Origin of the sequence: Mycobacterium sp. 1245805.9, from assembly GCF_001672915.1 — a bacterium.
GTDB lineage: Bacteria > Actinomycetota > Actinomycetes > Mycobacteriales > Mycobacteriaceae > Mycobacterium.
The window spans coordinates 1-57471 of the sequence record NZ_LZKR01000165.1 but is presented as its reverse complement, the minus strand read 5'-3'; the positions used below and the strand labels follow the sequence as shown (position 1 = coordinate 57471).

The window sequence follows — 57471 nt, the reverse complement described above, 5'->3', positions numbered from 1 at the left end:
GTGGCCATGAGTCGACCACACTGCTGAGCTGCGTTCTCGACGCTCCGGTCACCCTGTTGTACGGACGGTCCGGTGTCGGCAAGACATCGTTGCTGCGGGCGGGGCTGTTCCCGTTGCTGCGCGACAACCATTTTCTGCCGGTTTACGTGCGCTTCGACCTCGCGCCGGGCGCTGCGCCCCTCGCTCACCAATTGCGTCAATCGGTCTACGGCTCGATTCGGGCCGATGTGCCCGATCCGGTGCTGCCGCCCTCGGGGGATGAATCGCTTTCGGAATATCTGCATCGCGACGACTTCGAAATCCGAAGCGAGCGGGGCGAGCCGCTGACGCCGGTGATCGTCCTCGATCAGTTCGAGGAACTCTGTGCACCCGCTCAGCGGGTTGCGGACCTCGTTCGGGACTTCAGAAATGAGTTCGGTGAGCTGGCCGAGCCGAAGGGCAATTACAAGTTACTGATCTGCCTGCGGGAGGAATCTGTTCCCGACCTCGACGAGTGGCGCCAGGCCATCCCCTCGCTCGGGCAGTCGCGGGTGCGCCTGTTGCCCATGGGGACAAGCGAGGCAGTCGATGCGGTGTACAAACCGGCCGAAGAGATGATGCCCCGTTCGCTGGCACGCCGGGTGGTGGGCATCGTCGCGGGCGAGGACCTGCACCGGGTCCGCGGCGGCCCGTTTGCCGATGTCGATCATCCCGGCGACGACTTCGATGCCGTGGAGGTGGAACCCGCGCTGCTCAGCCTGTTCTGCCGCGAGCTCAACGAGGAGCGCAAGCGGCGCGGGCAGAGCCACTTCGACGATCTGCTGGTCCAGGACGCCAGGCGGGACATCCTGTCGAACTACTACCTGGCCTGCGTGGGCGATCTTTCCCCGCGCGTCGCGCAGTTCATCGAGTCCGAGCTCATCACCGAGAAGGGTTTCCGCGACAGCTATGTCCGCGAGGAGGCCGTGCCTTCGCGGCTCACCGAGGACGAACTGACCCGGTTGATCGCCTCGCGGCTGCTCCGGCTCGAGGAGCGCTACGGTGCGCAGCGCATCGAACTCAGCCACGATGTGCTCACCGACGCGGTGCGCGAACACCGAGACCGGCGGCGCACGGGAAAGACCAAGGCGGCGTTGGCATCCCGCGCCGACGGCGAGCAAGCCGGACTGGAAGCCGTCCAGCGGCGCGCGGCCGCGCTGCGGAAACGCTTACAGATCCTCGCCGCCGCGTTGGCGGTCACCGCCGTCGTCGCTCTCGTCGCCGTGATGCTCGGTGTGCAGGCCGTCCAAGCGCGACACGAGGCGCAGGTCCAGCTGCACCAGAAGCTGCTCACCCAGCGGCAGATTCTCATCGGCGAGGCGCAGGACATGCTGGCCGGCACCCAGCCCGGCGGGGACGCGCGGGCCTTCCAGCAAATCCTCGCCGCGCGCGCCCTGCTCACCCCCGCCGACGACGGCCCGCTCTACACCGCGGTGGCCCAACGAGCCAGCACCCTCAAAATCATCACCGGGCACACCGGCGCGGTGAACGGCGTGGCGTTCAGCCCCGACGGGCGCCGGCTTGCCAGCGTGGGCCTCGACAAGACGGTGCGGGTCTGGAACGCCGAGACCGGCCAACCGGTCGGCGCCGCGATGACGGGTCACCAGGACAACGTGATCGGCGTGGCGTTCAGCCCCGACGGGCGCCGGGTGGCTTCCGCGAGCATGGACAAGACGGTCCGGATCTGGGACGCCGAGACGGGCCACCAGGTCGGCGCCCCGCTGCGCGATCACACCGGTTCGGTGCTCGGAGTGGCGTTCAGTCCGGACGGGAACTGGCTGGCCAGCGCGAGCAGTGACCGCACCGTGCAGCTGTGGGATGCCCGGGCCGGATACGCGCCCGGTCCCCGGCTCGTCGGTCACACGGGCTCGGTGGTCGGTGTGGCGTACAGCCCCGACGGGCGGCTGCTGGCGACCGCGAGCGACGACCAGACCGTGCGCCTGTGGGACGCCCGGACCGGCCAACCGGTCGGCGCCCCCCTGGTCGGCCACATCGGCCCGGTGCTCAGCGTGGCGTTCAGCCCCGACGGGCACCGGCTGGCTTCGGCGAGCATGGATACGACGGTCCGGATATGGGATGCCGACACAGGGCAACCGGTGGGTGCGCCGCTCACCGGTCATACCGGGCCGGTGCAGAGCGTGGCGTTCGACCCCGCCGGACACCGGCTGGCCAGCGCGAGCGCTGACCAGACCGTGCGGCTGTGGGACGCCGACGCCGGCCACGACCGGGGCCCATTGCTCGTCGGCCACAGCGGCATCGTGAACGGGGTGGTGTTCAGCGCCGACGGGCACCGGCTGGCGACCGCCAGCAGCGACGCCACGGTCCGGCTGTGGGACGCCGGCCTGCCGTTCGGCGCACCCATGGTCGGCCACACCAGCAAAGTGAACAGCGTGGCGTTCAGCCCCGACGGCCACCGCCTCGCCTCGGCCAGCGACGACCAGACGGTGCGGCTGTGGGACGCCGGGACCGGGCAACCGGTCGGCGCGCCCCTGCGCGGCCACGCCGGCAACGTGAACACCGTGGCGTTCAGTCCCGACGGGCGTCGCGTCGCCTCGGCCGGTGACGATCAGACGGTGCGGCTGTGGGACGCGGGAACCGGCCAACCGGTCGGCGCGCCCCTCATCGGCCACACCGGCCCCGTGCTCAGCGTGGCGTTCAGCCCCGACGGCCGCCAGCTGGCGTCGGCCGGGGACGACCAGACGGTGCGGCTCTGGGACGCCGCCACCGGCAAGTCGATCGCCCTCACCGGCCACACCCGCCGGGTGGACAGCGTGGTGTTCAGTCCCGACGGCCGCCGGCTGGCTTCGGCCAGTGTCGACCAGACGGTGCGGCTCTGGGATGCGGGCACCGGCCGATCGCTCGCCGTCCTCGCCGACCACGCCGGCCCGGTGTTCGGCGTGGCGTTCAGCCCGGACGGGCGCCGGTTGGCCACCGCGAGCGGCGACCAGACGGTGCGTTTGTGGGACGCGGGAACCGGACAACCGGTCGGCGACCCCCTGAGAGGAACCGGCGACACCGTGAACGCCGTGGCCTTCAGCCCCAACGGACGACGGCTGGCCACCGCGGAAAGCGAAGGCACGCTGCAGCTTTGGGACGCCACGACGGGCCAACCGTTCGGCGCCTACCTCGAGGGCCACACCGGCCCGGTGCTCAGCGTGGCATTCAGCCCCGACGGGCAACGGCTGGCCTCCGCAGGCGCCGACACCACCGTGCGGCTGTGGCCGGCGGACGCGTCGCCGGAGATGTTGTGCGCCAAGCTGACCTCGAACATGAGCCGCCAGCAGTGGCGCGATTGGGTGTCGCCCGACATGGGCTACGTCAAGCTGTGCCCCGGACTGCCGATCGCGGGTAGCGGCTAGTTCGGCACGGGGTGCCGGACGAACGTCCGCGGCTGGGTGAACGCCCGGATCCCGTCGACGCCGAGCTCACGGCCGAGGCCCGACTGGCCGCAGCCGCCGAACGGCAGCCGCGGGTCCTGCGCGGCCAACCCGTGGCAGTTGACGCTGACCGTGCCCGCGACGAGCTGGCTCGTGATCCGGTCGGCGAGCGCGTCGTCGCCGGTCCAGACCGACGCGGTGAGGCCGAATTCCGTTGCGTTGGCGGCGGTTACGGCCTCCTCGATCTCGTCGTAGCCGAAGATCGGCAGCACCGGGCCGAACTGCTCCTCGGTGGCCAGCCGCGAATCCGGGGCGAGGTCGGTGACGACGGTCGGCAGCGCGAAGTAGCCACCGGCGTCGACGTCGGCCGCGCGGATCCGACCCGCCGTGCGAACGCAAGCGCCCCGGGCCGCGGCGTCGTCGACCAGCGCGGCGACCCGGTCGCGCCCGGCGGCGGTGTGCAGCGGGCCGAGCGTGGTCTCGTCGGCGAGGCCGTCGCCGATCACCTCGCGCTCGCAGCGCGCGAGCACCGCGTCGGCGAGCTCGCCGACCTTGTCGGCGGGCGCGTACAGCCGCTTGATCGCCATGCAGACCTGGCCGCCGGTGGTGTAGGTCGCCGTGACCAGCCGCTCCACCAGCTCGTCGGTGACCTCGATGTCCGAAGCGATGATCGCGGCGTCGTTGCCGCCGAGCTCGAGCAGCACCGGGGTGAGGCGCGCCGCGGCGGCCGCCATCACGGCGCGCCCGGTGGCGACGCCGCCGGTCAGCGAGATCAGGTCGATTCCCGGGTGGGTCACCAGCGCCTGGGCCAGCTCGCTGCCCGGTCCGGACAGGACGTTCACCACGCCCGGCGGCAGCGCCGCGGCCACCGCCCCGGCGAGCTGCAGCGCCGCCAGCGGACAACTCGGCGGCACCTTGACGACGGCGGTGTTGCCCGCCGTCAGCGCCGACGCCAGCTTCGTCATCGTCAGCGCCAGTGGCCAGTTGAACGGCAGCACCAGCGCGGCTACGCCGTACGGCTCCCGGTGCAGCCGCGGATAAAGGGAGCCGGGGTCGACCTGCTCAGGCGCCAGCGCCGCCTCGGCCATCGACCCGATCAGCGCGGCGAGGCCGGGCCCGGTGCTGATCTCGAAGTTCGCCTCGGTGAGCACCTTGCCGTGCTCGCGGGTGTAAAGCCGCGCGCCGTCGCGGGCGGCCAGCTGTTCGGCGGCGGTGGCTGCGGCGACCGAGATGGCGGCGACCCGCTCGGCGACGCCGAGCGCCCGCCAGTCCGGGGCGGCGCGCGGCGCCGCCGACACCGCGGCGTCCAGTTGTGCGCGGTCGGCGGCGGGCGCGTGGCCGACGAGCTCGGCCGGGCGGGCCGGGTTGTGTACGGGGTAGGTGCCGGCGGCGCCTTCCTGCGGCTTGCCGCCGATCGTCAAGACCGAATCCGTCGCCGGCGCTTTGTGGACCGTGGTTGTCATCGTCCGTCTCCCTTGACCCGGTGCGGTTGTCCCGCCATCGTAGGTCGCTATGACGCCGATCACATTTTTGGTCCGATGAAGGCGGTCGTGCTGCGCGAGGTCGGACAGCCGACGGCGGTGGAGGACCTCGCGCTGCGACCGCTGGGTGGCCACGAGGTTCGGGTGCGGCTGCACGCCAGCGGGGTGTGCCACAGCGATCTGTCGTTGCGCGACGGGGCGATACCGACGCTGCTGCCATCGACGCTCGGGCACGAGGGCGCGGGGATTATCGCCGAGGTCGGCGGCGAGGTCACCACCGTCAGCCCGGGGGACCATGTGGTGTTGACGTGGAACGTGCCGTGCCGCTCCTGTCCACATTGCCTGCGCGGCGAGGCCCAGCTGTGCGTGCACGGCTACGACCACGCCTACGGCGGCCCGTACGCCGAGGGCGCCGGCGCCCCGGTGTGGCCGGGAATGGGCGTCGGCTCGCTGGCCGAGGAAACGCTGCTGCCGGCCGCGGCGGTCGTGCCCGTCGACGAGTCGCTGCCGCTCGATCTCGCGGCGCTGCTGGGCTGCGGCGTGACCACCGGGGTCGGTGCGGTGATGCGCACCGCGGCCGTGCGCCCGGGGGAGAGCGTGCTCGTAATCGGTTGCGGCGGTGTGGGTTTGGCCGCCATCCAAGGCGCGCGGCTGGCCGGCGCGGCGCCGATCATCGCCGCCGACCGGGCCGCCGGTCAGCTTCCCGCCGCGGTGGCCAACGGGGCAACCGACACCATCGACGCCAGCGAGTCCGACGTCGTCGCCGCGGTGCGCGACCTCACCGGGGGCCTCGGCGTCGACCACGGGATCGAGGTGGTGGGCAAGCCGGCCACGATGTGCCTGGCCTACGAGGCCACCCGCCGCGGCGGCAAGGTGACCCTGGTGGGCGCCGCCGGGATCGCCGAGGAGGTGACGTTTCCCGCACTGTCGTTGATGGCCGACGGCAAGACGATCCAGGGCAGCGTCTACGGCGCCAGCGACCCCGCGCGCGACATCCCGGTGCTGGCCGCGCTGGCCCAACGCGGCAAGCTCGACCTCGAAGCGTTGGTGACGCGGCGGATCGGGATCGACGACGTCGAGGCGGCGTTCACCGACATGTCCGCCGGGCGAGGGGCGCGCAGCGTGGTGTGCTTCGCGTAATCCTCAGGGCGACAGCGTGATTGCCTGTTCGGGGCAGTTCTGCTCACCTGTTTTGGCCTGCGCCTCGAGCTCGCCCGAGACCTCCTCGACGCGCACCACGCAGTGACCTACCTCGTCGGCGTCGAAGACGTCGGGCGCCAGGGTGTAGCAGCGGCCGTGCCCCGTGCAAAGGTCGGGGTCGACGATGACGCGACTCATGACGGCGGGAAGACCAATGGCAGCGACTCCACCGACCGCAGCGCGGCGGTATAGGTCAGCTGCGTGCCGGGCTTGACCTCGTAATCCGGGATGCGGCGGTGGAATTCGCGCAGTGCCACCCGCAGCTCCATGCGGGCGAGGTGGGATCCCAGGCAGCGGTGCGGGCCACCGCCGAACGCGCGGTGTCGGTTCGGGCTGCGGCTGAAATCCACCAGCTCGGGGTCGGGGAACTCGGCGGGGTCGGTGTTGGCCGCGCCGAGCAGCGGGCTGATCCGTTCGCCCTTGCTGATCGGACACCCGCCCACCTCGGTGTCCTGGATGCAGACGCGGGCCACGCCCGGCACGGGCGTCTCCCAGCGCAACAGTTCCTCGATGGCGCTCGGCAGGATGTCGGGCTGCTCGACGAGTTGGCGACGGTGCTCGGGGTGACGGGCCAGGAACACGAAGAAACAGTCCAGGGAATCCGTCACGGTGTCGAGCCCGGCGATCAGGAACAGGATGCAGATGTCGAGCAGCTCCTCGCGTGTCAGCGGTTTGCCCTCCACGTTGGCCGCGATCATGGCGGACAGCACGTCGTCGCGCGGGCTGGCGATGTGGTCGTCGATGGCACGGTCGAAGTACTCGTAGATCTGTTGCGCCGTTGGGGCACTGGACTCGTGGCGGCGGTCGAAGCCGGAGTCGCCCTCCGGCCGGATGATGCCGTCCTTCCACTCCAGGAACTGGTCGAGATCCTCCAGCGGCAGGCCGAGCAATTGCAGGAAGACGGTGCAGGGGAGGGGAACGGCGAACTCTTCGTGGAAGTCGCATTCGCCGCGAGGGGCGAAGCGGTCGATCATCTCGTTGACCAGCGCGCTGACGAGGGGTTCGCGCCGGGCCATCTCCCGCGGGGTGAACAGCGGGTCCAGGACGCGGCGGTATTTCGCGTGATCGGGCGGGTCGATTTGCAACGGGATCATCGGTCGGACGTTGCCGAGGTCCACGGCGTCCATGTTCGACGAGAACAACTCGGTGTGTTTGAGGGCCATCTCGATGTCGGACAGGCGACTGAGAACCCACGCCGACGGCGACCGGAAAACCGGGGTGGTTTCGCGCAACGCCTTGTACATCGGCTGCGGGTCAGCGAGACCCGCGAACGCCTGATCGACATACCCTTCGGTTTCTGTCATGAGGTTCAATGTGACACCAACATCGTTATTTAGGCAATGATTAGGTAATTGCGGAGATCGCCGAATGCCGCTGGTCAGCAGATTCTGCAGCGAGTACCGTGGACCGTCGCGGACGAGTTGGCCGGGCGGCCGCGGCTCGCATGTCGAGTCGAGGAAAGTCCGGACTTCACAGAGCAGGGTGATTGCTAACGGCAATCCGAGGTGACTCGCGGGAAAGTGCCACAGAAAACAAACCGCCACCCTCGCGGTGGTAAGGGTGAAACGGTGCGGTAAGAGCGCACCAGCATTCCGGGTGACCGGAGTGGCTAGGCAAACCCCACCCGAAGCAAGGCCAAGAAGGCCGCATCGAAAGGTGCGGCCGCGCAGGCGTCCGAGGGTTGCTCGCCCGAGCCTGCGGGTAGGCCGCTCGAGGCACCCGGCAACGGTGTGTCCAGATGGATGGTCGCCGCCCCGCCGCCGTTGCTTATGCCGCGGCGGCGGGGAACAGAATCCGGCTTACAGGCCAACTCGTCCGCCCACCTGCCGATGTGCATGGTCAGGGGTTCGTGCTGTTCAGCAGGCGGGCGTAGTAGTGGAGAGTGTGGCGTTAGCGAGCAGCGATGTCAGAAGAAGTTCGAACGCTCGATCGTCCAACGGAATTGGGACGCTTGAGGAGTCGCTCTCGTGGGCGGTCTGCATCTGCTGTGCTGCGTTGTGCTTTTGCGCCAGTCTCGCGAGGAGTACCGATCCCCGGACGAGTTCGGACACCGCTGAGTAGGTGTCGCGAGCTGTCTGCTCGGGCAGACCGCCTTCGATCATGCTGGTTATCGCCTTTTGCGTTTCCTGTTCGCCGAGCCGTCGAGCCAGGGGGCTTAATGCGCCTCGAATGAGTATCAGATCTGTCAACACCGGATCGCGGAGGAACGTCTGGCGCACACCGCGTGCGTGTGCCGCCAATGACGAGCGCCAATCCCCCGACTCGGCGAAGGCGGGCAATCCGCTGTCGCGCAGCGCGCGGTTGGTCATGGCGTCGAGAAGCTCGGATTTATTGCGGACGTGCCAGTAGATGCTGGTGACGCCGACGTTCAGCGACTTGGCGACCAGTGGGATGCTCAGGTCTTCGATGGAGGAGTCTGCCGCTATGGCGAAGGCCGCCTCGACGATTGCGTCTTTGGTCAGTGAGCCTCGCGCTCGCCGGCCTGATTGTCGCTGTGGCTTCACAGTCTGCACCGGTCGTCGTCGATCGCGAAGTCGTACGGGCCGTAGTACAGCACATCGATTTTCGGTTTGGTCATGTGAGTCGCCGTGCGTGCCGCGTGACGATCGAGGGGCCGGCAAGCGGCGTTTCGAGAAGGCCCGGCGGCGCATCGATGACGGCCGGGATCGCGTTGACGGCTGCCATGGCGGTTGCCGCCACGCCGGGGTTGGTGGCGTCGCCCGGTGCCGGGTCAAGACGGAGATCCAGGGTCATATTGGGGTTTCCCTCGACGCGAAACACCATGCCGCCTTGTCCCGGTTGTGCTGGACGCGGCCAGGTTTCGGGCCAGGGAGTGGACGTCACCGTCGCGAAGTATTGAACCGACGCCACCGGGCGATCGTCGTGGATCGCGGCCAGCTGCCAGCGATGTGCGCAGATCGTGTTCTCCGGGATCACACCCAGTGCCGTGTCGAGGTCGGTCGGGGCGAGGATCGTTTCCCAATCCAACGCCACTCTCTCGGTCTCCACACCTAGCGTGTCGGCGATGTAGCGCACGACTGGTTCCCAATCATTGTTCACCTTGCCAACCGCAATGCGGATGGGAACGTGGCCGTCGGGCTTTCCGAAACCCATCGACTCGTGCAGGACCTCCCAGATCGGGTACGCCAGATCGAGGTCGAGGGCGTACTCGTCCATGCGGTAGGAGTCGACCACACCGGCGCCGGACAGCAACGCGGTGGGCAGGTTGAGGCTCACGAAGCCGGGTTCACATCCCGTTGCATAGAAGGTCGCGTTGCCTTTTCGTGCAGCCTGTTCAATCGGATCACGCCATTTCGCTGGGGCCGCTGCGGGATACACCATTGGGATCGCAGAGATGCTGACGACATTGACGCCGGCTTCCAGGTAGCCGACGATGTCGGCGATCACCTCGTCCTCACGCCGAACGGCGGTCGCGCAGTAGGCGATGCACTCCGGCTTGGCGCCCAGCACCGTCGCCACGTCATCTGTCGCCGCGATTCCCACATCGGGGCGGCCACACAGTTGGCCGGCGTCGGTGCCAATTTTGTCCGGTGAGGACACCTTGAGCCCCACTAGATCCAGTGCGGGGTCGTCGATGATCGCACGCAGCGCCACGCTGCCCGTCATGCCGGTGCCGACGTGAACCACACGACGCTTGGCGGTGGCAGGAGAAGGAGTCATAGGCGTTGCCTTTCATGGGAAACGGTGTCGGGCCGGACCTACCGAGTGGTCGATCGGATGGTTGTCAACGCGTCGGCACGTGGCTTACTGTAGGCAACACTAGTAAGAATTACCAGTACGTCGTTCAGTTCAGCAAGCGGCGATCGAAGGGTGCGACGCAGGTGCCGAGGCGGACCATCGTCATCACCGGGGCGAGCGATGGTGTGGGCGCGGCAGTGGCGCGCCGGCTTGCTGCTGATGGCAATGAAGTCGTCGTCGTGGGCCGTTCGCCGGCTAAGACCAAGTCGATCGCCGACGAACTTGGCGTGGATTGCGCGTGTGCGGATTTTTACGACCTCGCGCAGGTTCGCTCCCTCGCGTATGAGCTTCGCGCTCGGTATCCGCGAATCGACGTGCTGGCCAACAATGCCGGAACCGTGTATCACGGCGATGGTCCGACCGCCGACGGGCACAATGGTGTGCTGCAGGTCAACTATCTCGCGGCGTTTCTCCTCACGATGTCGTTGATGGACGTGTTGATCGCCTCGAAAGCGCGGATCATCTGCACGTCGAGTTCGTCGCAACGCTTGGTTCGTCCAGGCGTCTCCGTGGACGACCTACTGTGCGCGAAGCCTGTGCGGCCGACGATCGCCTATGGGCTATCCAAGATCGCTTTGGTGATGTTTGGTCGCGAATTACACCGCCGCTACAGCGAATTCGGTGTATCGGCCGCCTCGTTCCACCCCGGATTCGTCAACAGCAATTTCGGGCCGGCGTCCGGCTCCCGTGTCCTCAAGATCATGGAACGGATGCACGCCGAACGCCTCGTAGGCATCACCCCGGAAGCGGCGTGCGATCAGCTGGTATGGCTGGCTTCCGATGACGGCAACGGCGTCGATCCCGCCGGCGAGTACTTCGTAAAACGGCGTGTCGGCCGTGCGCATCGGATGACCTATGACCTGCAACGCGCGCGAGAGTTATGGGAGCGAACGTCCGCGATGGTGAAATGCGATACCTAGCAGTGCTTGGTCATCCGGGCGACTTCGCGAAGAAGCGCCAAACCCGTCCGCAGACGCTTTGCGCCTAACGCACCGCCTTGGCGAGTTTGCGCAGCGCGTCGTCGAGTTGCTGGCGGCACCGCTCGGCGAGGTCGGCCTCCTGCTGGTACAGCAGCCCATAGGTGAAGGTGTCCTCGCCGGCGGTGTGCGCGGCTTCGGCCTGATGACCCAGGTGCTCGCGGCTGACGACGCTGTCCTGATGATCGCCCAGCAGCGTCTGGATGACCTTCGCCTGCTCGGACACCTGCGTGGCGCCCGTGGCTGCGGCGGTGTAGCGAAGCCGCTTGGCGCGCTTGCGAATTCGATGCAGGGCCAAATCGCGTTCGCGCTCGTCGCCGGGGTCCACCTGCGCGGCGGCCTTCGCGGCCTTGCGGACCTTGCGGTAGGCGGCATCCAGGGTCACCGGCGCCGGTTCCTCGCCCGGGACGGCCGCCGGAGCTTCGGCCACCCACGCGTCGAGGGCGTCGAGCAGCCGAAAATACCGCTGCGAGCGCATCGCGATCAGCGACCGCCGCAGCCCGGTCTGGTAGCGGCGCCGCGCCCCGTCGACGAGGCGTTCGCGGATGCGTCCGCGCACGAGCTCGGCCGGCAGCTTGTCCAACGCCTGCTGGTAGCGCTCGGCCAACACCTCGGCGTCGCGGGCCGCGCCCAGCACGTTGCCGAGCTCGCGGAGCTCGTCGAGGATCCACGCGTTCTCAGACAACCCGAACGAGTCGCCGGAGTCGGCCAGCAGGCTGCGGATCTTGCGGATGGTCACCCGCATCTGGTGCACGGCGTCGTACGCGTCGGCGCGCACCGCGCGATCCCACACCAGCAGCTCGCCGACCTGCTCGGCCACCGCCCGGTGCACCGGGTCGGCGGGCTGGGCCGCGTCGTCGGGTTGCGCCGTCGTGCCGAGCACGCGGGCCAGCTTGGAGGCGTGGCCGGCGGGCGCGGCGCCGGCATCCAGCAGCCGGTTGCTCAGCCGGCTCAGCAGCTCGGTGTCGGTGGCGCCGTTGCCCTCGGCGAGCTCGAGTTCCCACTCGCGCCACTCCTGTTCGGCGGGTTGCGCGTCGGAGTCCCCGGCCGCCCACGCGGTCACGTGGTCGTTGCTGAACTCCGCCAGCGCCGCCCCGTCCGCGCCGTAGAGCACCTGGGTTTCGCGTTCGGTACTGATCCGCGCGACGGGTTGGAGCGGGCGCTCGCGGACGATGGCCAGCACCACGTCCCGCAGCTCGTCCGGCACGGTGTCCGGCTCCGACGCGTCCAGCGGCGCGCGGACCTCGGTGCGGGCCTCCGGGCCGGACGGCAACTTGAGGTGCCAGCCCGCGTCGTGACCGCCGGTGCGGCGGCGCAGGGTGATCTTGTTCCGGGCCAGGTCCTGCGTCGGCGTGTCGAAGTACGTCGCGTCCAGCGATTCGACCGGCGACTTGTCGACATGGGCGACCGCGGCGATGCCTTCGAACGACGGTGACACCGTGGACTCCACGACGTCGAACTTGCGCTCCACCTCCACATGACGCGAGGTTTTCGGCGCTTTTACAGGCATTCTCGGCTCCATTGAGGCGGGGTGGTGGGCAACCCATAGGGTGCCATATCGCGGTGCTACTGGTTGAGATGCATCGCTCCGCCGGTCAGCTGACGAATCGTCTGGATTTCGCTTTCCTGAAACGGCCGCCCGTCGGCTTGTAACAGGTCGTGGAACCACACGTCCGGAATCGCCGCGTATGGATGATCCCACGAGTCCCAGGGGAAGTACGTCTGGGTCTTGCCCGCGACGAGTCCCCAGTTGATGGCACCGACCTTGTGGCGCTTGGCAATTGGCAGGATGTCCGCGACGGTGCTGCCCAGCGGCCGGGCCAGGTACTCGGTGCAGACGATCGGCCGGTCCTGCGAGGCGAGCTCGTTGATGCGGTTCTCGAAGCCGGCCGGCTCGCCGTAGGAGTGGAACGTGAGGAAGTCGGAGTTGTCGAGCTGGATCGCGGCGATCGCGCTGGTGCTTCCGGCGTCGGGCCATTCGCCCTGCCACACCGCGCTCGTCAACGGTTGCACGGGATCGACCGAACGGGCCCACCCGAACACCTGCGGCAGCAGGTCGGCGACGAGTTGCTCCTTGTCCGGCCGCTCGACCGACGCGTAGTGATGCGAGGGATTGTCCGGCTCGTTCCACAGGTCCCAACCCAAAACCCGGTCGTCGTTGCGGAATTGGGTCAGCACCCCCGTCACGTACGCGCGCATGGTGTCGAGGTAGCCGCGGTCGCCGAGGCGGTCAGCGCCCGGACCCTGCACCCAGCCCGAGTTGTGGACGCCGGGCGTGGGGGCGCGCTGCGGCCCGAGGTTGGGGAAGGGGTCCCAGCAGGAGTCGAACAAGACGAACAGCGGCTTGATGCCGCGGTTGGCGGCGATGGCGACGAACTGGGCCAGGCGCGCTTGGAAGCCGCGCTGGTCCTGGGTCCAGAGCTGGTCGTGCAGGAACACCCGCACGGCGTTGAACCCGGCGGACCGGGCCCAGCCCAACTCGACGTGGATGCGCAGCGGGTCGAAGGTGTCGGGCTGGAACATCTCCAGCTGGTTGATCGCGTTCGACGTGACGTAGTTGGCGCCGACCAGCCAGCCCTGCGCCCGGTACCAGCGGTCGGCGCGCTCGGTCGACCACCGACTCGACTCCGGCGGCGCAGGGGCCGGCTGCGCGGCGGCGCGGGGCACTCGCGTCAGGGCGGCGCCGCCCGCCAGTAGCAGCGGTAACGCCAAGACCGTTCGGCGGTGCACGAGGCCACCACGATTGCTGCCGACGATTTCTTCAGCCCCGCTCACGAACCCCGATCGCCCATAGCAGCAACCCTACCAGCGGTGGCACACAAGAGGTTTCAGCAATCTCCGGCGTGACCGGGGCCGCCGCTTCGAGCGGGGGAAAAGGCGGCCGGCGCGCGTTGCGGCTAAGCGGCCGTCAGAAGCAGTGCTCCTCGGCGGGGAAGGTGCCAGCGGCCACCTCTTGCGCGTATTGCGTTGCGGCCTTTCGCAATTCGGCCCCGATGTCGGCGAACCGCTTGACGAAGCGCGGCGGCTTGCCCCCGCTCAGGCCGGCCATGTCCTGCCAGACCAGGACCTGGGCGTCGCAGTTGGGACCGGCCCCGATCCCGATGGTCGGGATGGTGAGCTTGCCGGTGATCTGCGTGGCCAACTCGGCGGGCACCATCTCCATCACGACGGAGAACGCGCCGGCCTCGGCGACGGCGATCGCGTCGTGCACCGTCTGCTCCGCGGCGTCGCCGCGGCCCTGCACCTTGAAGCCGCCCAGGCTGTTCACGCTTTGCGGCGTGAAGCCGATGTGGGCCATCACGGGGATGCCCGCCGCGGTCAGGCAGGCGATCTGGTCGGCCACCCGCTCGCCGCCCTCGAGCTTGACGGCGTGCGCGCCGGCTTCCTTCATGAACCGGGTCGCGGCGGCCGGCGCGGCGGCCGGGCCGGCCTCGTAGCTGCCGAACGGCAGGTCGGCGACGACCATCGCGCGCTGGGCGCCGCGCGCCACGCCGCGCACCAGCGGGATGAGTTCGTCGATCGAGACCGGCACCGTGGTGTCGTAGCCGTACACCACGTTGGCGGCCGAATCACCGACCAGCAGCACCGGGATGCCGGCGTCGTCGAAGATCCGGGCGGTCGAGTAGTCGTAGGCCGTGAGCATCGCCCACTTGTGGCCTTCGGCCTTCATTTTCTGCAGGTGGTGGGTGCGAATCCGGGTCGGCGGCTTGGCTTGCGCGGACGGATTGGCACCATAAGGATTCTGCTCAGACATCATTGTCCCTGGTAGTGGTCGGATCGATCCTCGTGGCCATTCAGGTCCCCGGGTTCGCTGACTCCCGCCATTCTGCCATCTTGGGTGCGCGGTTGCACCGCCCGTGTGGTGTGAGTCATACCATTCTCCGCATGCAGCGGCTCAGCGGTCTCGACGCCAGTTTCCTGTATCTCGAGACCGCCGCGCAGCCCATGCATGTTTGCTCGATCATCGAGGTGGACACGTCGACGATGCCGGGTGGCTACACCTTCGACCGGCTGCGCGACGCGCTGATGCTGCGCCTGAAGGCGATGCCGCAGTTCCGCGAAAAGCTCGCCGACAGCGCGCTGAACCTCGACCACCCGGTGTGGGTGGACGACGAGAGCTTCGACGTGGACCGCCACCTGCACCGCATCGGATTGCCGCCGCCGGGCGGCCGCAGCGAGTTGTCGGAAATCTGCGGGCACATCGCGTCGCTGCCGCTGGACCGAAGCCGGCCGCTGTGGGAGATGTGGGTCATCGAGGGCGTGGCGGGCGCCGATTCCGATCGGCTGGCGGTGATGACCAAGGTGCACCACTGCGGGGTGGACGGGGTGACGGGCGCGAACCTGATGTCGCAGCTGTGCGCCACCGAGGCCGACGCGCCCGCGCCGGATCCGGTGGACGGTGTCGGCGGCGCCAGCGGATGGCAGATCGCCGCGGGCGGGTTGGTCCGGTTCGCCAGCCGGCCGCTGCGGCTGGCCAACGTGGTGCCCCAGACCGTGTCGTCGGTGGTCGCGACGGTGCGCAAGGCCGTCGAGGGCCAGGCGATGGCGCGTCCGTTCGCCGCGCCGCGGACCGCGTTCAACGCCTCCATCACCGGCCGCCGCAACATTGCGTACGCGCAGCTGGACCTCGGGGACGTCAAGACGGTGAAGAACCACTTTGGCGTCAAGGTCAACGACGTCGTGATGGCCCTGGTATCCGGGGTGCTGCGCCAGTACCTGGCCGATCGCGACGCGTTGCCCGACTCGTCGCTGGTGGCCTCGGTGCCGGTGTCGGTGCACGGGAAGTCGGATCGCCCGGGCCGCAACCAGGTTTCGGCCATGTTCTCCAGCCTGCACACCGAGATCGCCGATCCCGTCGAACGCCTCAAGGCCATCGCTGAGGCGAATTCCCTTGCCAAGGAACACAGTTCGGCCATCGGCGCCTCGCTGCTGCAGGACTGGACGCAGTTCGCCGCGCCGGCGGTGTTCGGCGTCGCGATGCGGCTGTACGCCCGGACCCGGCTGACCGAGACCATGCCGGTGCACAACCTGGTGGTCTCCAACGTTCCGGGCCCGCAGGAGCCGCTGTACTTCCTGGGCTGCGAGGTCAAGGCGATGTATCCGCTGGGCCCGATCTTCCACGGCTCGGGGCTCAACATCACCGTGATGTCGCTGAACGGGACACTGGACGTCGGGCTGATCTCGTGCCCGGAGTTGCTGCCGGACCTGTGGGAGATGGCCGACGACTTCGCGGTGGCGATGGAAGAACTGCTCGCGGCCGTCGGCTAGTTCGCCGCCGGAGGCGCTCATCAGAATCTCAGGTTGGCTCTGGCAGCATATGTGGGCATGGGGTTGACTCGCCGCGACAAGGTCGCGCGCACGCTGCTGATCTGGATGGCGCTCGCCGCCGTGGCGATGCTGCTCGGCGGCTGCCTTCGCGTTGTCGGCGGGCGCGCCGTCATGGCGGGGCCCAAGCTGGGGCAGGCGGTCGAATGGACGCCGTGCCGCTCGTCCAACCCCAAGGCCAAGATCCCCAGCGGCGCGATGTGCGGCAGGCTGGCCGTGCCCGTCGACTACAACCACCTCGACGGCGACGTGGCGACGCTGGCGATGGTGCGGTTTCCGGCGACGGGGGACAAGATCGGCTCGCTGGTGATCAATCCCGGCGGCCCCGGCGAGTCCGGCATCGACGCGGCGCTGAGCGTCGTCCAGACGTTGCCCAAGCGCATCCGTGAGCGCTTCGATCTGGTCGGTTTCGACCCCCGCGGGGTCGGGTCGTCGCGGCCGGCCATCTGGTGCAACTCCGACGCCGACAACGACCGGCTGCGCACCGAGCCGAACGTCGACTACAGCCCGGCCGGCGTGGCCCACATGGAGGACGAGACCAAGCAGTTCGTCGGCCGCTGCGTCGACAAGATGGGCAATAACTTCCTGGCGAACGTGGGCACCGTCAACGTCGCCCGCGACCTGGACGCCATTCGCGCGGCGCTGGGCGACGACAAGCTGACCTACCTCGGTTACTCGTACGGCACGCGGATCGGCTCGGCCTACGCGGAGGCCTACCCCACCAAGGTGCGGGCGATGATCCTCGACGGCGCCGTCGACCCCAACGCCGACCAGATCGAGGCGGATCTGCGCCAGGCCAAGGGATTCCAGGACGCGTTCAACGACTTCGCCACCGAGTGCGCCAAGCAGCCGACGTGCCCGCTGGGCACCGACCCGGCCAAGGCCGTCGCCGTCTACCACAGCCTGGTCGACCCGATGGTGGACCCGAACAACGAGATGGTCGGCAGGCCGATACCCACCAAGGACCCGCGCGGGTTGAGTTATGCCGACGCCATCGTGGGCACCATCATGGCGCTGTACTCGCCGTCGCTGTGGCACCACCTGACCGACGGCCTGTCCGAGTTGGTCGACCACCGCGGCGACACCATGCTGGCGCTGGCCGACATGTACATGCGCCGCGACCCGAAGGGGCATTACACGAACGCCACCGACGCCCGGGTGGCGATCAATTGCGTTGACCAGCCGCCGATTACGGACCGCGCCAAGGTGATCGACGAGGACCGCCGGTCACGCGAGATCGCCCCGTTCATGAGCTACGGGCAGTTCACCGGCGACGCCCCGCTGGGCACCTGCGCGTTCTGGCCGGTGCCGCCGACCAGCAAGCCGCACGCCATCACGGCGCCCGGCCTGGCGCCGACGGTGGTGGTGTCGACCACGCACGACCCGGCGACTCCCTACAAGGCCGGCGTCGACCTGGCGCAGGAGCTGCGCGGCTCGCTGCTGACCTTCGACGGCACCCAGCACACCGTCGTCTTCCAGGGCGACAGCTGCATCGACGACTACGTGACGGAGTACCTGATCGGCGGCGACACGCCGCCGAGCGGCGCCAAGTGCTAGGGCTGTTGCGGCGCCGAGACTGCGCTCAGCGCGAAAAATCTGGCGTTTTAAAGCGCTGAGTGCAGTCTCGACGGACTAGTGGCGCCGAGCGTGCAGTGGACCGTGAATGTGAACTGGCGGTTTTGGGTGTGCGCCTAGGGTGCGGTTTCGGCAATTTTCCCGCCCTGGGCTCACATGGAACGCCCACGATTCACACCCAACGGCCGAAGACGCGGAGTAGCGGCGACGCGCCGAGGCGAGATCAAGCCGTGACCATTTCGCGTTCGGACGGGTATTCGGTGCTGCAAATATTGACAGCCATGTCGCGCCTGAGACCGCTGAGCTCGGCGCTGCTGTCGTTCGGGATTTTGGTTGCGGGACAACCAGTGTTGGAACTGCCGGTGGCCGGCGCGACCCCGGAGCCGGGTGCGGGCCAGACGCCGACCCCGGCGCCGCCGGCCGCGGCGGCGCGTCCGCAGAACTGGGGCGGCTGCAGCCAATTCCTGACCGACACCAGCGACGTCCCCACCGCCCAGTGCACCACCGTGTCGGTGCCCGTCGACTACGCCAATCCGGGCGGCGCGCAGGCCAAGCTGGCGGTGATCCGGGTGCCCGCGACGGGCCGGCGGATGGGATCGCTGTTGATCAACCCGGGCGGCCCGGGAGCGTCCGCGGTCGACATGGTCGCCGGCATGGCATCGGACCTGGAGAGCAGCGAGATCACCCGCAACTTCGATCTGGTGGGGTTCGACCCTCGAGGGGTGGGCCACTCGACCCCGCAGTTGCGGTGCCGCAGCGACGCCGACTTCGACGCGTTCCGGCGCGAACCGATGGTCGATTACAGCCTCACCGGCGTGGCGCACATCGAGCAGCTCAACCAGCACCTGGCCCAGCAATGCGTCAGCCGGATGGGCAACGCCTTTTTGGCCAACGCCGGCACCGCATCCGTCGCGCGCGACATGGACATGGTCCGCCAGGCGCTGGGCGACGAGCAGATCAACTACCTCGGCTACAGCTACGGCACCGAGCTGGGCACCGACTACCTCGAGGCGTTCGGCGATCACGTGCGGGCGATGGTGCTCGACGGCGCCATCGACCCGACCGTGGACCCGGTCACCGAGAACATCAACCAAATGGCCGGATTCCAAACGGCTTTCAACGACTACGCGACCGACTGCGCCCGCTCGGCCGGGTGCCCGCTGGGCACCGATCCGGCTCAGTTCGTCAACCGATACCACGCCCTGGTCGACCCGCTGGTCGCCAAGCCGGGCCGGACGTCGGACCCGCGCGGGCTGAGCTACGCCGACGCCACCACCGGCACCATCAACGCGCTGTACACCCCGGCGCACTGGAAGTACCTGACCAGTGGGCTGCTCGGGCTGCAGCGCGGCACCGACGCCGGCGACCTGCTGATGCTGGCCGACGATTACGAAGGCCGCGACAAGAACGGGCACTACAGCAACGACCAGGACGCGTTCAACGCGGTGCGTTGCGTCGACGCGCCGACGCCGACGGATTCGGCGACCTGGGTCGCCGCCGATCAGAAGATGCGCCAGGTCGCCCCGTTCTTGAGCTACGGGCAGTTCACCGGAAACGCGCCGCGCGACCTGTGCGCGCTGTGGCCGGTCCCCGCCACCTCCCGGCCGCACGCCGCGGCGCCCGTCGCGCCCGGCAAGGCCGTCGTCGTCTCCACGACGCACGACCCGGCCACCCCGTACCAGGCCGGCGTGAACCTGGCCCGGCAGCTCGGCGCGCCGCTGATCAGCTACGACGGCACCCAGCACACCGCCGTGTTCAACGGCGACCAGTGCGTGGACACCGCGGTGGTGCGCTACTTCGTCGCGGGCGCACTGCCGCCGGCTTCATTGCGCTGCCGGCCCTGAGCCAAACCTCGGGCTTCCCCTCGGGGCTCCTGCTACGTTGCATGAACCTGACGGATGGAGGACCGCCGGGCTAGTGACAACCGGGGCTAGCTGGTAGGTGGACCGACATGTCGTTCGTAGTCGCGGCCCCGGAGACGATGGCGGCGGCCGCATCCGAGTTGGCCGGCATCGAGGCGGCGCTCGGCGCGGCCCGCGCGGCGGCCGTCTCGACGACGGGCGTGCTGCCCGCGGCGGAGGATGAGGTGTCGGCGGCCGCCGCGGCGCTGTTCTCCGCCCACGGCCAGTACTTCCAGGGGCTCGGTGCACAGGCGGCGGCATTTCACGACCAGTTCATGCGGACGTTGCGGGGCGCGGCGGCCGGCTATACGGCGGCCGAGGCGGCGAATGCTTCGCCGCTGCAAGCCGTTTGGCAAGAGGTGCGGGGGGCGATCAACGCGCCCACGGAATTGTTGTTGAGGACCCCGTTGATCGGCAACGGCACCAATGGGGCGCAGGGGACCGGGCAGGCCGGCGGGCCGGGCGGGATCTTGTGGGGCAACGGCGGTGACGGCGGGTCCGGCCTGCCGGGGCAGCCCGGCGGCCGAGGCGGTAACGCCGGACTGTTCGGCAACGGCGGCCACGGCGGCGCCGGCGGGGCCGGCGCAACCGGCGGCGTCGGGGGCGCGGGCGGGACAGGAGGCGTCCTCTTCGGCAATGGCGGTGTCGGCGGCACCGGGGGCGCCGGCCTTGCGGGCGGTTTCGGTGGAGCAGGCGGCCCCGGCGGTGCGGGCATCGGGCTGCTGAGCATGGGCGGCAACGGCGGTGTGGGCGGGGTCGGCGGCACCGGTGTGGCGGGCACCGCAGGCTCTGTCAACGGCGGAGACGGCGGGGCCGGCGGCGTCGGCGGCGCCGGCGGCGCGGGCTCGGGCTTGTTCGGTGAAGGGGGCACCGGCGGCGCCGGTGGCGAGGGCGGCACCGGCGGCTCGACCAGCTTCAGCGGCGGCGCCGGCGGCACCGGCGGGGCCGGCGGGGCCGGCGGTACCGGTTTCAACGGCGGCCATGGCGGCAACGGCGGTGCTGGCGGTCAGGGCGTCCTCACCACCAACACCGCTGGCGCCATCGCCGGCGGCGGTGGTGGCGGTGGCGGCGTGGGGGGCAGCGGCCAGCTGGGCGGCCTGTTCGTTACCGGCGGCGTGGGCGGCGCCGCCGGAGCCGGGGGTCAAGGCGGCGGCGCGGAAATCATCGATCCCACCCTCGGCCTCGACCTCACCAGCAGCGGCGGCGCCGGAGGCCAAGGGGGCGGCCCCAACCTGCTGATCCAGGGCGGCACCGGGGGCGGAGGCGGAGGCGGTGCGGCCGTCAACATCGGGGCCACCACGATCACCGGCGGCAACGGGGGCAATGGAGCGGGTCCCGGCGTCTTCGTCCTCAACGGCGGCGTCGGCGGCACCGTCACCGGGTCCAACGCCGCCGCCGTGGACGCCGCCGGCGGCGGTGGCGGCGGTGGTGGCATCGGCGTCGCCAACGTCGGCGGCAGCGGCGGCACCGGCGGTGGCGTCGACGGCGGAACCGGCGGCAGCGGCGGTCCCGGCGGCGTCGGTGGCGTCGGCGGCAGCGGCGGCGGCAACGGGCACAGCGGCACCGGAAGCGGCGGCGCCACCGGTGGCGCCGGCGGCGTCGGCGACGTCCTCGCCGGCGGCGGCGGTGGTGGCGGTGGGGGCAGCGCCGCCGTCATAACCGCCGGGAACGGCACCGCCACCGGCGGCCGCGGCGGCACCGGTCTCTAGCGCCCGAATCGAGATCGGTAGCAGCACCGCAACGGTTCTGAGCGGGCGTCGGTAACACAAAATTAACAGCGGTTGCCTACTGTTCGAGTTATGGATCGACAGAAGGAATTCGTCCTCCGCACGTTGGAGGAGCGAGACATCCGCTTCGTTCGCCTCTGGTTCACCGACGTGTTGGGTTACCTCAAGTCCGTAGCCATCGCGCCGGCCGAACTCGAAGGCGCCTTCGAGGAGGGCATCGGCTTCGACGGATCCTCGATCGAGGGCTTCGCGCGCGTCTCCGAATCCGACACCGTCGCCAACCCCGACCCGTCGACCTTCCAGGTGCTGCCCTGGGCGACCCCGTCCGGCCACCACCACTCCGCGCGGATGTTCTGCGACATCACCATGCCCGACGGCTCGCCGTCGTGGGCGGACCCGCGGCACGTGCTGCGCCGCCAGCTGCAAAAGGCCAACGACCTCGGCTTTTCCTGCTACGTGCACCCCGAGATCGAATTCTTCCTGCTGGAATCCGGCCCCAACGACGGGTCGAGGCCCATCCCCGTCGACAGCGCCGGCTACTTCGACCAGGCGGTGCACGACTCCGCGTCCAACTTCCGCCGGGACGCCATCGAGGCCCTCGAGTTCATGGGCATCTCGGTCGAGTTCAGCCACCACGAGGGCGCGCCCGGCCAGCAGGAGATCGACCTGCGCTTCGCCGACGCGTTGTCCATGGCCGACAACGTCATGACGTTCCGCTACGTCATTAAAGAAGTTGCGATCGAAAACGGCGCGCGGGCGTCGTTCATGCCCAAGCCCTTCGCCGAACACCCCGGCTCGGCCATGCACACCCACATGAGCCTGTTCGAGGGCGACGTCAACGCCTTCCACAGCACCGACGACCCGCTGCAGCTTTCGGACGTGGGCAAGTCGTTCATCGCCGGGATCCTCGAGCACGCCTCGGAGATCAGCGCCGTCACCAACCAATGGGTCAACTCCTACAAGCGGCTGGTGCAGGGCGGCGAGGCGCCCACCAACGCGTCGTGGGGGGCGGCCAACCGGTCGGCCTTGGTGCGGGTGCCCATGTACACGCCGCACAAGACGTCGTCGCGGCGGATCGAGGTGCGCAGCCCCGACTCGGCCTGCAACCCGTACCTGGCGTTCGCCGTCCTGCTCGCCGCGGGACTGCGCGGGGTGGAGAAGGGCTACGTGCTGGGTCCGCAGGCCGAGGACAACGTGTGGGACCTCACGCCCGAGGAACGCCTCACGATGGGCTACCGCGAGCTGCCCACCAGTCTCGACGCCGCGCTTCGCGCCATGGAGGCCTCCGAGCTGGTCGCGGAAACGTTGGGGGAGCACGTGTTTGACTTCTTCCTGCGCAACAAGCGCACGGAGTGGGCGAACTACCGCAGCCACGTCACGCCCTACGAGCTGCGCACCTACCTGTCGCTCTAGCTCACACCGTGCGCCGACCGGTCTGAGAGACCGGCGCCTTGCGCTACGGTCGTGGCGTGACCAAACCAGCGACCGAACGACCCCGGCTGCCCAGCGTGGGCCGGCTCGGGTTGGTCGACCCGCCCGCGGGTGACCGTCTGGCGCAGCTGGGTTGGTACGAGCGCGACGACCAGAACTACGTCGACCGGTTGTGGGCATTGTCGCGCGCGCCCGACCCCGACGCCGCGCTGCGGGTGCTGGTCCGGCTGTGGGAGAACCCGGACAGCGATTGGGACGAACTGAGCGCCGCGCTGCTCACCGAACGCGGGCTGCGGGGCCGGCTGTTCGGGGTGCTCGGCTCGTCGCTGGCCCTGGGGGATCACCTCGCCGCGAACCCGCAGTCCTGGAAGTTGTTGCGCGGCAAGGCCCATCTGCCGTCGCGCGACGAACGGTGCGCGACGTTCCTCGACTGCTGCGGTGAGTTTCAAGACGAGGCGCTGAGCGCCCCGGGGTCGGCGCTGGAACGCCTGCGCATCCTGTACCGCGACCAGCTGATGGTGTTGGCGGCCCTCGACGTGGCCGCCACGGTCGAGGACGAGCCGGTCCTCCCGTTCACCGTCGTGGGTGCCCAGCTGTCGGACCTGGCGGATGCGGCGCTGGCCGCCGCGCTGCGGGTGGCCGAGGTCAGCGTGTGCGGCGAACGCACGCCGCCGCGGCTGGCGGTCATCGCGATGGGCAAATGCGGTGCCCGCGAACTGAACTACGTCAGCGACGTCGACGTCATCTTCGTCGGCGAGCGCGCGGACGCGCTCACCACCCGGGTGGCCAGCGAGATGATGCGGGTGGCGTCGTCGGCCTTCTTCCAGGTCGACGCCGGGCTGCGCCCGGAGGGCCGCAGCGGTGAGCTGGTGCGCACCGTCGAATCGCACATTGCCTACTACCAGCGCTGGGCCAAGACGTGGGAGTTCCAGGCGCTGCTGAAAGCCCGGGCGGCCGTCGGCGACGCCGAGCTGGGCGAGCGCTACCTGGCCGCCGTGACGCCCATGGTCTGGGTCGCCTGCGAGCGTGAGGATTTCGTCGTCGAGGTCCAGGCCATGCGCCGCCGGGTGGAGCGGCTGGTGCCGGCCGAGGTCCGCGCCCGCGAGATCAAACTCGGCAGCGGCGGGCTGCGGGACGTGGAGTTCGCGGTGCAGTTGCTGCAACTGGTCCATGGCCGCACCGACGACTCGCTGCACGTGGCCTCGACGGTGGACGCGCTGGATGCCCTGGGCCGGGGCGGCTACATCGGACGCGAGGACGCGGCGAACCTGACCGCCTCCTACGAGTTCCTGCGGTTGCTCGAGCACCGGCTGCAACTCCAGCGGCTCAAGCGCACCCATCTGCTGCCGGAGCCCGATGACGAGGAGGCGGTGCGCTGGCTGGCGCGCGCGGCGCACATCCGGCCCGACGGGCGCCACGACGCGGCGGGCGTGCTGCGCGAGGAGCTCCGCCACCAGAACGTGCGGGTGTCGGGCCTGCACGCCAAGCTCTTCTACCAGCCGCTGCTGGAGTCGATCGGGCCGGCCGGTTTGGAGATCGCGCACGGCATCACCTCCGAGGGCGCCGAACGGCAGCTGGCGGCGCTGGGCTACGAGGGGCCGCAGACCGCGCTGAAGCACATGTCGGCACTGGTCAACCAGAGCGGGCGGCGCGGCCGGGTGCAGTCGGTGCTGCTGCCCCGGCTGCTGAACTGGATGTCCTACGCACCCGATCCCGACGGCGGGCTGCTGGCCTACCGGCGCCTGTCGGAGGCGATCGGCGGGGAGAGCTGGTACCTTGCCACGCTGCGCGACAAGCCGGCGGTGGCCCGGCGGCTCATGCACGTGCTGGGGACCTCCGCCTATGTGCCGGACCTGCTGATGCGCGCGCCCCGGGTGATTCAGGACTACGGCGACGGCCCTGGCGGGCCCAAGCTGCTCGACACCGACCCCGCCACGGTGGCCCGCGCGCTCATCGCCTCGGCGAGCCGCCACCAAGACCCGGTGCGGGCGATCGCCGCCGCGCGCACGCTGCGGCGCCGGGAACTGGCCCGCGTCGGCTCGGCCGACCTGCTCGGATTCCTCGAGGTCACCGACGTGTGCAAGGCGCTCACGTCCGTGTGGGTGGCGGTGCTGCAGGCCGCCCTGGACGCGATGATCCGAGGCAATCTCCCGGCCGACGGTAGGGCGCCGGCGGCCATCGCGGTCATCGGCATGGGCAGGCTGGGCGGCGCCGAGCTGGGCTACGGGTCCGACGCCGACGTGATGTTCGTCTGCGAGCCGGCCCACGGCGTCGACGACTCGGCGGCGGTGCGCTGGTCGACGACGATCGCCGAGCAGGTTCGGGCGCTGCTGGGCACGCCCAGCGTCGACCCGCCGCTGGAGGTCGACGCGAACCTGCGGCCCGAGGGTCGCAGCGGCCCGCTGGTCCGCACGCTGAGTTCCTACACCGCTTATTACGCCCAGTGGGCGCAGCCGTGGGAGATCCAGGCGCTGCTGCGGGCGCACGCGGTCGCCGGTGACGCCGAGCTGGGCCACCGGTTCCTGGTGATGGCCGACCAGACCCGCTACCCGCCCGACGGCGTGTCGGCCGAGGCGGTGCGCGAAATCCGGCGCATCAAGGCCCGCGTCGAGTCCGAGCGGTTGCCGCGGGGGGCGGACCCCAACACCCACACCAAGTTGGGGCGCGGGGGATTGGCCGACATCGAATGGACCGTGCAGCTCATGCAGCTGCGGCACGCGCACGAGGTGCCCGCGCTGCACAACACTTCGACGCTGGAATCCCTGGACGCCATCGCCGCCGCCGGCCTGGTGCCCGAGGAGGACGTCGATCTGCTGCGGCAGGCATGGCTGACCGCCACCCGGGCCCGCAACGCGCTGGTGTTGGTCCGCGGCAAGCCCACCGATCAGCTGCCGGGGCCGGGGCGTCAGCTCAAGGCGGTCGCGGTGGCCGCGGGTTGGTCGTCCGACGACGGCGGCGAGTTCTTGGACAACTATCTGCGAGTAACGCGCCGGGCAAAAGCGGTGGTGCGCAAGGTGTTTGGAAGTTGAGTCAGGAGGCCGGCGCGTTGGACGCCACATTCGAGGTGCTCAGCGCGGCGGAAGCCCAACGCGTGACGGCCCTGTACACCCCGCTGGCCGATGCGGTCCGGGAACTCATCGACGCGACGATCCGGACCGAGGCCGACGAGGGCGTCGTCGCCGAAGCGCGATCCGCGATCGAGGCCGTCACCAAGTCGCTGCGGCAACGTACGCGGCCGTTGGGGGTGACCTACCGCGTCGACGGCGCCCGCCCGCTGACCCTGGGCAACGCCGCGATCGGCCTGGGCAACCCGATCGCCCCGCCCGTGATCGTGCACCACGACGGGGGCGGCCGATGCTGGAGCGAGTTCGTCCTCGGGACGGCCTACGAGGGCCCGCCCAAGCTGGTGCACGGCGGGGTGAGCGCCCTGGTGCTCGACCACATGCTGGGCGAGGCGGCCAGCGAGGGGCTGTCCAAGCCGCGTTTCACCGGGACCATCACGGTCAAGTATCTGCGCGGCACCCCGCTGGGCCCGCTTCGCTCCGAAGCGTGGGTTGACCGCAAGGAGGGCGTCAAAGTCTTTGCGCGCGGGACTATTTCGGACGCGCACGGGGTCACCGTGGAGGCCGAGGGCGTCTTCATCGAGCCGTCGTGGGCGAGGGAAGCCGAATGAAGTTCTACGTCAGCAGCGCGTTTTTGAACACCCGCGAGATCGTCGAGATCGCCAAGGCGGCCGACGAACTCGGCTACGACGGGGTCGGGATCCCCGACCACGTCGTCAACCTGGAGACCCTGGACACCCCGTACCCCTACACCAAGGACGGCGAACGGCGCTGGCAGCCCTTCACCGACTGGCCCGACCCCTGGGTCCTCGTCGGTGCGCTGGCCCAGGTGACCACCCGGCTGCGGTTCGTCACCACCGTCTACATTCCCGCCATGCGCAACCCCTACTCGGCGGCGAAAGCCATTGGCACGGCGGCTGTTTTGGCGTCCGGTCGGGTGGAGCTCGGCATCGGCGTCGGCTGGTGCCGCGAGGAGTTCGCCTTGATGGGCGAGCGGTTCGACGCCCGCGGTAAGCGCACCGACGAGATCATCGAGCTGATGCGGGCGCTGTGGCAACCCGGCTGGACCGAGTTCGACGGCGCGTTCTACCGGACACCGCGACTGGAAATGGAGCCGACGCCGCCGCCGATACCCGTGTACGTCGGCGGGCTCAGCGATATCGCGCTGCGCCGCGCCGCCCGCAACGACGGCTGGATCGGCGACCTGATCAAGACCGATCGGGCCATCGAGGCCGTGGGCCGGCTGCGGGAGCTGCGGGCCGAACTCGGCTTGTCCATGGACGATTTCACCATCCTGACGCCGCTGACCGACGCCTTCACCACCGCCGACTACCAGCGCGCCGCGGACGCCGGCATCACCGGCATCATCACCATGCCGTGGATGTTCTACTCCGGCCCGGATGCCACGCTGGCCGACAAGATCGACGGCATGCAACGGTTCCGCAAGGACCGGTCGCTCGACGGCTAGAATTTACCGGTGGCTTTCACGGTCGTTTTCAGCAACGGTGAACCGCGGGATTACGGCGCCTTCGACAGCTACGAGGTCACCGACGCGGGGGTGTTGATCATCTCGATGCATCGCGAAGACGTCGAGCGGCATTACGTCGCGCCCGGGGGCTGGCTGGAGGTCGTCGAGATGGCCGAGGGGCAGCCGGTGCGAATGACTCGCGGGATTTTGGGCCGCCGCCCCGGTTGAGGTGGCTCGCGGGGCTTGGTGGTCATTTAAGCGGTTGGCAAGTTTGGACGCAGCAACGAAACCGTCCACGCCTCGATTTTCCGTTCCGCGCGGCGGCGCCGGTGCTAACGTGCGCCCATGGACCCAGCCGACTTCGGGCCGATATGGGCACTTTTCGTGGGTGGCCTCATCTTCGCGTGGGCGGTTGCCTCGATCATCGTGCTCAGGCTGAGGAAGCGACGCGGTCAGGGCCCGCCCACGATCGGGGGTTCATGGGGGTCGCCACCGGCGTTGCCGCCCGCCGGCTGGTACCCCGACCCGTCCGCCCGTCAGGCCCAGCGTTATTGGGATGGCCGCCAGTGGAGTGACTCGACCCGTTGAGCTCACCAATGCGTGCCGCGTACGGAGAATTCCTGGGCCTGCATCTGCCGGCCTGGGGGCTGTTGCTGCTATCGCTCGTTTCGATGGCCGCTTTCTTGCTCCTGTTCTACTACGTGCCCGGCCAGATCTTGGGCAGACGAAAACGAGGCCCCGACTTCACGGGTTCCGTCCTGGCGGGCACGGCGCGCGTTCAACAGATGTCCCCCGCCACGGGTTCGTGGTCGATTCCACCGGTGTACTGGATAGGTCTGAGCGTCCAAGTCCCCGGCCGCGAACCGTACGCCGCGACCGCCAAGCAGCAGGTGCCGAAGGAGGCGTATCGCGCCCTTCAACGTGCCGGCGGCACGGTCGCGGTTCAGGTTGATTCCGCCAACCCGCTCTACGTCTGGATCGATTTCACCCAGCCGGTGCAGACGGAGCGGGCGGATTGGCCGCCACCCGGACAGGCGTCCGGGTCGCCGTACGCAAGCCTATCGCCCGGGATCAGAAGGTACGTAACGGTTTTGTGGTGGCTGGTCGGCATCGGCAGCATCGGCGGTCTCGCCGTCTTGGTGATCCTGTTCATCGTCCTCAGGCACGCTTGACCGCTGACAGCACGAAACCGCCCGCGCGGCAAGCAAACCCGGTTGAGGTGGCGAGCAGACGCAAAAGCCCCCGCACGCTCGGCGTGTCGGGGGCTTTTACGTCTGCTCGTGGGGCTTAAACGTCGAAGTAGAGCGAGAACTCGTAGGGGTGCGGCCGGATCTGGACCGGCAGGATCTCGTACTCGCGCTTGAAGCTGATCCACGTCTCGATCAGGTCGGGCGTGAAAACGCCACCCTCGGTGAGGTATTCGTGGTCGGCCTCCAGCCGGTCGATCACCGCGGACAGCTGGGTGGGGGCCTGCGGGATGTTCGCGGCCTCCTCGGGCGGCAGCTCGTAGAGGTCCTTATCGACCGGCGCCTGCGGCTCGATCTTGTTCTTGATGCCGTCCAAGCCGGCCATCAGCATCGCCGAGAACGCCAGGTACGGGTTGCCCGACGAGTCGGGGCAACGGAACTCGAGCCGCTTGGCCTTCGGGTTGCTGCCGGTGATCGGGATGCGGACGCAGGCCGAGCGGTTGCGCTGGCTGTACACCAGGTTGATCGGCGCCTCGAAGCCCGGCACCAGCCGCTTGTAGGAGTTCACCGTCGGGTTGGTGAACGCCAGCAGCGACGGCGCGTGGTGCAGCAGGCCGCCGATGTAGTGCCGCGCGGTGTCCGACAGGCCGGCGTAGCCGGTCTCGTCGTACATCAGCGGGACCCCGTCCTTCCACAGCGACTGGTGCGTGTGCATGCCGGAGCCGTTGTCGCCGAACAGCGGCTTGGGCATGAACGTCACGGTCTTGCCGGCCTGCCACGCGGTGTTCTTGACGATGTACTTGTACAGCTGCATGTCGTCGGCCGCGTGCAGCAGCGTGTTGAACTTGTAGTTGATTTCGGCCTGGCCGCCGGAGCCCACCTCGTGGTGGCCCTTCTCCAACGAGAAGCCCGACTCGATCAGGTTGTGCAGCATCCGGCTGCGCAGGTCGACGTAGTGGTCGACGGGCGCGACCGGGAAGTAGCCACCCTTGGGGCGGACCTTGTAGCCACGGTTGGGGCTGCCGTCGCTCTCGTTCGGCTCACCGGTGTTCCACCAGCCGGAGATCGCGTCCACCTCGTAGAACGAGCCGTTGGTGCGCGAGTCGAAGCTGACCGAGTCGAAGATGTAGAACTCGGCCTCGGCGCCGAAGTAGGCGGTGTCGGCGACCCCGGTGCTCTTCAGGTAGTTCTCGGCCTTGCGCGCGATGTTGCGCGGGTCGCGCGAGTAGGGCTCCAGGGTGAACGGGTCGTGCACGAAGAAGTTGAGGTTCAGCGTCTTGGCTTCGGTGAACAGGTCGATCCGAGCGGTCGCCGGGTCGGGGAGCAGCAGCATGTCGGATTCGTGGATCGACTGGAAACCGCGAATCGACGAGCCGTCGAAGGCCAGGCCGTCGTCGAACACGCTCTGGTCGAAGAACGAAATCGGAATAGTGAAGTGCTGCATGATGCCTGGCAAATCACAGAACCGGACGTCGACAAATTCGACGTTCTCGTCCTTGGCGAGTTTGAAGACGTCGTCGGGCGTCATTTCCGTCACAGAATTGCTCCTTTACTTGGTGATCCGCGGCCTGACGCTATGGAGCTGATATTGCCCGTCAGTCAACCCGATGTTGCGCAGAGGTTACGTGACCATGCTTCCCCGCACCAGAATCCGGGTCGCTGGCGGGTCCTATTGTGGGGCCATGGACGGCAGCATCGTATCTGGTCCGAAACATGGACTCACCGCCGCATCCCGGGTTGGCTGCGGGCTTGCGGGCGAGCCGCGCCGGGCCGTCGGAAGCCGCCCGTGACCGACGATTTGCCGGGATCGCGATCCGCCTACCCCGGCGAGAGCCTCGGCCTGCCGCAGGCCGGCCCGGGATCGCTGGCGCCGATGGGCCGACGGCTGGTCGCGCTGATGATCGACTGGCTGATTTCCTACGGCCTGGGCGCGCTGGCCATGGCGTTCGGCCTGTTTTCCCAGCGGACGCTGGCGACCGCGGTGTTGGTCATCTGGTTCGTGCTCGGGGTGGTGGCGGTGCGCCTGTTCAGCTTCACGCCGGGGCAGTTGGCGCTGGGCCTGCAGGTGGCGTCCGTGGACGGGCGGGTGCCGGTCGGCCTCGGCCGCCTGGTGGCGCGCGGGCTGCTCATCGCGACCGTCATCCCGGCGCTGTTCACCGACTCCGACGGCCGTGGCCTGCACGATCGGCTGACGGGGACGGCCGTGCTGCGGCGCTAGAACTTGCTGACGCCACAGCCCGTTTGGCCGCCTCGACTAAATGGGAAGCGGCGCGGTTCATCTTCTTGCACTCGGCGCTGGACAGCGCCTGGTGGGTGTACGCCGCCTTATTCTTCAAGCCAAGCAGGGTGCCCAGGTGTAGTTCGGATCCCCTGTCGGCCCTTTTCAGCAGAGTGACGGCATCGCTGTGGATCCCGCTTGACGAGTGCATGCCGAGCCGCACACAGCAGATGACGTCGGAGGCGGCGATACCGGCGTCTACGAACAGATCACCTGCGGCGTTGGGCATCTCGTCTTCCAGATGCACAGCGGCGTCGAAGAACTCAACCGCCTTGGAGAGGCGCCCAGCGGTGACAGCGGAATTGCATTCACGCGTTCCCGCCATCAGGACCTCCTGGTTGCGGCAGCCTGGTCTATCGGACGCAGCTGCTTATTGAGCCATGCCCGTGTACCGGCGACGGTCAGGCCTTGGCTGGCCACGTCGCTTAGCAGCGGCTCACCGGCTGCGGCCGCGGCGCGAAGCTCATCTTCGGTGTAGTCGACGACGCGGCCGTCGTTGCCGGTCCACGCCGTCACCGACCGTGCGAGTTCGGTCACCCGTTGCTCCCACGCTCCCGGGCCCTCCGGGCGGCCAGTGTGTTCAGGCGCGGAGGCGCGCACGAGGAACAGGTCGATGTCGCTGCCGGGAGTCATCCGGCCCGTCGCCGCTGAGCCGAACACGGCGGCGTACTTGAGCTCCTCGCCCCACCCGTGCAGGTGCCCTTCCAGGCGGTCCAGGAACGAAGCGGTCAGCCGCGACAGTGCCAGGATCGGCTCTGCCGCAAGGTGTTCGATGTTGAGTCGGTAGGTGCTGGTCCTACCGACCTGGTCATGGAGTACCACCCCCTGGGCAGTGAGGCGGGTGAGGACTTTACGAATGCCCTCACCCGACGCGGTGGTCAGGATGCGCCGGATCTGGGTGATCGTGAACGTCGCGTCGGTGGCCGCCAGCACGCCGAGGACGTCGCCGTCTAATGTCGGCGTCACCGTGGCGAACGGCCGGTTCAGCTGCATCGCGGACCCCTCCCGGACTACAACTTAAGTTAGAGCGTTACAACTAAAGTTAGAATATCACAACTATAGTTGGAACCATGGCGGTCAAAACGCCGTGGTGACGCCGAGAACGGAGGGATTCGCCGCGCTTCCTCGATCGCCGATGACCTTTACCGGCGGCGCACGGTCCGCTGCACGCCGCGCATCTTGCCGGCGTTCGGCAGCGGGCCCTTCGGCATCACGGCGGCGCCGGCGCGAGAGCCCAGCGCGGCCAGCCGCGACTCCAGCGTGTCCATCTGCTTGGCGCTGATGTTGGCCGGCAGCTTGGTGAGGTGGCGCTCTAGCTTGCCCAGCGGCACCTCACCCTCGCCGTTGCCGACGACGATGTCGTAGATCGGCACGTCGCCGACCAGCCTGGCGGTGCGCTTCTTTTCTTGGGCCAGCAGCGGTTTGACCCGGGCGGCCGATCCCTCGCCGACCAGGATCACGCCGGGCCGGCCGAGTACCCGGTGTACGGCGTCGAAGTGGCCGGTCGCGGCGACCCCGGGGGTCACCCGCCACTTGCCGCGCAGGTTGTCCAGCACCCACGCGGCCGCGCCGGTCTGCCCTTCGGCTTTGCTGTAGACCGCGCGCTGGGCCCGGCGGCTGAAGACGATGAACGCCGCCAGGGCGCCCAGGACCACGCCGAACAGGATCATCGTGATCATGGTCAACCCGCCGGCCCAGATGCCGACCGCCACCGAGGCGCCGACGATCAGCACAAACGCGCCGATCATGTACGGCAGCAGGCGCTTATCCTCCTTGCGCTGCATGTTGAACGCCTGCCACAACTGGCCGCGGCGTTCCTTCGCGGCGGCCTTGCGGGCGGCGGCTGCCTGAGCCCGGGCGGCCTTGTTCTCGGCGGCGGTGCGGGGTTTAGCCATAATCACTCAGAATAGTCAGGCCGTCGAGGCGCGACCGGCGCGGCCGCGCATGGCTTGGTCGTAAAGCCGCCCGGCCCGGTACGACGACCGCACCAGCGGCCCGGACAGCACCCCCGAGAAGCCGAGGCCCTCGGCATGCCGGGCGAACTCGTCGAACTCCTCGGGCGTCACCCAGCGCTCGACCGGATGATGGCGCGACGTCGGGCGCAGGTATTGGGTGATGGTGACGATGTCACAGCCTGCGTCACGCAGGTCGGCCAGCGCGCCGCGCACCTCGTCGGCGGTTTCGCCCAGCCCGAGGATGAGGTTGCTCTTGGTGATCAGGCCGAAGTCGCGGGCCGCGGTGAGCACGCCCAGGCTGCGCCGGTAGGTAAAGGCGGGCCGGATCCGCTTGAAGATCCGCGGCACGGTTTCGACGTTGTGCGCCAACACTTCCGGGCGCGACTCGAAGACCTCCGCGAGCCGCCCGGGGTCGCCGTTGAAGTCCGGGATCAACAGCTCGACGCCGGTCGACGGGTTGAGCTCCTTGATGGCGCGCACCGTCTCGGCGTACAGCCAGGCGCCGCCGTCGGGCAGGTCGTCGCGCGCGACGCCGGTGACGGTCGCGTAGCGCAGTCCCATCGTCTGGACGCTCTCGGCGACCCGCCGGGGCTCGTCGCGGTCCAGCGCGGCGGGTTTCCCGGTGTCGATCTGGCAGAAGTCGCAGCGGCGGGTGCACTGGTCGCCGCCGATCAGGAAGGTGGCTTCCCGGTCCTCCCAGCATTCGAAGATGTTGGGGCAGCCGGCCTCCTCGCAGACCGTGTGCAGGCCCTCCCGGCGGACCAGGCCCTTCAACTGGGTGTACTCGGGACCCATCCGGGCCCTGACCTTGATCCACGGCGGCTTGCGCTCGATCGGGGTCTGTGCGTTGCGCACCTCCAGGCGCAGCAGCTTGCGGCCTTCGGGAGCGACAGTCACGTCGTCGATGCTACGCGGGCAACCGGGTGATCACGCACCGCAAGCGCGCCGTCCAGGGCGTCGCAGACGGCGACGGCGACCGCCGCCCGGACCTCGTCGACGGCGACCGTGCGCCGCAGTTCGGCGGACAGCGACGTCACCCCGGCGTCGCTGATGCCGCACGGGACGATCGAGTGGTAGGCGCCCAGGTCGCAGTCGCAGTTGAGGGCGAACCCGTGCATCGCGGTCGCCCGGGACACCCGCACGCCGATGGCGGCGACCTTGCGGGCCGGCCGGCCACCGCCGGCGGGCACCCAGACCCCGGACCGGCCGTCGACCCGGGTGGTGTCCAGGCCCAGGTCGCCGCACACCTTGATGAGCGCTTCCTCAAGGCGCCGAACGTATTTGACGACGTCGAGCGGCTCGGCCAGCCCGATGATCGGGTATCCGACCAGCTGCCCGGGACCGTGCCAGGTGATCTTGCCGCCGCGGTCGGTGTCGACGACCGGGGCTCCATCGACGGGTCGCTCGTGCGCCTCGGTGCGCCGCCCCGCGGTGTAGACCGCCGGGTGTTCCAGCAGCAGCAGGGTGTCCGGCCCGCCGGCGACCCTGGCGTCGGCTACGTCGCGCTGCAGCTGCCAGGCGGTGCGGTAGTCGACCGTGGCCAGCTGGCGGACGTCGATCGCGGCCGCACTCGACCGGATGGAATCACTCACCCCGCCGACGCTACTCGGCCCGCCGTCGACCGGCGACGCGACGGCGCTAGTCGTGGTCGCGGCGGGCGGTGGCGTAGGCGAGCGCCTCGCCAATCGTGTTGTGGTGGAACTCGAAACCGGCGCGTTCCAGCGCGGACGGGATCGCGCGTTGACCGACGAGCAGTCCCTCGTCGGCGACCTCGCCGAGCGCGGCCCGCACCGCGAAACCGGGCACCATCAACGGGGTCGGGCGATTGAGCGCACGCCCGAACGCGGTGGTGAACTCCGCGTTGGTCACCGGCGCCGGGCCGGTCAGGTTCACCGGGCCGGACAGCGACGGGTGCGAGATGGCGAACAACAGCGCCCGCACCTCGTCCTCCAGGGTGATCCACGACATGTATTGCCGGCCGCTGCCCAGCCGGGCGCCCAGGCCGGCCGAGAACAGCGGCCGCAGCCGGCGGAGCATGCCACCCGACTTTGCCAGCACCAGGCCGGTGCGAGCCAGCACCACCCGGGTGCCGGCGTATTGGGCGGGCAGGGTGGCGGCCTCCCAGTCCTCGCACAGCTGCGCGAGGAAACCGCTTCCCGCCCGGGAGTTTTCGTCGACCACCCGGTCCCTGGTGTTGCCGTAGTAGCCGACCGCGCTGGCGTTGATCAGCGTTTCCACGCCGGCGTCGGCGACGGCGTTGGCCAGCACCTCGGTGGGGGCGATGCGGCTGTCGCGCAGGCTCTGCTTGAACGCGCCCGACCAACGCCGCTGCCCGATGTTGACGCCGCACAGGTTGACGACGGCGTCGACGTCGACCAGCGCGTCGGCGTCGAACTCGCCGCTCTCCGGATTCCAGTGCAGCTCTTCGGAATTGGCTGGCGCCCGGCGCACGATGCGCAGCACCGGGTGGTCGGCGGCGCGCAGCGCGGCGGCCAGGGCGGAGCCGATCAGGCCGGAGGAACCCGCTATCGCGATGACCGGCTTGGGCACGTCGTCACAGCCCCAGGTCAGCCTCGAAGGCTCCCTCTTCGAGCCGGTTCTTGATCGTGGTGAGGAAACGTCCGGCGTCGGCGCCGTCGATGAGCCGGTGGTCGTAGGTCAGCGGGAGATAGCACACCGAGCGGACGCCGATCGACTCGTTGCCGAACTCGTCCACGATCACCCGCGGCCGCTTGACGATCGCGCCGGTGCCCAGCATGGCCGCCTGCGGCGGCACCAGGATCGGGGTGTCGAACAGGGCGCCCTGGCTGCCGATGTTGGTGATGGTGAACGTGCCGCCGGACAGCTCGTCGGGCTTCAGGTTGCCCGACCGGGCGCGCTCGGCGATGTCGGCGATCGCCCTGGCCAGCCCGGCCAGCGACAGGTCGCCGGCGTTGTGGACGACGGGGGAGAGCAGGCCCTGCTCGGTGTCGACGGCGAAGCCGAGATGCTCGGCGTCGTAGTAGGTGATCTCCTTGGTTTCCTCGTTGTAGCTGGCGTTGATGTTGGGGTGGAGTTTGAGGGCGTCGATCACGGCCCGGGCGATGAACGGCAGGTAGGTCAGGTTCACCCCCTCGCGCTCGGCGAACGAGGACTTGGCCCGGGCCCGCAGCCCCACGATCCTGGTCATGTCGACCTCGTGGGTCTGGGTGAGCTGAGCCGTGGCCTGCAGCGATTCGCGCGTCTTGGCCGCGGTGAGCTGCCGGATCCGGCTCGCCTTCTGGGTGGTGCCGCGCAGGTGGGCCAGCGCGGGCGCCGGGGTGGGCGCGGCGGCGGGAGCCGCCTTGCCGTCGGCAGCGGGCGCCGCGGCGGGCGCCGCGGCCGGTGGGGGCGCCTGCTTCGCCTGTTCCTTTTTCTGTGCGGCCGCGAGCACGTCCTGCTTGCGGATGCGGCCGCCGACGCCGGTGCCGGCGACTTCGGAGAGGTCGATGTTGTTCTCGTTGGCCAGCTTTCGCACCAGCGGGGTCACGTACGGCGCGCCGTCCGGACTCGGGCGGCCGTCCTGGGCCGCGGCGGGCGGGGCCTGCGCGGGTTCGGGTTTCGGCGCGGGCGCGGGTGCCGGCTTGGCCGCGGCGGGCTCCGGTTTGGGTTCGGGCTTTGGCTCCGGCTTGGGCTCGGGTTGGGGGGCGGGCGGCGCCGGGGGAGCGGAGGGAGCGGGTGCGGCGGCGTCCGTTCCGGCACCGATGCGGGCCAGCTCGCCGCCGACCGGGACGGTCGCGTCCTCCTCGGCGGTGATGCTGACCAGGACGCCGGCCACCGGCGACGGGATCTCGGTGTCCACCTTGTCGGTGGAGACCTCCACCAGCGGCTCGTCGACCTGAACCGAATCGCCGACCTTCTTCAGCCAGCGGGTCACGGTGCCCTCGGCCACCGACTCGCCGAGCTCGGGCATCAGCACCGGCTTGGAGTCGCCGGAACCGCCGCCCGACGCGGCCGGCTGGGCCGGCTGGGCCGGCTGCGGCTCGGGCTCGGGTTGGGCCTGCGGTTCAGGCTGGGGCTCCGGTTCCGGTTCCGGCTCCGGTTGGGCCTCCGGTTGGCTGGGCGCCTGGGGCTGGGCCTGGGGCTGCTCACCCGCGTCGCCGATGACGGCCAATTCGCCGCCGACCTCGACGGTGTCGTCCTCCTGGGCGACGATCTTGGTCAGCACACCGGCGGCCGGTGACGGGATCTCGGTGTCCACCTTGTCGGTCGACACCTCGACGAGCGGCTCGTCGAGTTCGACCGTGTCGCCCTCCTGCTTGAGCCAGCGGGTGACCGTCCCCTCGGTGACGCTCTCACCGAGTGCCGGCATCTGGACGGAGAAGGCCATCTTTTCTGACTCCTCGATCGCTCGTGGGTCGGGGCGGGTCGACTATCAAAACTATCCTGTCACTGCGCATTCGTCGGCACACATCCAGGGCGACCGCGCTCGGGTGCCGGGTCGGCGCCGCCCCGCTTGCTACCGTGTGGCCACTGGCGTCAGCGGCCAGTCAGAGCGGGGAGGTTCGATGCCGGCGCTACAACAGGTACCCCAGCGGTTCGTCGACAGCACCGACGGCGTGCGTATCGCGGTCTACGAAGAGGGCAACCGCGAGGGCCCGACGGTCGTGCTGGTGCACGGCTTCCCCGACTCGCACGTGCTGTGGGACGGCGTCGTCCCGCAGCTGTCCGAGCGCTTCCGCGTCATCCGATACGACAACCGTGGCGTCGGGATGACGTCGGCGCCCAAAGCGGTCTCGGCCTACACCATGGCCCGATTCGCCGACGACTTCGCCGCGGTGATCGGGGAGCTGAGCCCCGGCCAGCCGGTGCACGTGCTGGCTCACGACTGGGGTTCGGTGGGCATCTGGGAGTACCTCAAGCGGCCGGGGGCGGGCGACCGGGTCGCGTCGTTCACGTCGGTGTCCGGCCCCAGCCAGGAGCAGATCGTCAACTACATGTTCAGCGGGCTGCGGCAGCCCTGGCGCCCGCGGAGGTTCCTGCGCTCGATCACCCAGGCGCTGCGGCTGACCTACATGGTGTTCTTCTCGATCCCGGTGCTGGCGCCCCTGTGCCTGCGGCTGGCGTTGTCGGTCCCGGCGCTGCGGCGTAACGCCGTCGACAACATCCCGGCCGAAAAAATTCACCACTCGGACAAGCTGGCCTCCGACGCCGCCCGTTCGGTGAAGACGTACCCCGCCAACTACTTTCGCTCGTTCTCCATGCGCGGCCGCCCGCAGACCATCGACGTGCCCGTGCAGCTCATCGTCAACACCCGCGACAAGTACGTGCGGCACTACTCGTACGACGAAACCGCGCGCTGGGTGCCGCGGTTGTGGCGCCGCGACATCAGGGCCGGTCACTTCTCGCCGATGTCGCACCCGCAGGTGATGGCGGCGGCGGTGCACGACTTCGCCGACCTCATCGAGGGCAAGCCGCCGAGCCGGGCCATGCTGCGCGCGCAGGTCGGGCGTCCCCGCGAGTACTTCGGCGACACCCTGGTGTCGGTCACCGGCGCGGGCAGCGGCATCGGGCGCGAGACCGCGTTCGCCTTCGCGCGCGAGGGCGCCGAGCTGGTGGTTAGCGACATCGACGAGGCGACCGTCAAGGAGACCGCCGCCGAGATCGTCGCGCGCGGCGGCGTCGCGCACGCGTATGTGCTCGACGTGTCCGACGCCGACGCGGTCGAGGCGTTCGCCGAGCGTGTCAGCGCCGAACACGGCGTCCCCGACATCGTGGTCAACAACGCCGGCATCGGTGCGGCCGGCGGATTCCTGGACACCCCGGCCGAGCAGTTCGACCGGGTGCTCGACATCAACCTGGGCGGCGTGGTCAACGGCTGCCGGTCGTTCGGCCGGCGCCTGGTCGAGCGCGGCACCGGCGGTTACATCGTCAACGTGGCGTCCATGGCCGCCTTTTCGCCGCTGGGGTCGCTGAGCGCCTACTGCACCTCCAAGGCGGCCACCTACATGTTCTCCGACTGCCTGCGGGCCGAACTCGACGTGGCCGGCGTCGGGCTGACCACGATCTGCCCGGGCGTCATCAACACCAACATCATCAGCACCACCAGCTTCACCGCCCCGGTGGGCAAGGACGAGGCGATCGACGACCGGCGCGGCCAGATCAGCCGGATGTTCGCGCTGCGCCACTACGGCCCGGACAAGGTCGCGAAGGCGATCCTGTCGTCGGTCAAAAAGAAGAAGCCGATTCGGCCCGTCGCGCCGGAAGCCTATGCGGTCTATGGCCTGTCCCGCGTGGCGCCGCAGGCGTTGCGCAACGCCGCGCGGGTGCGGGTGATCTAGGCCCGATGGTGGCAACCCCCCAGCTTCGCGGGGGCACCCCCAGCGCCCGGCTACGCCGCGCTCGCGGTCGCCACTAGTCCGCTGGTGGCGACCCGTCCCCCAGCTTCGCGGGGGCACCCCCAGCGCCCGGCTACGCCGCGGTCGCCACTAGACCCCCGCCGGCCGGGCGCCCTGGCGCCCCACCGCCAGCCCGCCGCCGACGGCGAGGAGCCCGACAACGGCCAGCGGGATGGTCCAGCTGCGGCGGCCGTTGACCGACGACTGGCATTGGGCCACGTAGTCGGTGTGGGGAAGGACTTGGTTCAGGATCGGGATGTTGGCGCCGTTCTTGTCGTTGGCGCTCCGGGCGCTGGACAAATCGGTGGCGATTCCGTTGCCGCATGACACGGAGTTGCCGCTGCCGTCCGACACGGACACCGGCACCAGCAACCCGATGATGCCGGCCAGCAGAAGCACCGCGCCCGCCGCGATGATCAAGCGTCGCACAGTCACAATTGGCCTCCCGTCACACGCGTGTTAGGTAACGGCGTAGTAGCCGCTGGCCGTGGCCGCTAAACGTTTGCCGCGGCCCGGACCGGCGCATGGTTTTGGCCGACCGGGGTATCCGGACGCAATGACATTGGCTGCAACTCGCGAGGTAAGGGCGTCCCGCCAGCAGATCTGGGACGCGATGACCGATGGCTGGACGTACGCGCAATGGGTGGTGGGCAACAGCCGAACCCGTGCGGTCGACTCGGATTGGCCGGCACCCGGCTCGGCGATCAAGCACTCGGTCGGGGTGTGGCCACTGGTCATCAGCGATGCGACCGTATCCGAAAGCTGCACGCCCGGTGAGGAACTCGTGCTGCGCGCCGGGCTGGGGCGGTTGGGCGCCGCGCGAATAACGTTGCGGCTCAGCGATACTGCGGACGGTGGCTGCCGGATCGAAATGATCGAGGTGCCGGCGTCCGGCCCGATGCGGATCGTCCCCGATCAGCTGGCCCTGGCCGCCGTCTATCCGCGCAACCGCGAATGCTTGCTGAGGTTGACCGCGCTCGCCGAACGGCTCGAGCCGAGCCAGGTCAAATAGGCGCATGGCCGACGAGACGGCCGACGCCGTCGTCATCGGGGCCGGCCACCACGGCCTGGTGGCCGCGTCGATGCTGGCCGACGCGGGGTGGGACGTCCTGGTGCTCGAGGCCCAACCCGAACCCGGCGGCGCGGTGCGCAGCGCCGAGCTGACGCCGGGATACATCACCGACCTGTTCAGCTCGTTCTATCCGATGACGATGGCGTCGCCGGCGATGGCGGCGCTGCGGCTGGAAGACCACGGGCTGCGGTGGTCGCACGCGCCCGCGGTGGTGGGCCATCCGCGCAACGCGGCCGACGACGACCCGCCCGTCATCTACCGCGATCCCGCTCGCACCGCAACGGAATTGGCGCGACGCCAGTCGACGGACGGCGACAATTGGTGGCGCGCGGTGGAATTGTGGCGCAAGATCTCCGCGCCGCTGCTGGACGCCATGCTGGCCCCGTTTCCGCCGGTGCGCCCGATGCTGCGGCTGCTGCTGAAACTGGGCACCGCCGACGCCGTCCGGCTCGCCCGCCTGTTGATCCAGCCGGCCAACACCATGGTGGACGAGCTGTTCGACGGCGAGGCGCCGCGAATCCTGTTGCTGGGCAACGCGATGCACGCCGACGTGCCGCCGGATGCGCCGGTCAGCGGCGCCATGGGCTTTCTGATGACAATGCTCGCCCAGGCCAGCGGCTGGCCGGTGCCCGTCGGCGGGTCGGGACAGCTGACGGCCGCGTTGGTGAAGCGGGCCAACTCGGCCGGCGCGCGAATCGAATGCGGCCAGAACGTGTCTCGCATCCAGGTGCGTGGCGGCAGGGCCGTCGCGGTGACAACCGCCGGCGGGCGGACGGTCCGGGCGCGCCGCGCGATCGTGGCCGACGTGACGGCGCCGCGGCTGTTTTGCGACATGCTGCCCGCCGATGCCGTCCCGGCCGGGCTGCGCCGCGAGCTCGAGCATTACATCTGGGATCCCCCGGTGGTGAAGGTCAACTATGCGCTGAACGGCCCCATCCCGTGGCGATCGAAAAGCCTGCGGGGCGTCGGCACCGTCCACCTGGGGGCCGACGCCGACGGGCTGGTGCGCTGGATGGCCGACCTGAACACCCGGGTGGTGCCCGAGCGCCCGTTCATGCTGTTGGGCCAGACCACCACCGCGGACCCGACCCGCTCGCCGCCGGGCACCGAAAGTGTCTGGGCCTACACGCATTTGCCGCGCAACGTGGCCGACGACGCGGCGGCCGAGCGGCTGGCCAAGTCGATGGATCACGTGATCGAAGAGCATGCCCCCGGTTTCGGCGCGGCGGTGATCGACCGGTTCGTGCAGCGCCCGTCGGACCTGGAGGCCAGCGACGCCAACCTGCACCTGGGCGCCCTCAACGGGGGAACCGCGCAGCTGCAGCAGATGGCGATCTTTCGCCCGGCGCCGGGCATGGGTCGCGCCGAAACCCCGGTCGAGGGGCTGTATCTCGGGAGCGCGTCGGCCACTCCGGGCGGTTCGGTGCACGGCGCGTGCGGGCGCAACGCGGCCAACGCCGCGCTGGCCGCCGCCCGCGTGACGGGCTGGCCGCGCCGCAAGCTGGGCCGGGCGGTCCTCAAGCGGCTGACGGCGTAGGGCTCAGCCGTTCTCGGCGATGTCCTCCAGCACCGCGTACATGGTGCGTGTCGGCACGCCGGTGCCGCCCTTGGGCGTGTATCCCCACGGGCTGCCGGTGTTGTAGGCCGGTCCGGCCACGTCGATGTGCGCCCAGCCCACGCCGTCGGCGACGAATTCGCGCAGGAACACCCCGGCCACCAGCATGCCGGCGAAGCGCTGGCCGCTGATGTTGGACAGGTCGGCCACCTGAGACTTCAGGTCGTCCTTCAGCTCGTCGGGCAGCGGCATCGGCCAGCCGTTCTCGCCGACCCGCTGCGAGATCGCGGCCACCCGGTCGCGGAACTCGTCGCTGCCCATCACCCCGGGGATCCGGGCACCCAGCGCCACGGTCTGCGCGCCGGTCAGCGTGGACGTCTCGATCAGGTAGTCCGGGTTGTCCTCGCACGCCCGCACGATCGCGTCGGCCAGGATGAGCCGGCCCTCGGCGTCGGTGTTCTGCACCTCGACGGTGATTCCGCCGTACTGCGTCAGCACGTCGCCGGGGCGCTGCGCGGTGGCCGACGGCATGTTCTCGGCCATCGGCACCGTGGCGATCACGTCGACGGGCAACTGCTGCTGCGCGGCCAGCGCGACCGTCGCGATGACGGCGGCCGCGCCGCCCATGTCCGAGGTCATGTAGTGCATCGACGCCGCCGGCTTGATCGAGATGCCGCCGGTATCGAACGTGACGCCCTTGCCGACGAGTGCGACCTTCTTCGCCTGTTTTGATTTCTTGGCCAGTTTCGAGCCGCGGTGGATGAGCCGCACCAGCCGCGGCGGCCGCGACGAGCCCTGCCCGACGCCGATCACCCCACCGTAGCCGCCCTTCTGCAGCGCCTTGTCGTCGAGCACCTCCACCTCGAGGCCGACGGATTCGCCCAAAGCCTTTGCGCGCTTGGCGAATTCGGCGGGAAATAGGTGGCTCGGCGGGGTGTTGACCAGGTCCCGGGCCGTGGCGACCGCGGTGGCGACGGCCGCGCCGTGCGCCGCCTGCTTCTTGGCGTCCTTGCCGGTCGCCAGCACGGTGAGCTTGCGCAGCCCCTTGTCCTTGGGCGCGGTCTTCTCGCTGCGGAACTCGGTGAACCGGTAGCTGCCCAGGATCAGCCCCTCCACCGCGGCGGAGCAGACGTCGTCGCCGGGCAGCTCAGCCAACGTGGTGATCACCGCCTCGGCGGTGCCCAGCGATCGCGCCGCCACGCCGGCGGCGCGCCGGATCACGTCGGCCGGCCACTCGTCGCGCGGCTTGCCCAGCCCGATCGTCAGCACGCTGGACACCGGCAGCGACGGCACCACCAGCCGGTGCACCTGCTCACTGCCGCCGGTGGCCTCCAGGGCCCGCAGGCCGTCCTGGATCTCGGCGACGGCCTCGTCGGAGAGGAACGGCTCGGCGGCGGTGAGGACCGCGCCCGGCTTGTCCTCGTCGCCGGTCGAGACGACCGGCACCAGCAATACCGTGGAGCCCGCGCTGCGCTTCGGGAGCGAGGTTGCGACGTTGACGGTGGGGGCCTGGTAGCCCGGTTCGGTGGTGGTCACGGCGAATACCCTAGTCAACCGGCGGGGGGCGCAGCTCGAAGGCGGTCACCGGGTCGTCGAAACCCTTGAGGGTCAAGGGGCCGTGGGCGACCGCGGACCAGTCGGGCAACTTTTCGTGCAGCTCGGCCGAGGCCAGGATCTGCCCCGGCGCCGCGGCCGCCACCAGCCGGGCGGCCAGGTTGACCGCGATGCCGAAGTAGTCGCCGTTGATGGCCAGCACCTCGCCGTGCGCCAGGCCCGCGCGCACCTGCAGGCCCTCCTCGCGGGCCCGCGGATGGTCGACCAGATCGAGCGCCGCCTTCGCCAGCCCCTCGGGCGACGAACATACCCACATCACGGCGTCGCCGATGAACTTCACCACCCGACCACCGTCGGCGTGCACCACGTCCGCGACGGTGGCGCCGAACTCGGTGAGCAGGTTCGACAATTCCGCGGGTGTGAGCGCCTGCGTCAGCGCGGTGAAGCTGGACAGATCGGCGAAACCGATGCCGCACACCACGCTGGCCGACGTGTCCTGGAGGACGCCCTCGAAATAGGTTCGCGCGCTGGTCAGGTGATGCCGGTGCACCACGTCGATCAGGGCGCCGATGCGAGGCACGAACTCGGCGACCGAGCGATACGCCTGCGCCGTAGCCAGCTCGTCGTGGGTGTAGTTCATCTGAATGTCCGGTGTCCCGGCGCGGATCATCGTTCCCTCGGCCTCCGCCAGGCGGGCCATCGCGGCGCCCAGCACCCGCAGCAGGCCGAACGCGCCGTCCTCGCCGACCACCGCCTCGAGCGCGAGCCAGGTCGACAGGGCGTCGACGTCGGCCTGGCTCAGCACGGGAACGTCCGGGCCGGCGACGGTCAGCCCGAGCAACGCCCAGGCGTGCGCCACGTCGTCGGCCGAGATGCCGAGTTGCTCGCCCGCCGCCTGCAGCGTGTAGATCGGGCGTCCCGACCACGCCAGGACGTCGCCGGCAAGCCCGAACAACCGGCCGCGGCGTTCCGCTTCGGCCATTTCATCGGCGGTGAAGCCCAGATCGTCCAGGTATTTGATCAGGTCTGCCCGCTCGCGCGGGTTCGCGATTCCCGCGGCCTGTAGCGCCTCGAAGTCCAGCGGATCGGACACCTGCCCAAGTGTGCCAGTACTCCAGCGCATTAGGGTGGGACGCCGTGAGCCGCGCCGACGACGATGCAGAGCGAAGCGATGAGGAGGAGTGGCGCATGCCCGATGCGCCGGAATTGCAAAAGGGACCGCTGGAGGACCGCCATCGCGAACTGGGTGCAAGCTTCGCGGAGTTCAGCGGCTGGCTGATGCCGGTGTCCTATGCCGGCACGGTCAGCGAACACAACGCCACCCGCAACGCGGTGGGCCTGTTCGACGTCAGCCACCTAGGCAAGGCTTTGGTCCGCGGGCCAGGCGCCGCCGCGTTCGTCAACTCCGCGCTCACCAACGATCTGGGCCGCATCGGTCCGGGCAAGGCGCAATACACCTTGTGCTGCACCGAATCCGGTGGCGTCATCGACGACCTGATCGCCTACTACGTCGACGACGACGAAATCTTTCTGGTGCCCAACGCCGCGAACACCGCCGCGGTGGTCGACGCGCTGCGGGCAGCCGCCGGGGCCGGTTTGACGATCACCAACGAGCATCGCTCCTACGCGGTGCTGGCCGTGCAGGGCCCGCGATCGGCGGACGTCCTCGGCGAGCTGGGCCTGCCGACCGACATGGATTACATGGGCTACGCCGACGCCGCGTACTCCGGGGTGCCGGTGCGCGTCTGCCGCACCGGATACACCGGCGAGCACGGCTACGAGCTGCTGCCGCCGTGGGATTCCGCGGGCGTGGTGTTCGACGGGCTGGTCGCGGCGGTGCGCGCCGCCGGGGGAGAGCCCGCCGGGCTGGGCGCCCGCGACACGTTGCGCACCGAGATGGGCTATCCGCTGCACGGGCACGAACTTTCGCTCGACATCTCGCCGCTGCAGGCCCGCTGCGGCTGGGCAATCGGTTGGAAGAAGGATGCCTTCTTCGGCCGCTCGGCGTTGCTGGCCGAGAAAGAAGCGGGACCGCGGCGGCTGCTGCGCGGGCTGCGGATGGTCGGCCGCGGCGTGCTGCGTCCCGGTCTGACGGTCCTGGCGGGGGAGCGACCGGTCGGGGTCACCACGTCCGGGACGTTCTCTCCGACACTGCAAGTCGGCATCGCGCTGGCATTGATCGACACCGACGCCGGAATCGACGACGGTCAGCAGGTCACCGTCGACATCCGCGGCCGCGCCGCCGAATGCGAGGTCGTGCGGCCTCCGTTCGTCGCCGTGAAGACGCGTTAGCGGCACGTTCGATGGCAAAAACCCGGTGGCGCGCGGATATAGAATCGGCCCCATGACCAGCGACTCGCCCGAGTTCACGGTTCTACGCGCGTCCAATCCGGCGACCGACACCGAACGTGAATCAATCCTGGCCGACCCGGGTTTCGGCAGGTACTTCACCGACCACATGGTGTCGATCGACTACGCCGAGGGCCGGGGCTGGCACAACCCGCGCGTAATCCCGTACGGGCCGATCGAACTGGACCCGTCGGCGATCGTGCTGCACTACGCCCAGGAAGTCTTCGAGGGCCTCAAGGCCTACCGCTGGGCCGACGGCTCGATCGTGTCGTTTCGCGCCGAGGCCAACGCGGCGCGGATGCGGTCGTCGGCGCGGCGGCTGGCCATTCCCGAACTGCCCGAAAGCCTGTTCATCGAATCCCTTTGCCAGCTGGTCGCCGTCGACAAGGCCTGGGTGCCGCGGGCCGGCGGCGAGGAGGCGCTGTACCTGCGGCCGTTCATCTTCGCCACCGAGCCGGGGCTGGGCGTGCGGCCGGCCAAGCAGTACCGCTACCTGCTGATCGGGTCGCCGGCCGGCGCCTACTTCAAGGGCGGCATCAGCCCGGTCACCGTGTGGGTGTCGACGGAGTACGTGCGCGCCAGCCCGGGCGGAACCGGCGCGGCCAAGTTCGGCGGCAACTACGCCGCGTCGCTGCTGGCGCAGGCCGAGGCCGCCGAAAACGGTTGCGACCAAGTGGTGTGGCTGGACGGCGTCGAGCGCCGCTTCATCGAGGAGATGGGCGGCATGAACCTGTTCTTCGTGTTCGGCAGCGGCGGATCGGCGCGGCTGGTCACCCCGGAGCTGTCGGGTTCGCTGTTGCCCGGCATCACGCGGGATTCGTTGCTGCAGTTGGCCATTGATGCCGGGTTCTCGGTCGAGGAACGCAAGATCGACATCGACGAGTGGCAGAAGAAGGCCGCGGCCGGGGAGATCACCGAGGTGTTCGCTTGCGGCACCGCCGCCGTCATCACCCCGGTGTCGCGGGTGAAGTACGGCGACACCGAGTTCACCATCGCCGACGGGCAACCCGGTGAGGTGACGATGGCGCTGCGCGACACGCTGACCGGGATCCAGCGCGGCACCTTCGCCGACACCCACGGCTGGATGGCCCGCCTCGGCTAGGCCCGCGAGCAGACGCAGAATCGCATCCCGCGGCGCCGATTCGTGCGATTCTGCGTCTGCTCGTCAGTGAAAAGCGGCCAGCGTCACGGCGCTCACCGTGGTGGTGAGCTCGATCGCGGCGCCCAGCACGTCGCCGGTGACGCCGCCGAACCGGCGCACGCAGTGCGCCACCAGCGCCGCGGCGCAGCCCAGCGCCACCAGCACCGCTACCGGACCCTGCCACGGCCGCGAACCCACCAGCACCGAGGCCGCCAGCAGCACCGCGACCCACGCCGCCACCACCGGCGCCGGCTGGCTGCCGGCCACCCGCGCGCCCAGCGCGCTGCCCTCGGCCGCCGGCACCGACCGGCGGCAGGTCAGCACCGCCGCGACCCGGCCGGAAAACACCGCCAGGACAATGGCCGGTGGCTTCAGCGTCGAGAAGGCCAACCCCTGCAACAGGATCACCAGCACGACGGCCGCCACCCCGAACGGTCCCGTCGACCCGTCGCGCATCACCGCCAGCGCCCGCTGCGGCGGCCCGTAGCAGCCCAGCCCGTCGGCCGTGTCGGCGACGCCGTCGATGTGCAGCCCCCGGGTCGCCAGCAGCAGCGCGGCCACCGCGAGCAGGCCGGCCAGGGGGCTCGACGGTCCGAAAACCCAAGCGCCGCACCATGTGACGCCCGCGGCCAACGTGCCCAGCGCGGCGCCGACCACCGGCAGCGTGGTCATGGCGCCGCGGCCCATCGGGGCGTTCTGCGCACCTGGGACGGGCAGCACCGTGCCGAACGCGAAAGCCGTTGCCAGGGAACGCATCATGACGGCGACAGGCCAGCTATCCCAGCCTCGGCGAACGTCGCCATCGACGACAGCGCGGCCACCGCCGCGCGCAGCACCGGCAGGGCCACCGCGGCGCCGGTTCCCTCGCCCAGCCGCATGCGCAGGTCCAGGATCGGGTCCAATTCCAGTGCCGTCAGCGCCAACTGGTGGCCCGGCTCGGTGGACCGATGACCGGCCTGCCACCATTGCCGGGCGCCCGGCGCCAAACGCTCGGCCACCAGAGCGGCCGCCGTCACCGCCATGCCGTCGAGCAGCAGCGGCGTGCGCCGCACCGCGGCCTGCGCGCAAAAGCCGGCCATCGCCGCCAAATCCGCGCCGCCGCAGCAGCGCAGCAGCCCGACCGGGTCGGGCAGCACGCGCCGCGCCCGGAACAGGGCGTCGCGCACGGCCGCGGTCTTGCGCGCCCATCCCGCGTCGTCGATCCCGGTGCCGAAGCCGACCGCGGCGACCGGCTCGGCGTTCGTCAGGGCCGCCACCAAAACCGCCGCCGCAGTGGTGTTTCCGATGCCCATGTCGCCCGCGATGAGCAGGTCGGCGCCGGCGTCGACCTCCTCGTCGGCGATGGTCCGGCCCGCGGCGATCGCGGCGAGGGTCTCGGCGTCGGACAGCGCATCCTGCGTGGTGATGTCGCCGCTGGCCCGCCGCACCTTGTGGGCGCCGATCCGATCCGAGGCCGCCTCGGCGTCGACCGCCAGGTCCGCCAGTCGCACCGTCGCACCGGCGATGGCGGCCAGCGCGTTGATCGCCGCGCCGCCGGCGTCGATGTTGGCGACCATCTGGGCGGTCACCTCCGGAGGGTACGCCGACACCCCCGAGCGCGCGACGCCGTGGTCGCCCGCGAAGACGACCACCCGCGCGCGCTCGAATTGCATTGGCGGACAATGCCCTTGGCAGGAAGCGACCCAGACCGACAGGTCTTCCAGGCGGCCCAGGGCGCCACGCGGCTTGGTCAGCGTGTCCTGTCGGGCGCGCGCGGCGGCGGCGGCGGCCGCGTCGGGCGGTGATACCGGGGCGAATTCCATCAGGTTCCCGACAGCTTGATCTGCACCGCCTGCCCGGCCACCACCAGCACCACCCGGTCGCACAGCTCGGCGACGCGCTGGTTGAGGCTGCCCAGTTCGTCGGCGAACCGGCGCCCGGCCGCGGTGGCCGGCACCACGGTCAGCCCGACCTCCGGGCTGACGAGCACCAGCGTCGAACCGAATTCGCCCACGGCGGCCAGCATGTCGTCGACATGACCGGCCACTGACCCGTCGTCCCACGCGTTGTTGCGGTCCAGCGTTCCGGTGAGCCAGCCGCCGAGGTCGTCGACGAGCGTCGGGCTGCCGGGCGACTGGCGCAATTGTCCTGTCACGTCGTCGGTTTCGACCGTCGACCAATGCGCGGGCCGGCGGTCACGGTGTCGGGCGACCCGGTCCGCCCAGTCCGCGTCGGCCGCGCCCGCCACGCGGGGGGCCAGGTAACGTACCGGCTGCCCCGGCGGCAGTGACGTGGCGATGGCCTCCTCGGCCCAGCGGGACTTGCCCGACCTGATCCCGCCGAGCACCAGGGTGCGCACCGCGGTCAGGCGGCTTTCAGGTGCCGGTCAGCCGACACTGCTGCCGCGCTCGACTTGGGGCCGCGGCGTCCGCATGCGGCGCAGCTGCGAAGCCCGGCCGGCGGCGTAAATGCCCAGCTTCCAACGGCTTTCGGTGTTGTCGGGGAACTTCGCGTCGACCAGCCTGCTGACTTTGCGGCCCAGCAGCACCCCGTCGACGCCCATCACGACCATCAGCGCCAGCATCGCCGGGGAGGCGTACAGCTGCACCTGCGGGACGCCGAACGAGGCGAACAGCAAGACCAGCGTGGCCGGCATGAACAGGCCGAGGGCGTTACGCCGGGAGTCCACCACGTCGCGCACGTAACGCTTGATGGGGCCCTGATCGCGCGGCAACAGGTAGGCCTCTTCGCCGGCCATCATGCGCTCGCGGCGATCCGTCATCCGCGCGCGGCTGGCCGTTCTCTCGGCCCGGCGTTCCTCGCGGCTGAGTTTGGGGCCGGCCAGCGTCTTGCGCCGGGCCCGCGCCTCGGACGCGGTCATGGGCGCCGGTGCGACCGGGCCCTTCTTGGCGTTGCGCCGCGCCTCGCTGCGCTTGGGCGTGGGCCGGCCCTTGGGCCCCGTCCGGCGCGGTACGGCGTCCGCGGAGACGTCGGCCTCGACTACGGCGACTTCGAGGTCGTCATTCTGGCCCTTTTTGCGGCCCATTAGCTTCACAATGGCCAGGTTACTTCGCGGGGGGCCTCGCCCGTAACGCACCTGGAATGCGTTGTTATTGGTCATGCGCCAGCGCAACGCGTGACGCTTAGGCTTGACTGTGATGAATGGCTACCTGTGATGGACGACGGCACGATGGCCTCGGATGACGCTGCCGATGGCCTCGCACCGGGCCGTCTGCGCCTGCCCGCCATGCAGGTCTTGGTCGCACCGGATTGCTATGGGGACAGCCTGTCCGCCGTGGAGGCCGCCGCCGCCATCGCAACCGGTTGGACGCGATCACGTCCCGGGGACCGGTTCACCGTCGCGCCCATGTCCGACGGCGGCCCCGGTTTCGTCGAGGTGCTCGGCCGGCGGCTGGGGCAGACGCGGCGGGTCCGGGTGTGCGGGCCGCTGGACACCACGGTGGAGGCCGCGTGGGTGTTCGACCGCACCTCGCGGACCGCGTACCTGGAGTGCGCGCAGGCCTGCGGCCTGAACCTGCTCGGCGGTCCGCCCACCCCGGAAACCGCCGTCGCGGCCGACAGCAGCGGCGTCGGGCAGCTCCTCGACGAGGCGCTGCGGGCCGGGGCGACGCGGATCGTGGTCGGGCTGGGGGGCAGCGCGTGCACCGACGGCGGGCAGGGGATGATCACCCAGCTCGGCGGCCTGTTCGAGGCCCGTCAGCGGATGACCAACGTGGACCTGATCGCCGCCTCGGACACCGAATACCCGATGGTGGGGCCCTGGGGCGCGGCGAGGGTGTTCGGGCCGCAGAAGGGCGCGGACACGGCCGCCGTCGCCGCCCTGGAAGTCCGCCTCGAGGCGTGGGCGCTGGAACTGGAGGCGGCGGCCGGGCGGGACGTGAGCTCGGAGCCGGGCGCGGGGGCCGCCGGCGGCATCGGGGCCGGGTTGATGGCGCTCGGCGGCCGCTGCGAGCTGGGCGCGGCGATCATCGCCGAGCACACCGGGCTGGCCGAGGAGCTCGAGGTCGCGGACATGATCGTCACCGGTGAGGGCCGATTCGACGAGCAGTCCCTGTTCGGGAAGGTGGTCGGCTACCTCGCCGAGTCGGCCCGCCCGCTGGGCATCCCCGTGATCGTGCTGGCCGGCCAGGTCGACCTGGAGAATTCCGCGGTGCGCTCGTCGGGCATCATGTCGGCGCTGTCCATCGCCGATTACGCCGGTTCGGTGCGATTGGCGCAGGCCGACGCCGCCAATCAGCTGATGGGTTTGGCCTCCGAGGTCGCGGCTCGACTCGGGAATAGCGGTCCCGCAAGGTACCGTTGATGCAGTGGGCTTTTTCCGGAGCGCATCGCCCGGACTTCGAGCCAACCAGGACCAACTAGGAAAAGTGCCAACTAGGAGAAGCAATGACGGTGCAAAACGAGTCGACCGCCAAGACCCACGGCGTGATCTTGACCGAAGCCGCCGCTGCCAAGGCGAAGTCCCTGCTGGACCAGGAGGGCCGTGACGACCTGGCGCTGCGCATCGCGGTCCAGCCGGGCGGGTGCGCCGGGCTGCGCTACAACCTGTTCTTCGACGACCGCTCGCTGGACGGCGACCTGACCGCGGACTTCGGCGGCGTGACCCTGACGGTCGACCGGATGAGCGCGCCCTACGTCGAAGGCGCCTCCATCGACTTCGTCGACACCATCGAGAAGCAGGGCTTCACCATCGACAACCCCAACGCCACCGGTTCGTGCGCCTGCGGGGACTCCTTCAACTGACCTGGTCGGCGGCTCAGTAGGAGCCGCCGGTGCGCAGCACATACGAGCAGACCTCGATCTGCCCCCGCTGAAATAACAGCTGGGCGACCCCTTGCACGTCCCCGCGCGACGGGCCGCCGGCCGCGGGCGTTACCCGCATGGTGAACAGCGCCTGGGCCTGATATTGCGACAGGTACACGATCTTGTCGATCGACGTCAGCTCCACCTCGGTGAACTGCTTGCGGAAGGCGTCGCTGCTCATCTTGGCCAGGGCCTGATCCGAGCGCTTGTCGCGCACCCCGTCGTACATGCCGCACAGCGCGTTGCGGACGATGACGTCGATGTCGCGGTGCTCGAGCGCATCCAGGTACTGCTGGATCGCCGTCTTGGCCGCGCCGTCGGACAACGAGGCGCCACTATTGGCCCCGTTGGTGCGGACCCCGTAGGTAATCGCCACGGTCAACGCGGCCGCCAGGGCGACGGCCAGCAGCACACCAATGACCCAGCGCCGCTTGGGTCGTCGCTGCGGGTAGGGCACCGGCTGCCCGGCATAATTCGCCGGCGCGGCGGTGGGCTCGTTGGGGAAGTCAAGCGGCTGGGACTCGGGCGTTGGTCCGTCGGTGCCGACACTGTGGTCCGGCCAGTGCGGACCTGCCATGTGGTTCTCCTACGCTGGTGGACGGGACCAGGAGCGGGGCTGCGGCCAGGCGGGTCCCGGCGGCTGACTGAGTTGCTTGAGTCGTTTGTAGGCAGGCTAGCGCACGACTTTGCGCGGACCGTGACGCGACGACCATCGATACGGCTGAGTAAGCTAGATAACCTTACTAACGAAGGAGATTTCGTGACGATCGCGGTAACGGGTTCGATTGCGACCGACCACTTGATGCGGTTCCCCAGCCGATTTTCCGAGCAGCTGCTGCCTGAGCACCTGCAGAAGGTGTCGCTCAGCTTCCTGGTCGACGACTTGGTCATCCATCGCGGCGGCGTGGCGGGCAACATCGCCTTCGCCATCGGCGTGCTGGGCGGCGACGTCGCACTGGTCGGCGCGGCCGGCGACGACTTTGCCGACTACCGCGACTGGCTGGTGTCCCACAACGTCAACTGCGACAACGTCCTGATCTCCGAGACTGCGCACACCGCGCGCTTCACCTGCACTACCGACGTCGACATGGCCCAGATCGCGTCGTTTTACCCGGGCGCCATGTCGGAGGCCCGCAACATCAAGCTGGCCGACGTGGTGTCGTCCATCGGCACGCCGGAGCTGGTCATCATCGGGGCCAACGACCCGGAGGCCATGCAGGTGCACACCGAGGAGTGCCGCAAGCTCGGGCTGGCGTTCGCCGCCGACCCGTCCCAGCAGCTGGCCCGGCTGTCCGGTGACGAGATCCGCACGCTCACCGACGGCGCCAAGTACCTGTTCACCAACGACTACGAGTGGGACCTGATGCTGTCCAAGACCGGCTGGACCGAGGCCGACGTGATGGCGCAGGTCGAGCTGCGGGTCACCACGCTGGGCCCCAAGGGCGTGGACCTGGTCGAGCCCGACGGCACCACCACCCACGTCGACGTGGTGCCCGAGACCAGCCAGGTCGACCCCACCGGCGTCGGCGACGCGTTCCGGGCCGGGTTCCTCACCGGGCGCAGCGCGGGCCTCAGCCTGGAGCGTTCGGCGCAGCTGGGCTCGCTGGTGGCCGTGCTGGTGCTGGAGTCCACCGGAACGCAGGAGTGGGCCTGGGACCACGAGGTCGCGAAGAGCAGGCTGGCCGGCGCGTACGGCGAGGAGGCCGCCGCCGCGCTCGCCGCGGTGCTCGCCTAATCCTCTGGCCACCAGACGCAGAATCGCATTGCGCGGCCCGTCCGCGTGCGATTCTGCGTCTGCTCGCGGTTAGAGCTGGACGGGGTAGACCGGCTCGCTGATCTGCGGCACCACGCTGTGCTCGACGAAGATCGCGTGCCAGAGCATGAAGATCAGCACCGTCCACAGCCGGCGGCTGTGATCGCTTGTGCCGCTTCGGTGTTCGTCGAGCATCCGGCGCACCGCGGCCAGGTCGACCAGGTGATCGGCCTGGGACGAGTCCACCAGCGCGTACGCCCACTCCAGCAGTTCGCCCGCGCGCAGCCAATGCCGGATCGGCACCGGGAAGCCGAGCTTGGGCCGGTGCAGCACGTGCGCCGGAACGATCGGCTCCAGCGCGCGCCGCAACGCGTACTTCGTGGTCGTCCGGGTGATCTTGGCTTCGACGGGCAGCCGCGAGGCCACGGCGAACACCTCGGGGTCCAGGAACGGCACTCGAAGCTCCAGCGAGTTGGCCATCGTCATCTTGTCGGCCTTGACCAGGATGTCCCCGCGCAACCAGGTGAACAGGTCGATGTGCTGCATGCGGGCCACCGGGTCCCAGCCGGCCGATTCGGCGTACACCGACGCGGTGACGTCGGTGTGGGTCCACTCGTCGCGGAACCCCGGCAGCACGTCGCGCAGCTGCGCGTCGGAGAAGCTGCGGGCGTTGCCGTAGTAGCGCTCCTCGAGGGTCAGCGAGCCGCGGTGCAGCAGGCTCTTGCCGCGCATGCCCTCCGGCAGCGGCTTGGACACCTTGCCCATCGACCGGCGCAGCGGGCGCGGCAAGTAGTCAAAAGGCTTCAGCGACAACGGCTCCCGATAGATCGTGTAGCCGCCGAACAGCTCGTCGGCGCCCTCGCCGGACAGCACCACCTTCACGTGCTTGCGGGCCTCGCGGGCGACGAAGAACAGGGGGACCAGCGCCGGGTCGGCGACGGGTTCGTCGAGGTACCAGACGATCTCGGGCAGGGCGGCGACGAACTCGTCGGGGCTGACCACCTTGGCGATGTGGCGCGCCCCGATGGCCTCCGCGGAGGCCACCGCGACGTCGATCTCGGAGAAGCCCTCGCGCTCGAAGCCGGTGGTGAACGTGATCAGCCGGGGGTTGTGCCGGATGGCCAGCGCCGCGATGGCGGTGGAGTCGATGCCCCCGGACAGGAACGCCCCGACGGTGACGTCTGCGCGCATGTGCTTGGCCACCGAGTCCTCCAGCACTGCGGTGATCTCGTCGTAGCGGGCCTGTTCGGTGTCGGCGGTGATGGGGGTGGCGGCGAATCGCGGCACGAAGTAGCGGGTGACCTCGGGCTGCTGCCCGGGCCGGATGCGGGCGTAGCAGCCCGATTCCAGTCGGCGCACCCCGCGGTGCAGCGTCTCGGGCTCCGGCACGTACTGCAGGACCGTGTAGTGCTGCACCGCCCGCTCGTCGATGCCGGTGTCGAATCCGACCAGCTCGGCCAGGTCCATCAGGCATTTCTTCTCGCTGGCCAGCGCGGTGCCGCCGGTGCCGGTGGCCATGAACAGCGGCTTGATGCCGAAAGGGTCTCGGGCGCAGAACAATTCGCGGGTGACGGTGTCCCATAGCGCGAACGCGAACATGCCGCGCAGCCTGTGCAGCACGTCGGTGCCCCAGTGGTGGTAGCCCGCGACGATCGACTCGCCGTCACCGTCGGTGGCGAACGCGGCGCCGTGGTTGGCGGCCAGTTCGTCGCGCAGCTCGAGGTAGTTGTAGATCTCGCCGTTGAACACCAGCACGTAGCGGTCGGGCGTTTCCGGCGGGCCCCAGCGCAGCGGCTGATGCGAATGGGCGATGTCGATGAAGGACAGCCGGTTGAAGCCGAAGACGACGGACCCGTCGGCGTCGGGGTCGAACAACCCACCCGGCTCGTCTGGTCCGCGGTGGCGCATCAGGCGCAGCGAGGCGGAAATGGCGCTATCGGCGCGGGCCGCGGCCCCCGTGGGGTCGCCCGCGTCGCCGCGAGCACCGTCCGGGGCCGCAACGAACGCCAGCAGACCACACACGGCGCCCCAGTATGCCCCACTTGGGCGGCGCCTGCGGCGCCGCACGCCCGTGACCGGCCGGGGTTTGCGCGACGGCGTCAGCGGCGTGGTCTACGCTGCGTAGTATTCGAATCCGAGCAGGAGGCGCCAACGTGACACCTCGCGAGCAGGTCCGTTCGCAACGTATGTCGCAGCGCAGGTTCCAGCGTCGTCTCCGGCGGCTGGCGCTGGCCGCGACGCTCGGTGTGCTCGCCGTCACCCTGAGCGGATGCAGCTGGTCGCAGGTGCTCGGCATGGGCTGGCCGGAGGGCATCACCCCGGAGGCCCACCTCAACCGCGAGCTGTGGGTCGGGGCGGTGGTCGCCTCGCTGGTCGTCGGCGTCATCGTGTGGGGGCTCATCTTCTGGGCGTCGGCGTTTCATCGCAAGAAGGCGACCGACACCGAGTTGCCCCGCCAGTTCGGCTACAACATGCCGCTGGAGCTGGTGCTCACCGTGACGCCGTTCCTCATCATCTCGGTGCTGTTCTACTTCACCGTGGTGGTGCAGGAGAAGATGCTGCACCTGGCCAAGGACCCCGAGGTCGTCATCGACGTCACCTCCTTCCAGTGGAACTGGAAGTTCGGTTATCAGCGCATCAACTTCAAGGACGGCACGCTCACCTATGACGGGGCCGATCCGGCGCGCAAAAACGCGATGGTGTCCAAGCCGGAGGGCAAGGACGAGCACGGCGAGGAGCGCGTCGGGGCGGTGCGCGGGCTCAACCCGCAGGACCGGACCTACCTGAATTTCGACAAGGTCGAGATCCTGGGAACCGCGACCGAGATCCCGGTGCTGGTGTTGCCGGCCGGCAAGCAGATCGAGTTCCGGTTGGCCTCCGCCGACGTCGTGCACACGTTCTGGGTGCCGGAATTCCTGTTCAAGCGCGACGTGATGCCCAACCCCGAGGCGAACAACTCGGTCAACGTATTCCAGGTCGACGAGATCCAGAAGACCGGGGCGTTCGTCGGTCACTGCGCCGAGTTCTGCGGCACGTATCACTCGATGATGAACTTCGAGGTGCGGGTCGTGCCGCCCAACGACTTCAAGGCCTACTTGCAGCAACGGATTGCCGGGAAGACCAACGCCGAGGCGCTGCAGGCGATCGCCCAAGCCCCGCTGGCGGTGACCACCCATCCGTTCGATACCCGTCGCGGTGAAGCGACCCAAAATCAGCCCGTAGGTTAGGACGCTCAATGAAGATCGAAGCCAGGCTGTTCGAATTCATCGCCGCTTTCTTCGTTCTGTCGGCGGTGCTCTACGGGGTCCTGACCGCGCTGTTCGCCACCGGCGGCGTGGAGTGGGCGGGGACCACCGCGCTGGCGCTGACCGGTGGGCTGGCGGTCATCACAGGGAGCTTCTTCTGGTTCATCTCGCGTCGGCTGGACACCCGGCCCGAGGACTACGAGGGCGCCGAGATCAGTGACGGTGCAGGCGAATTGGGCTTTTTCGCGCCGCACAGCTGGTGGCCCATCCTGGTCGCGCTGGCCGGCTCGGTGGCGGCGATCGGCATCGCGCTGTGGCTGCCCTGGTTGATCGTCGCCGGGGTGGTGTTCATCCTCGCCACTTCGGCCGGACTGGTCTTCGAGTACTACACGGGCCCCGAGAAGCACTGATTTGCGACTCAAAGGTCACAATCAGGGCACCAGTTGATCCGGGCCCGTTTTCCCAGACTTCTTTGCTCTATCCCGTTCGGTAGGGTTTGCCCAGGCACAATGAGAAACTCCCAAGCGCGCGCGCACCGATGCAGCCGCGGGGCTTCGCGCGCTGGTGATGCAGTTGGACAGGGCAGGCAACTATGAGCGGGCCGAATCCTCCGGGATGGGAACCTGACGAACCCGATTCCGGCAGCGACCTCAGCCACCAACCGGACTCCGGCCTCGACGCGGGACAAGACGCGGTTCACGACGAGCTGGAGCCCATCGACGACAGCGCCGAAATCGCGGCCGCGGACCAGACCGGCCAGACGGACGCCTACTCGCGGGCGTATTCGGCTCCCGAATCCGAGCACTTCGTCACCGGCCCCTACCTGCCGGCCGACATGCGGCTCTACGACTACGACAGCTACGACGAGCCCGCCGACCCGGACGACGAACACCGCGCCCCGCGCTGGCCGTGGGTGGTCGGC

General features: G+C 69.6%; 50 protein-coding genes, 1 other RNA gene and 1 pseudogene (1 of these 52 only partly in view). 27 read left to right on the top strand and 25 right to left on the bottom strand.

Annotated features, from left to right (window positions below; all coding sequences use genetic code 11):
* Positions 1-3377 carry the 3' portion of a WD40 repeat domain-containing protein gene (locus A9X00_RS22435; RefSeq protein ID WP_067158520.1) on the top strand. Its footprint begins 97 nt before the window's first position, so 3377 of the gene's 3474 nt are visible here — the last part of the coding sequence; its start codon lies off the left edge, out of view; its stop codon occupies positions 3375-3377.
* Here A9X00_RS22435 and A9X00_RS22430 read toward each other — a convergent pair.
* Entirely contained in the window at positions 3374-4858 is a 1485-nt protein-coding gene (locus A9X00_RS22430; protein WP_067158518.1) for an aldehyde dehydrogenase family protein, read from the bottom strand. The two genes, A9X00_RS22435 and A9X00_RS22430, sit on opposite strands and share 4 nt — an antisense overlap.
* A 75-nt stretch (positions 4859-4933) precedes the next feature.
* On the opposite strand from A9X00_RS22430, the gene A9X00_RS22425 reads away from it, so the two are divergent.
* Positions 4934-6016: a Zn-dependent alcohol dehydrogenase gene (locus A9X00_RS22425; RefSeq protein ID WP_067158516.1), complete on the top strand. Its 1083-nt coding sequence runs from the start codon at positions 4934-4936 to the stop codon at positions 6014-6016.
* A gap of 3 nt (positions 6017-6019) precedes the next feature.
* Here A9X00_RS22425 and A9X00_RS22420 read toward each other — a convergent pair whose 3' ends face one another.
* A complete protein-coding gene (locus A9X00_RS22420; RefSeq protein ID WP_067158514.1) occupies positions 6020-6214 on the bottom strand; it encodes a ferredoxin in 195 nt (64 codons plus the stop codon).
* Positions 6211-7380 carry a cytochrome P450 gene (locus tag A9X00_RS22415; RefSeq protein WP_067158512.1) on the bottom strand — a complete coding sequence of 390 codons (1170 nt, stop codon included), beginning with the start codon at positions 7378-7380 and terminating at the stop codon, positions 6211-6213. The genes A9X00_RS22420 and A9X00_RS22415 overlap by 4 nt, the downstream gene beginning before the upstream one ends.
* Before the next feature lie 113 nt (positions 7381-7493).
* Here A9X00_RS22415 and rnpB point away from each other — a divergent pair.
* Positions 7494-7894: RNase P RNA component class A (gene rnpB / locus A9X00_RS22410), an RNA gene on the top strand.
* Positions 7895-7932: 38 nt separating this feature from the next.
* Here rnpB and A9X00_RS22405 read toward each other — a convergent pair.
* Together A9X00_RS22405 and A9X00_RS22400 are read right to left on the bottom strand one after the other, a co-directional pair.
* Positions 7933-8589: a TetR/AcrR family transcriptional regulator gene (locus tag A9X00_RS22405; RefSeq protein WP_067158510.1), complete on the bottom strand. Its 657-nt coding sequence runs from the start codon at positions 8587-8589 to the stop codon at positions 7933-7935.
* Between the two features lie 61 nt (positions 8590-8650).
* Complete coding sequence (locus tag A9X00_RS22400; RefSeq protein WP_067158581.1) at positions 8651-9574, bottom strand: dihydrodipicolinate reductase; 924 nt, start codon at positions 9572-9574, stop codon at positions 8651-8653.
* Between the two features lie 344 nt (positions 9575-9918).
* On the opposite strand from A9X00_RS22400, the gene A9X00_RS22395 reads away from it, so the two are divergent.
* Complete coding sequence (locus A9X00_RS22395) at positions 9919-10755, top strand: SDR family NAD(P)-dependent oxidoreductase (protein WP_067158508.1); 837 nt, start codon at positions 9919-9921, stop codon at positions 10753-10755.
* A gap of 64 nt (positions 10756-10819) precedes the next feature.
* Here A9X00_RS22395 and A9X00_RS22390 read toward each other — a convergent pair whose 3' ends face one another.
* The 3 genes from A9X00_RS22390 to panB all read right to left on the bottom strand — a co-directional run bounded on the left by A9X00_RS22390 (position 10820) and on the right by panB (position 14566).
* Positions 10820-12322, bottom strand: a complete 1503-nt coding sequence (locus tag A9X00_RS22390) for a CYTH and CHAD domain-containing protein (protein ID WP_067158506.1) — start codon at positions 12320-12322, stop codon at positions 10820-10822.
* Positions 12323-12378: 56 nt separating this feature from the next.
* Positions 12379-13542, bottom strand: coding sequence for a cellulase family glycosylhydrolase (locus tag A9X00_RS22385; RefSeq protein WP_067158504.1), 1164 nt, complete (start codon positions 13540-13542; stop codon positions 12379-12381).
* A gap of 178 nt (positions 13543-13720) precedes the next feature.
* Positions 13721-14566, bottom strand: coding sequence for a 3-methyl-2-oxobutanoate hydroxymethyltransferase (gene panB, locus A9X00_RS22380; RefSeq protein WP_067158579.1), 846 nt, complete (start codon positions 14564-14566; stop codon positions 13721-13723).
* A gap of 131 nt (positions 14567-14697) precedes the next feature.
* Here panB and A9X00_RS22375 point away from each other — a divergent pair, with 131 nt between their 5' ends.
* The 11 genes from A9X00_RS22375 (at position 14698) to A9X00_RS22330 (ending at position 28473) form a co-directional block, all read left to right on the top strand.
* Positions 14698-16080, top strand: a complete 1383-nt coding sequence (locus A9X00_RS22375) for a wax ester/triacylglycerol synthase family O-acyltransferase (protein ID WP_067158502.1) — start codon at positions 14698-14700, stop codon at positions 16078-16080.
* Positions 16081-16131: 51 nt separating this feature from the next.
* Positions 16132-17694 (top strand): alpha/beta hydrolase, encoded by a 1563-nt coding sequence (locus A9X00_RS22370; protein ID WP_156772238.1) that lies wholly within the window; start codon positions 16132-16134, stop codon positions 17692-17694.
* Positions 17695-17984: 290 nt separating this feature from the next.
* The gene (locus A9X00_RS22365) at positions 17985-19556 is read left to right on the top strand and encodes an alpha/beta hydrolase (protein ID WP_156772237.1); all 1572 of its coding nucleotides are present in this window, start codon (positions 17985-17987) and stop codon (positions 19554-19556) included.
* Positions 19557-19663: 107 nt separating this feature from the next.
* A complete protein-coding gene (locus tag A9X00_RS22360; RefSeq protein WP_067158496.1) occupies positions 19664-21322 on the top strand; it encodes a PE family protein in 1659 nt (552 codons plus the stop codon).
* A 90-nt stretch (positions 21323-21412) separates the two neighbouring features.
* On the top strand, positions 21413-22753 hold the full coding sequence (glnA, locus tag A9X00_RS22355) for a type I glutamate--ammonia ligase (protein WP_067158495.1): 1341 nt from the start codon (positions 21413-21415) through the stop codon (positions 22751-22753).
* Positions 22754-22809: 56 nt separating this feature from the next.
* Positions 22810-25800, top strand: a complete 2991-nt coding sequence (locus A9X00_RS22350) for a bifunctional [glutamine synthetase] adenylyltransferase/[glutamine synthetase]-adenylyl-L-tyrosine phosphorylase (RefSeq protein ID WP_067158493.1) — start codon at positions 22810-22812, stop codon at positions 25798-25800.
* A complete protein-coding gene (locus A9X00_RS22345) occupies positions 25797-26444 on the top strand; it encodes a PaaI family thioesterase (RefSeq protein ID WP_082975440.1) in 648 nt (215 codons plus the stop codon). Before A9X00_RS22350 ends, A9X00_RS22345 begins: the two co-directional genes overlap by 4 nt.
* Positions 26441-27301 (top strand): TIGR03619 family F420-dependent LLM class oxidoreductase, encoded by an 861-nt coding sequence (locus A9X00_RS22340; protein WP_067158490.1) that lies wholly within the window; start codon positions 26441-26443, stop codon positions 27299-27301. Before A9X00_RS22345 ends, A9X00_RS22340 begins: the two co-directional genes overlap by 4 nt.
* Before the next feature lie 9 nt (positions 27302-27310).
* Complete coding sequence (locus A9X00_RS22335; protein WP_066937719.1) at positions 27311-27529, top strand: hypothetical protein; 219 nt, start codon at positions 27311-27313, stop codon at positions 27527-27529.
* A gap of 117 nt (positions 27530-27646) precedes the next feature.
* On the top strand, positions 27647-27889 hold the full coding sequence (locus tag A9X00_RS32825; protein ID WP_082975439.1) for a DUF2510 domain-containing protein: 243 nt from the start codon (positions 27647-27649) through the stop codon (positions 27887-27889).
* Between the two features lie 8 nt (positions 27890-27897).
* Positions 27898-28473: a hypothetical protein gene (locus A9X00_RS22330; protein WP_067158488.1), complete on the top strand. Its 576-nt coding sequence runs from the start codon at positions 27898-27900 to the stop codon at positions 28471-28473.
* A gap of 115 nt (positions 28474-28588) precedes the next feature.
* Here A9X00_RS22330 and glnA (A9X00_RS22325) read toward each other — a convergent pair whose 3' ends face one another.
* Entirely contained in the window at positions 28589-30025 is a 1437-nt protein-coding gene (gene glnA, locus A9X00_RS22325; RefSeq protein WP_067158486.1) for a type I glutamate--ammonia ligase, read from the bottom strand.
* A gap of 261 nt (positions 30026-30286) precedes the next feature.
* On the opposite strand from glnA (A9X00_RS22325), the gene A9X00_RS30900 reads away from it, so the two are divergent.
* On the top strand, positions 30287-30706 hold the full coding sequence (locus A9X00_RS30900) for an RDD family protein (RefSeq protein ID WP_232006903.1): 420 nt from the start codon (positions 30287-30289) through the stop codon (positions 30704-30706).
* On the opposite strand, the gene A9X00_RS32820 is transcribed toward A9X00_RS30900, so the two are convergent.
* From A9X00_RS32820 to sucB, 7 genes are all read right to left on the bottom strand, one after another.
* Positions 30642-31091 (bottom strand): hypothetical protein, encoded by a 450-nt coding sequence (locus A9X00_RS32820; RefSeq protein WP_369830782.1) that lies wholly within the window; start codon positions 31089-31091, stop codon positions 30642-30644. The two genes, A9X00_RS30900 and A9X00_RS32820, sit on opposite strands and share 65 nt — an antisense overlap.
* A complete protein-coding gene (locus A9X00_RS22315; RefSeq protein ID WP_067158482.1) occupies positions 31091-31759 on the bottom strand; it encodes a nucleotidyltransferase domain-containing protein in 669 nt (222 codons plus the stop codon). The genes A9X00_RS32820 and A9X00_RS22315 overlap by 1 nt, the downstream gene beginning before the upstream one ends.
* A gap of 149 nt (positions 31760-31908) precedes the next feature.
* A complete protein-coding gene (locus A9X00_RS22310) occupies positions 31909-32661 on the bottom strand; it encodes a DUF4191 domain-containing protein (RefSeq protein ID WP_067158480.1) in 753 nt (250 codons plus the stop codon).
* Between the two features lie 15 nt (positions 32662-32676).
* Entirely contained in the window at positions 32677-33618 is a 942-nt protein-coding gene (gene lipA / locus A9X00_RS22305) for a lipoyl synthase (protein WP_067158478.1), read from the bottom strand.
* A complete protein-coding gene (lipB, locus tag A9X00_RS22300) occupies positions 33615-34313 on the bottom strand; it encodes a lipoyl(octanoyl) transferase LipB (RefSeq protein ID WP_067158477.1) in 699 nt (232 codons plus the stop codon). Before lipB ends, lipA begins: the two co-directional genes overlap by 4 nt.
* Before the next feature lie 46 nt (positions 34314-34359).
* Positions 34360-35271, bottom strand: a complete 912-nt coding sequence (locus tag A9X00_RS22295) for a TIGR01777 family oxidoreductase (RefSeq protein WP_067158475.1) — start codon at positions 35269-35271, stop codon at positions 34360-34362.
* Between the two features lie 4 nt (positions 35272-35275).
* Positions 35276-37069 carry a 2-oxoglutarate dehydrogenase, E2 component, dihydrolipoamide succinyltransferase gene (sucB, locus tag A9X00_RS22290; protein WP_067158474.1) on the bottom strand — a complete coding sequence of 598 codons (1794 nt, stop codon included), beginning with the start codon at positions 37067-37069 and terminating at the stop codon, positions 35276-35278.
* Between the two features lie 178 nt (positions 37070-37247).
* Here sucB and A9X00_RS22285 point away from each other — a divergent pair, with 178 nt between their 5' ends.
* A complete protein-coding gene (locus A9X00_RS22285; protein WP_067158472.1) occupies positions 37248-39020 on the top strand; it encodes an SDR family oxidoreductase in 1773 nt (590 codons plus the stop codon).
* A 147-nt stretch (positions 39021-39167) separates the two neighbouring features.
* On the opposite strand, the gene A9X00_RS22280 is transcribed toward A9X00_RS22285, so the two are convergent.
* Complete coding sequence (locus A9X00_RS22280) at positions 39168-39512, bottom strand: aminopeptidase (protein ID WP_067158470.1); 345 nt, start codon at positions 39510-39512, stop codon at positions 39168-39170.
* Between the two features lie 121 nt (positions 39513-39633).
* On the opposite strand from A9X00_RS22280, the gene A9X00_RS22275 reads away from it, so the two are divergent.
* Together A9X00_RS22275 and A9X00_RS22270 are read left to right on the top strand one after the other, a co-directional pair.
* Positions 39634-40089: an SRPBCC family protein gene (locus A9X00_RS22275; protein ID WP_067158468.1), complete on the top strand. Its 456-nt coding sequence runs from the start codon at positions 39634-39636 to the stop codon at positions 40087-40089.
* 4 nt (positions 40090-40093) lie between these two features.
* Positions 40094-41686, top strand: coding sequence for an NAD(P)/FAD-dependent oxidoreductase (locus A9X00_RS22270; protein WP_067158466.1), 1593 nt, complete (start codon positions 40094-40096; stop codon positions 41684-41686).
* A 3-nt stretch (positions 41687-41689) separates the two neighbouring features.
* On the opposite strand, the gene A9X00_RS22265 is transcribed toward A9X00_RS22270, so the two are convergent.
* Both A9X00_RS22265 and A9X00_RS22260 read right to left on the bottom strand, forming a co-directional pair.
* The gene (locus A9X00_RS22265) at positions 41690-43240 is read right to left on the bottom strand and encodes a leucyl aminopeptidase (RefSeq protein ID WP_067158464.1); all 1551 of its coding nucleotides are present in this window, start codon (positions 43238-43240) and stop codon (positions 41690-41692) included.
* A 10-nt stretch (positions 43241-43250) separates the two neighbouring features.
* On the bottom strand, positions 43251-44351 hold the full coding sequence (locus A9X00_RS22260) for an adenylate/guanylate cyclase domain-containing protein (RefSeq protein WP_156772234.1): 1101 nt from the start codon (positions 44349-44351) through the stop codon (positions 43251-43253).
* 95 nt (positions 44352-44446) lie between these two features.
* Here A9X00_RS22260 and gcvT point away from each other — a divergent pair, with 95 nt between their 5' ends.
* The gene (gene gcvT / locus A9X00_RS22255) at positions 44447-45550 is read left to right on the top strand and encodes a glycine cleavage system aminomethyltransferase GcvT (RefSeq protein WP_067158575.1); all 1104 of its coding nucleotides are present in this window, start codon (positions 44447-44449) and stop codon (positions 45548-45550) included.
* A 52-nt stretch (positions 45551-45602) separates the two neighbouring features.
* Positions 45603-46709 carry a branched-chain amino acid aminotransferase gene (locus A9X00_RS22250; protein ID WP_067158460.1) on the top strand — a complete coding sequence of 369 codons (1107 nt, stop codon included), beginning with the start codon at positions 45603-45605 and terminating at the stop codon, positions 46707-46709.
* A 63-nt stretch (positions 46710-46772) separates the two neighbouring features.
* Here A9X00_RS22250 and A9X00_RS22245 read toward each other — a convergent pair whose 3' ends face one another.
* Genes A9X00_RS22245 through A9X00_RS22230 form a run of 4 tightly spaced genes read right to left on the bottom strand, consistent with a single transcriptional unit; the run spans position 46773 to position 49782 of the window.
* Positions 46773-47507 carry an adenosylcobinamide-GDP ribazoletransferase gene (locus tag A9X00_RS22245; protein ID WP_067158458.1) on the bottom strand — a complete coding sequence of 245 codons (735 nt, stop codon included), beginning with the start codon at positions 47505-47507 and terminating at the stop codon, positions 46773-46775.
* Positions 47504-48553, bottom strand: a complete 1050-nt coding sequence (gene cobT, locus A9X00_RS22240; protein ID WP_197515237.1) for a nicotinate-nucleotide--dimethylbenzimidazole phosphoribosyltransferase — start codon at positions 48551-48553, stop codon at positions 47504-47506. The genes A9X00_RS22245 and cobT overlap by 4 nt, the downstream gene beginning before the upstream one ends.
* Complete coding sequence (locus A9X00_RS22235; protein ID WP_067158454.1) at positions 48550-49086, bottom strand: bifunctional adenosylcobinamide kinase/adenosylcobinamide-phosphate guanylyltransferase; 537 nt, start codon at positions 49084-49086, stop codon at positions 48550-48552. The genes cobT and A9X00_RS22235 overlap by 4 nt, the downstream gene beginning before the upstream one ends.
* Before the next feature lie 27 nt (positions 49087-49113).
* Entirely contained in the window at positions 49114-49782 is a 669-nt protein-coding gene (locus A9X00_RS22230; RefSeq protein WP_067158573.1) for a DUF3043 domain-containing protein, read from the bottom strand.
* Between the two features lie 192 nt (positions 49783-49974).
* Between A9X00_RS22230 and A9X00_RS22225 the strand changes: the two genes are divergently transcribed.
* Positions 49975-51051, top strand: a complete 1077-nt coding sequence (locus tag A9X00_RS22225) for a glycerate kinase (RefSeq protein WP_067158572.1) — start codon at positions 49975-49977, stop codon at positions 51049-51051.
* A gap of 83 nt (positions 51052-51134) precedes the next feature.
* A complete protein-coding gene (locus A9X00_RS22220; protein WP_067158452.1) occupies positions 51135-51491 on the top strand; it encodes an iron-sulfur cluster assembly accessory protein in 357 nt (118 codons plus the stop codon).
* Positions 51492-51504: 13 nt separating this feature from the next.
* Here the strand turns inward: A9X00_RS22220 and A9X00_RS22215 are convergent, their stop codons facing one another.
* Positions 51505-52128: a hypothetical protein gene (locus tag A9X00_RS22215; protein WP_067158450.1), complete on the bottom strand. Its 624-nt coding sequence runs from the start codon at positions 52126-52128 to the stop codon at positions 51505-51507.
* Between the two features lie 183 nt (positions 52129-52311).
* Between A9X00_RS22215 and A9X00_RS22210 the strand changes: the two genes are divergently transcribed.
* Positions 52312-53286, top strand: coding sequence for a carbohydrate kinase family protein (locus A9X00_RS22210; RefSeq protein ID WP_067158444.1), 975 nt, complete (start codon positions 52312-52314; stop codon positions 53284-53286).
* 69 nt (positions 53287-53355) lie between these two features.
* Here A9X00_RS22210 and asnB read toward each other — a convergent pair whose 3' ends face one another.
* Positions 53356-55326: an asparagine synthase (glutamine-hydrolyzing) gene (asnB, locus tag A9X00_RS22205; protein ID WP_067158443.1), complete on the bottom strand. Its 1971-nt coding sequence runs from the start codon at positions 55324-55326 to the stop codon at positions 53356-53358.
* A 131-nt stretch (positions 55327-55457) separates the two neighbouring features.
* Here asnB and A9X00_RS22200 point away from each other — a divergent pair, with 131 nt between their 5' ends.
* From A9X00_RS22200 to A9X00_RS22190, 3 genes and pseudogenes are all read left to right on the top strand, one after another.
* Positions 55458-56531, top strand: coding sequence for a cytochrome c oxidase subunit II (locus A9X00_RS22200; RefSeq protein ID WP_067158441.1), 1074 nt, complete (start codon positions 55458-55460; stop codon positions 56529-56531).
* A gap of 8 nt (positions 56532-56539) precedes the next feature.
* On the top strand, positions 56540-56959 hold the full coding sequence (locus A9X00_RS22195; RefSeq protein ID WP_067158439.1) for a cytochrome c oxidase subunit 4: 420 nt from the start codon (positions 56540-56542) through the stop codon (positions 56957-56959).
* Positions 56960-57141: 182 nt separating this feature from the next.
* Positions 57142-57471, top strand: a pseudogene (locus tag A9X00_RS22190) (hypothetical protein); the annotation flags it as partial.

Coding starts and splice junctions, on each gene's coding strand:
- A9X00_RS22430 (WP_067158518.1), bottom strand. CDS start 4,858: ATGACAACCACGGTCCACAAAGCGCCGGCGACGGATTCGGTCTTGACG.
- A9X00_RS22425 (WP_067158516.1), top strand. CDS start 4,934: ATGAAGGCGGTCGTGCTGCGCGAGGTCGGACAGCCGACGGCGGTGGAG.
- A9X00_RS22420 (WP_067158514.1), bottom strand. CDS start 6,214: ATGAGTCGCGTCATCGTCGACCCCGACCTTTGCACGGGGCACGGCCGC.
- A9X00_RS22415 (WP_067158512.1), bottom strand. CDS start 7,380: ATGACAGAAACCGAAGGGTATGTCGATCAGGCGTTCGCGGGTCTCGCT.
- A9X00_RS22390 (WP_067158506.1), bottom strand. CDS start 12,322: ATGCCTGTAAAAGCGCCGAAAACCTCGCGTCATGTGGAGGTGGAGCGC.
- panB (WP_067158579.1), bottom strand. CDS start 14,566: ATGTCTGAGCAGAATCCTTATGGTGCCAATCCGTCCGCGCAAGCCAAG.
- A9X00_RS22375 (WP_067158502.1), top strand. CDS start 14,698: ATGCAGCGGCTCAGCGGTCTCGACGCCAGTTTCCTGTATCTCGAGACC.
- A9X00_RS22360 (WP_067158496.1), top strand. CDS start 19,664: ATGTCGTTCGTAGTCGCGGCCCCGGAGACGATGGCGGCGGCCGCATCC.
- glnA (WP_067158495.1), top strand. CDS start 21,413: ATGGATCGACAGAAGGAATTCGTCCTCCGCACGTTGGAGGAGCGAGAC.
- A9X00_RS22340 (WP_067158490.1), top strand. CDS start 26,441: ATGAAGTTCTACGTCAGCAGCGCGTTTTTGAACACCCGCGAGATCGTC.
- A9X00_RS32825 (WP_082975439.1), top strand. CDS start 27,647: ATGGACCCAGCCGACTTCGGGCCGATATGGGCACTTTTCGTGGGTGGC.
- A9X00_RS22330 (WP_067158488.1), top strand. CDS start 27,898: ATGCGTGCCGCGTACGGAGAATTCCTGGGCCTGCATCTGCCGGCCTGG.
- A9X00_RS32820 (WP_369830782.1), bottom strand. CDS start 31,091: ATGGCGGGAACGCGTGAATGCAATTCCGCTGTCACCGCTGGGCGCCTC.
- A9X00_RS22315 (WP_067158482.1), bottom strand. CDS start 31,759: ATGCAGCTGAACCGGCCGTTCGCCACGGTGACGCCGACATTAGACGGC.
- A9X00_RS22310 (WP_067158480.1), bottom strand. CDS start 32,661: ATGGCTAAACCCCGCACCGCCGCCGAGAACAAGGCCGCCCGGGCTCAG.
- sucB (WP_067158474.1), bottom strand. CDS start 37,069: ATGGCCTTCTCCGTCCAGATGCCGGCACTCGGTGAGAGCGTCACCGAG.
- A9X00_RS22285 (WP_067158472.1), top strand. CDS start 37,248: ATGCCGGCGCTACAACAGGTACCCCAGCGGTTCGTCGACAGCACCGAC.
- A9X00_RS22275 (WP_067158468.1), top strand. CDS start 39,634: ATGACATTGGCTGCAACTCGCGAGGTAAGGGCGTCCCGCCAGCAGATC.
- A9X00_RS22270 (WP_067158466.1), top strand. CDS start 40,094: ATGGCCGACGAGACGGCCGACGCCGTCGTCATCGGGGCCGGCCACCAC.
- gcvT (WP_067158575.1), top strand. CDS start 44,447: ATGCCCGATGCGCCGGAATTGCAAAAGGGACCGCTGGAGGACCGCCAT.
- A9X00_RS22250 (WP_067158460.1), top strand. CDS start 45,603: ATGACCAGCGACTCGCCCGAGTTCACGGTTCTACGCGCGTCCAATCCG.
- A9X00_RS22245 (WP_067158458.1), bottom strand. CDS start 47,507: ATGATGCGTTCCCTGGCAACGGCTTTCGCGTTCGGCACGGTGCTGCCC.
- A9X00_RS22225 (WP_067158572.1), top strand. CDS start 49,975: ATGCAGGTCTTGGTCGCACCGGATTGCTATGGGGACAGCCTGTCCGCC.
- A9X00_RS22220 (WP_067158452.1), top strand. CDS start 51,135: ATGACGGTGCAAAACGAGTCGACCGCCAAGACCCACGGCGTGATCTTG.
- A9X00_RS22215 (WP_067158450.1), bottom strand. CDS start 52,128: ATGGCAGGTCCGCACTGGCCGGACCACAGTGTCGGCACCGACGGACCA.
- A9X00_RS22195 (WP_067158439.1), top strand. CDS start 56,540: ATGAAGATCGAAGCCAGGCTGTTCGAATTCATCGCCGCTTTCTTCGTT.